This window comes from Pontibacillus yanchengensis Y32 (assembly GCF_000770635.1).
GTDB lineage: Bacteria > Bacillota > Bacilli > Bacillales > BH030062 > Pontibacillus > Pontibacillus yanchengensis.
In genome coordinates this window covers 1-57,671 of sequence record NZ_AVBF01000022.1, presented here as the reverse complement: position 1 = coordinate 57,671, position 57,671 = coordinate 1, and the positions used below count along the sequence as shown (strand labels likewise).

The following is a 57,671-nucleotide window of genomic DNA, read 5'->3' as shown; positions in this document are numbered from 1 at the left end:
AAGCCTCTTTTATAGAGGGGAATTTTGGTTGGTTAATTGGCATTTGTTCAGGGGGAGGCTTTATTACGAAGTTATTACCAGAGCGTGTGTATCGTGAAAAGTTCTCCGATCGAGAAGCTGTTATTTCTGGAAGTGGCTATCCTAGTGGCACTGCTAGATCAGTAGATGGTGGGTATGTTGTGAATGGGGAGTGGAAGTATTGCAGTGGATCTTCTTTCGCTACATTGTTTACGGTGAACGCGATGATTGAGCATGAGGATGGAAAAGATGCTGAAATGCGTACCTTTGTTTTTGAGCGAGACCAGGTTGAGTTGTTAGGTGATTGGAACGCGACTGGTATGAAAGCAACAAACAGTCAAACAATTCGAGTAAAGGATGCGTTTGTTCCAGAGGATAGGGCGTTGCTCTTTAGTATGGAAGCTACCCTTTATGATGAGCCGTTTTATTCGTATCCTTTTTTGCAATTTGCTAAGGTGCAGTTTGCTGCAGTGGCTTTGGGAATTGGTCAACATTTTCTAGAAGAATGTAAGAAGCTAGCAGAGAAGCAAAAACAAGAATGGGAAAAAGGGGAGAAATACGCATTCACTTTAGAAAAAATCCAACAAGCTGAAATAGACTTACATAAGGCTCGAACTCAATTTTATGAAGTGGTCAACTATTCATGGAATGCCCATGTTAGCGGAGAACATTTTACAGATGAACAACTCTCGGAGATTAGTATTGTCTGTGAAGATGCAGCATCTGAAAGTTTACGAGCAGCTCAATCTGTTTTTCCATACTTAGGGATTACAGCTGTGTTGGAAGACAATCTGGTCAATAAAACGTGGCGAGATTTACAAACAGCTTGCCAACATGGATTAATTGTGTCGTTTAGATAACAAAAAAGTTGCCAAAAAAGGTGCCAGACCCCCACTGCGGTGTTGCGTTAAAGCAGTGGGGGTCTGGCACTTTTCTCTGGCATTTTTTATCTATCTGGCATGATTGTGACAATTTGCTGGATGCGTACAAAAAAGGTGGAGTCACCTGCAGTAAGAACAATATGATCAGGTTTTACTTCTATAAGTTTGCCACGAATAGTGTCTTTGGTTGTTTCTACGATTAAGACGTTGCCGACTACGGATTGTAACGTTTGGACAACATAAGGGTCCACTAATGTCATGTATTGGGTATTCATTTGCTGGTGTACACGTTGATCTTGATAAGGGTAATACATAGAAATTACCTCCCATTTTAAAGTCTTTATACTCTATGATGAATGACTATTTTTTGTTTGGGCGGAACATTGCTTTACAATAAAAGTCGCATCGCTACATCGAGATAATAAACAACATGCTATTTTGTATGATAAGATTTAAGAAAAGGGTTACTCGTGTAGCCTGTGTCTTAGTTAGAAAATTGTTATGAAGGAGTAAGAAGCTATGGATGATCCGAATCAATTGGATAGAGCTCAACTCAAATATGTAAAACAAGAAATGACACGGTTTATGATGTCTTATAAATTTGCAGTGGATCAAATTACGACGAAGGTGGATATTCTGAAACAGGAGTTTCAATATATCCATGATTACAACCCCATCGAACAAATCAACTCACGAGTGAAATCCCCGGAAAGCATCTTCAAAAAAGCAAAGCGCAAAGGTATTGAACTTTCTTTAGATAGTATTAAGGAACACATTACAGATATAGCTGGTGTAAGGATATCGTGTTCGTTTATTTCAGATATCTATCGACTGCGAGATATGATTGAAGGTCAAAAGGATATCGATGTAATCGATTCGAAGGATTATATCGAATATCCTAAGCCGAATGGGTATCAGAGCTTACACCTAATTCTTACCGTGCCGGTATTTATGTCTGATCGGGAAGAAAAGGTATATGTAGAAGTTCAGATTCGTACGATAGCAATGGACTTTTGGGCTAGTTTAGAACACAAAATCTACTACAAATATGAATATGAAATTCCTAAACGTTTATTAGACGACTTAAAAGAAGCGGCAGAATCGGCTGCAGAATTAGACCGTAAAATGGAAGCGCTGCACAAGGAAATCGGAGACCTTAAGCGAGATTATGATGATGACGAAGAGGATCTAAAGAATATGTTAATTAGCAAGGATAACTTTAAAATTCCGATGGATTTATTACTATCAATGGTAAATCCAGATGAATCAAATGAATAAATTTCAGGTGCCTGACCCCCGCCAGAGTAACGCATTAAAGCGGTGGGGGTCAGGCACCTGATTATTTTTTTTTGAGAAATCTGAAACGTTCAGCTACCCTTTTTCGGTACATAATAGTGTAATCATCCATATCTTCCATATCATTACCAATTGTGAGAAAATGGATGAAGTTCGGAAATTATATAGGGAGGCTTTTTATGCTAGAGGGAGCAGCAGTTGTCATTATTTTATCTATTCTAGGAGCTTTACTTGTTATTGGGGGAATTGCGACATTTATTATATTCCGCATTCGCTACAAGACAGCAAGTTCCAACGAAGCACTTATCGTAACAGGACCAAAGCTTGGAGATCCGGAAACAGAGAACAACGTTTTTGAGGATGAAAATGGACGTTCCATGAAAATTATTCGAGGTGGCGGTTATCGTCTGCGTATGTTCCAGACGGCAACACCAATTGACCTGACATCATTCCAGCTACAGGTCAATTCTGAGAAAGCTTACACGAAGGAAGGTATTCCTGTCCGAGTGGCAAGTACAGCTGTAATCAGTATCGGTAGTGACCTGGAGATTATGGCAAACTTTGCGGAGAAATTTCTAGGAAAAGCACAAAAGGAACGTGAATCAGAGTTAAAAGATGTGTTGAATGGTCATTTACGTTCCATCATTGCGTCACTTCCAATCGAGAAAGTGTACAACGACTTTAAAGAAGTAAACACTCAGGTAAAAAATATTGCCGAAGCTGATTTGAAAGGCATGGGTTTTGAAATAACCTCTTTTGCCTTGAATGATGTGGAGGACGTGGACGAAGAAAATGGCTACATAGATGCCCTTGGTCGTCCGCATATTGCAGAGGTTCAGAAAAACGCTGATAAGGCTGAGTCAGATGCGAAGAAGGAAACGCGCATCTATCAGGCGAAGAACGATCAGGAAGCTCAAAACGAGGAAAACCGTCGTCAGACAGAAGTGGCGGAATCTCGTAAAGAGAAAGACATTAAAGAAGCAGAATTCCAAAAAGAAACAAACCGTGCTAATGCAAATGCAGAGCAGGCTGGCGAAATTGAACGTCAAAAGCTTAATCAGCAGATTAAGGAAGAAGAACTTAAAGTTCAATATATCGAAAAGCAGCGTGCAGTTGAACTAGAAGAAGAAGAAAATAAACGTCGTCGCTCCATTGCTGACGCTCAAGCCTATGAAACAACGAAGAAGGCACAGGCTGAAGCGGATCAAGAGCGTATTAAAGGTGAATCAGAAGCAGAAGTTATCCGTCAGCGTGGTATTGCAGAAGCGGAATCCAAAGAACGCATGGCCAAAGCGATGGAGAACTACGGGGAAGCAGCAATTATGGAAATGCTTATCAACGTATTGCCTGACTATGCCGAGAAAGTATCTGCACCTATTTCTCAAATTAAAGATATGAAGGTTATTGATATGGGTGGCTCAGATTCTAAAGGCGGTTCCGCAAAAGTCGCAAACAGCGTTACTTCTACTATGCTAGGCATTCAGGAATCCCTTAAAGAAACAACAGGTATGGATCTTAAGGCATTGATTGAAAGCTATGTATCTCGTGGGAACGTAAATAACTTCTCCCTAGATACAGAAAAGCAATACCAAGAGACATCCGCGACAACAGAGACAGACTATGCTCAGACGAATGAAAATCAACAAAACAGTACAGCTGAATATGAGCAAGAAGCTCAACCTGAAGAAGAGCAAGAGCAGACATCTGAAGAGGAGTCAAAAGAAAAACAGACTAACCAGCAATCAGATGATCAAGCAAACTCATAAACGTAAGTGAATCCCCACATCCTTTAGGATGTGGGTTTTTTTGTGTAGTAGCACACTACAGCAGTGGGGGACTGGCACCTTAAATCTCGGCACCTTATATTAAGCACAAAAAAGCTCTAGCGACTATGCTAGAGCTTTTCATATTATTCTATTAAACTCTTACTAGCTCATACTCTTCCTCTTCATCCCAATAGGTACAACCTTCAAAAAACGCATCTTCAATACAAGATTGGATAATCTCAGGTAATTGGGTTGGAATCATTTCAGCGTCCATGATTTCGATTCTCATTCCACCAACAAGACCTTTAAAGATAGCTTTTTGGTCTTTGTTAACGTATAAGCGACCAATTTCTTGTTGAATGTTGAGTGAATTGTGCTGGGAGTAAAATACAATCAACCCAGTGATAAAAGAGTTACGGCTTTCATGTAGGGCGATTTTTTTCCAATTGGTTGTTTCATTTAAGGCTTCCATACCTGCTTCTGTTATTAATTCAGGATCTCGAAGTACAGACACGTCATCATACTTACTAATACCAAATAAACTGTTGTAGGCAGCAACGGTGATGTGTTTCTCTTCCATCGACAGAATGACATCTTCTTGCTCTAAAAACACTTGGCTTACATAGTCTTTCATCATGTCAAATACTTCTTGGGTGTTTTGCTCAATACTGTTTTCCAATTCAAAGACAGCCTTCTTTTCATCAAGCAAATCACGTATTTCCACTTTTTTATACACCCTCCTAAATTATGATTCATGGTATGTATTTCCAAAATTCGGATAAATAAAACGCTTTTCTCACTTTTTTTATAATAATAGTAGATTCTTCATAGGAATCTTTTAATTATGTAGTAGATAATCACTAGAGGGTGCCAGACCCCCATTCTGATAATATGGTAAAGCTGTACAGAGGTGGGGGTCTGGCACCGGATGTTGGCACCGGATGTGGGGGAGCGGGTATATGCGCAAGGCAATATTTTTGGTTGCAAATATTTTGCTCACGAAATAAGAGTGTATATGCTTTCTGCTAATATGTAGAAATATTTCTATAAATTAGGAAGTTACTAATTTGGTGCGTGATTGAGGGGTTTAGAAGGGGGAGTATTTGACTTTTAAAGGAGAATTCCTTTCCTATAAGGGAATTATATTACAATAACGTAAAAACAATGTAACGAATGAAATACAAATGTTTACTCATTGTTATTGAAGTATTAGCTGTGAGTGTTAAAGTGGTCAATGTGAAATTAACAGAGAGCTCATTAAAAAATCCAAATTCTTGAGTAATCAATTCGCCAAGGAGGCTGAACACCATGAAAAAAACAATTCTTTCAGTAGCAGCAGTCGCAACGATTTCGGTAGGAACTACAGTAACAGCAAGCGCTGAGGATGTTGTAGTAGACAAAGGTGATACGTTATGGGGAATCTCTCAGGATTATGGAGTTTCCGTAAATGATATAAAAGACATAAATGGTCTTTCATCAAATACAATTTATCCAAGTCAAACATTGACTGTAAACAATAGAGAAGAAAATACTACAAGTGAAGCAACAACAACAACAACATCAACAAACGGAACTCACACTGTTCAATCCGGAGATACGTTATGGAGTATTGCTAATGCAAATGGCGTAAGTGTAGGTTCCCTTAAAGCGTGGAACAACTTAAGCTCAAACACAATAGTTGTTGGACAAGAACTAGCAGTAAATGGTTCAGCTTCAGCAGAGGTTGAGCAAGTAGAAAGCAACACATCTAGTAATCAAACAGAAACAAAAACAATTAATAACAACAGTAGTGCAGAACAACAAGAAGACAATAACGTAGCTAAAACAATTAACGTAGAAGCTACAGCTTATACTGCTTATTGCTCAGGATGTTCAGGTGTAACAAGTACAGGCATTGACTTGCGTGCAAATCCTAATCGTAAAGTGATTGCTGTAGACCCTGATGTAATCCCATTAGGTTCTGAAGTGTATGTAGAAGGATACGGTAAAGCAATCGCTGGTGACATCGGTGGCGCAATCCAAGGTAACCGTATCGACGTATTCATTCCAAACCAATCTGATGCACTAGCATTTGGACGCAAAAATGTAGAAGTAACTGTATATGAATAAACACCATTTACTAGAGGCGATTTCTATCAAGAAATCGTCTTTTTTTTCGTATACCATCCTCTTATAAGGTTAAAACTCATTAGAAAAAATCTATTATATTTCATATCTACTCCTAATATAGTACAAATAAGGAGGGATGGTATGATGGATGGTAAGCTAAGTAGACAAATAATCAATTTGCTAGATGAAAGCGAATTGAACATCTTTCTAATCAAAATGCAATCCTACCTATATGAAACTTCCACCAGCCCTAAATCGTATGAAAAGATATCATTCACCGATATACCACATATTGATCAAAAATTTCATCAACTAACACGCAAAGAAAGACGACTACTACGCGTGAAAATACACAGTTTCATCCTAAGGTTAGATGAGGTGAAGAAGGTTCCATTCCCTTCACCTTTTGTGAATGGGGTCATCGCATCTATCTTGCTTTTGTTACTAGGTGGAGTAATGAAAAATCCTACCCTTTATCCTGTGTGGATGATCACTCTAATTGCAACGTGTTTTGTAATTGTCATACCAGCCGTTTCATGGATGAACCTACATTATTCGGGTAAGGATGTAGAAAAGAAAGAAATCCTTACCGTACTAGCTAGTTTACTAGAGGAGACAAACTGAAAAATTTAAGTATATCGACAAATTACGACATAACCTTTCTTTGTCATGTGGTAACTTTTGGATGAAGTATTTTAAAGGGAGTTAGGTTGAAGTCGAATGAAAACAACTGGAATAGTTGCAATTCTTCTAATTGTGGGAGTGTTGCTTTTTACATTAGTAGATGGAGAGATGCTTGATGGGGAAGTTGGCTCTGAAGATCTAGTAACAATGAAAAGTTCCCCTGATGCTGAACATACTACAGTTGAAACAAGTCGAAATAACTCATCAGCTGTGTTAATCGATGCCCCTCATATTCAACAGCTGCCAGAATTACCAAGAGGGTGCGAGGTAACCTCTTTATCTATGATGCTTCAACATGCAGGCGTCGATGTCGATAAAATGACGCTTGCAAAGGAAGTGAAAAAGGTGCCTTATCAAGAGAATGGGTTGTATGGGAATCCTAACGAAGGATTTGTCGGTAACATGTACACATATGATGAGCCTGGTTTATCTGTATATCATGAACCGTTAGAAGAACTTGCAAATCAATACATGCCAAATCAAGTCAAGAATCTAACCGGAAGCAATCTAGATGAAATAAAAGAATCTTTATCTAATGAATCTCCTGTACTTGTCATTTTGGCCAGCACGTATGATGAAGTACCGGAAGAAACCTGGGAAACCTGGGAAACCAAAAATGGTACGATCCAAGTTTCAAGAAAAATTCATTCCGTTCTCGTAACCGGTTTTAATAAGCACTCTGTTTTTATCAATGATCCGTTACACCCAACGAAGAACCGTCCCATTGATATTGAAAATTTCAAAACAGCTTGGGAAGAGTTCGGCAATCAAGCGATTGCATTGGCTAGTGTTGATCAGTAATGAGGAGTAGTAGAGAATGAACAAGATGGTATTGGGATTATTATTTGTAATCATTGGTATTGTTTTTTTAATGATATTACTTACACAAAGCCTTCCAATCTTTGGATGGATTATATTACTAGTTGTTAGTGTTATTGCGAACATTTCAGGAACAACAATCCTAATTCGATATATTCAAAACAATCAACAAAACACATAATTGTTGGAAAGCGGCCTAATACTTCATGGTCGCTTTTACTATGTTTCGATTTTACACACAAGGGAGGGGTATGATGAAACGAAAAGTGCTAGCTTTGTTGCTTGCTTTTTCACTAGTCGCTATACTAACGGGTTGTGCAGATGGTACAGCGCATGTGTATGTAAATAAAGATGGTTCGATGGATGTAAATGTGGACTTTATTCTTCCTCAGCAAGCACAAATGGTTATTAATGAAAGTATGGAAAATCGTATGAAAGAAGCTTTTCAAGAACAAGGGTTTTCATTTGAAAAGCAACCATCAGATGAAGGGTTGCATTATCATGCTGAGCAATCATTAACCGCCGAGGAGCTGCAAAACCATTCTAATAGTGAAAATGAATTTATTTCATTAGAGGAGAAAGATCAATTCTTTACAACTACATATACTGTTGATGGAGAAGTGAACTTAGCGAAGTCGTATGAATCTATGCTTGAAGACATTGATAGCAGTTTGCCTATTGATTTAATGAATACGGTATTAAATCAATTTGATCTAGAGTTTAAATTAACATTACCTATGGATGTAATAGAGGAACATAACGCAACGAAAAAAGATGGGAATACACTAACATGGGACATATCTCTAACAGAAGCGACACCAATCTATTTCAAAGCAACTGTTCCAAATATCAAGAATATTGCTATGGTAGGTGTAGGTTTAATAGTGATACTTGGTTTAGCGATATGGTTGGTAAGACGGAAGAGACGTTCTTAATATAATTAGTAAGATATTATTTAGCGAGGTATCACCATGTACAACTATTATGAAAGACATTTAAGACAATGGGAGAAAATAAGAAAGAAGGGAGTTGTTAACTACTTCTTTCTATATGGAATCGTATTAGGAAGTGCGGGGTACTTTATTATCACCTATATACTAGATGTGTTGTTTAATAACAACTTTCCAGTAATCCCAACTCTGATTTCGGCTATTACTTTTGGTTCCGTATATGGTGGATTATCATGGATTATTTCAGAAAAGAAATATAAAAATTATTGGAAAAGCGAGTATTGAAGGAGGAGAAGGTCAAGTTGAAAAAAATAGTTCTGATGATAATGTTGGTGTTAATACTTGCGTTAGTTGGTTGCGCTACTCCTTCTTCAACAACTTATAAGATATGGTTTGATGCTTCTGCCCAAAATGAAGAATTAATCCAAGCTGCAAAAGAAAGACTAAGGAAAGCTGGTATCGCATATAAACTGGATAAAAACGGAAGTGTGTTCATTCAAGAAAAGGATTTTCAAGATGCTGTTATTTGTTGCTCTTAGCTAAAAGAAAGGAGAATCCCTGTATAGACAGTCTTTATGGACTTCTTGACTCTTTTCACTATAAGTTCAATATCGAAATCGGTTTCTTTTTTTTCAAAAAACTATTGAAAACGGATACATTACATCATATAATCAAGTTAAGTTAAAAAAAGAAACCGGTTTCGAAACTTAAAAATAAACGAAAGAAAGTTAAAAGTTTCTTTTTTTTGAAGAAAGTAGAAACCGGTTTCGTAAAAGTGGAGCCTTAGATTATTGGAATTATGACTATTTAATATTTGGGGGAGGACAAAGAATGAAGAAATTTTATTTATTGATCGTTTTGCTTTTGAGTTCTAGTGTACTTCTGTTTGGGTGTAGTAGTGATCAGGAAGGATCTGCTAGTGACGAAGGTGACGGAGGAAACGAGAAAATTGAGTTGGATTTTTGGGTATTTGGAGCAACAAATTATGAGTCTCTAGCTGAACAGTACCAAGAAGAGAATCCGAACGTTACCATTAATGTTCGTAAGTCTGAGTTAGGTGATCACCACAATAGCTTGTTCACTGCGATCTCTTCTGGAACAGGTGCACCGGATTTGACTATGATTGAAGTTGACCAATTAGATCGTTTCCGTGAAGCGAAAAGTCGTTTTATGAATTTATATGAATTAGGTGCAGGTGATATACAGGACAAGTACTTAGATTGGAAATGGCAGATGGCTGAGGATGGTTCAGGAGACTTCTTATTTGGATTGCCTACTGATATCGGACCGAAAGCGATGTACTATCATACAAAAGTATTTGAGAATGCTGGATTACCGACAGAACCTAAAGAAGTTAGTGATATGATTTCTAACCCTGAAGAATTTAAGGATGCTGCTTCTAAGGTTCTAGAAGCTACAGGAAAGCCAATGGTAGATAGTATGGAAATGGCATTCCGTGCAAATATGGATGCATTGAAGCAAAGTTATTTCAATCGTGATGGTGAACTATTAATCGAAAACGAGGATAACAAAGTAAAAGACGCTTATGATTTTGCTGTTGAACTAAAAGAAAAAGGATATGTTGGTTCCTATGAAATGTGGACACCAGAATGGGCAACGGCATTAAATAAAGGTGAATTTGCTGTAGAAATGGCTCCGGCTTGGTTAAAAGGATACATGACAGAAAACGCACCTGAAGCAAAAGGTGACTGGCGTGTAACCCAACTACCTGACCAGTTCAAAGGTAACTGGGGAGGTTCTTATCTTACTATCCCTAAGGAAACGAAACATGGTGAAGAAGTGTACAAGTTTGCTAAATGGCTAGTTAAACCGGAAAACCAAATGAAATCATTTGCCGAAAGTGGCTTGTTCCCATCAGCACCTTCTGTATATGAAATGGAAGAATTCAAACAGAATTCAGATGAATATTTTGGAGGTCAGAATACCGCTGAAGTATTTGCCGAGGCAGCTCAAGATATACCAGCAGTGTATAAAGGTCCAAAATATGTAACAGTAAATAATGAAGTGTTAACAGCTCTTCAAAATGTTGCACAAGGCGCGGATCCTGAAGAAGAATGGGATGCAGCTGTAAAACGAATCAAAGATGTACTGAAGAGATAGTGTTATATCAAGGGCTGGATGGTCTTCACTATCTAGCCCTTATTGATAGGAGGTTCAGAGAATGGAACTAACCCGAAATAAACAAGAATCCACAGCTCCAAAAAAGCGAAAATTATCTGAACGTAAAAAGGATATGTTATCAGGCTATTTATACATAGCGCCATTCTTCATCATCTTTGGTGTTATTGGCTTATATCCTGCCTTATTTAGTATCGTGCTAGCCTTTAATAAGTGGAGTGGTTTTGGAGACATGGAATTTGTTGGCCTTCAAAACTTCACCTTAGTCTTACAGGATCCACTATTTTGGAAGTCCTTGTATAACACAGTCATTATGGGACTTATGGGTACCGCCCCTCAGTTGATTGTAGGAATTGTCTTAGCATACTTTTTAAATATGGCGGTCATTAAATTTACAAACTTCTTCCGAGTTACAATCTTCATGCCATATATTACATCAATGGTTGCGGTTGCACTCGTATTCGGAGTTTTCTTCAGTAACAATGAATCAGCACTAGCAAACTATGTGATTGGTTGGTTTGGAATCGATCCCGTCAATTGGAAAACATCGGAATGGGGCGCCAAAATCGCAATCTCACTCATGGTTTTCTGGCGTTGGGTTGGCTACAATACCATCATCTACTTAGCTGGTCTTCAGAGTATTCCTAAAGACTTGTATGAAGCAGCGACTATTGATGGAGCAAATAAGGTTCAGCAATTCTTTCATATTACCATACCGCTATTAAAGCCTTTCATTCTCTTAACTGTGTTCATGTCTACTGTTGGTGCAATGCAACTATTTGCTGAACCGACTGTATTCTTAGGATCCTCAGCCTTCACAAGAGATGAAGCGATGACAGTCGTTATGTATTTATACAGAGATGCCTTTAATCTGAATTCATTTGGTACAGCATCAGCAACAGCTGTTCTATTGCTGATTATTATCGTAGTAGTAGCATCAATCAATACTTGGTTAACATCAGGTAAGAAGCTTAAGAAAGGGAGGGTGAAAAATGCGAAAAGATAATAAGAAGAAGTTTTCAGTTGGAGTTTTACCGGTTTATGTGGTGTTAATCATCGCTTCTCTTTTATCATTGTTTCCTTTTTACTGGATGTTTGTAATGGCAACAAGACCAAGTGAAGCATATAATTCCATCCCTCCAGCTATCATACCTGGTACAAAATTGGTAGAAAATTTTCAGATGGTTTTAGATTCCATCCCATTCTTTCAAGCAATGTGGAATACCATTGTTCTATGTACGAGCGTTACGGTCGTTGTGTTAATCATTAGTTCGTTGGCTGGTTTTGCATTTTCTAAATTTAACTTCCCAGGAAAAAATATTTTCTTTGTGTTGATCTTGCTAACGATGGTAGTCCCTCCACAATTGGGACTTATTCCGCAATATTATCTCGTGTCTAAACTAGGATGGTTAGATACATTGTTCGGAGCTGGAATTCTGTATTTATTAAATCCTCTAGGCATATTCTTGATGCGTCAATATGTTACTCAATCCGTTCCAGATGAACTAATTGAAGCGGCAAAATTAGATGGTTGTTCTAATTTTAGAATCTATCGAAGTATCGTTCTTCCAATAATAAAGCCAGCTTTTGCAACACTCGGAATTATCGTCTTTACGCTTGTATGGGGAGAATTCTTATGGCAGTTCACTGTTCTTCGTAGTCCAGAATCTTACACGTTACAGGTTGCACTTGCTTCACTAAACAACGCGTATAACGTTGATTTTGGAATGCTTTTATCTGGCGTATTCTGGGCCACAGTACCGTTAATCTTGATTTTCTTAATGTTTAACAGACTATTTATCTCAAGTATTACAGAAGGATCAGTGAAATAATTAACGCTACACATACGAGTTCATTCCGACGTAAAAACAAAAATGAATACTGTACAATACTAGAACATTACGGAGGTAGACATATGACTACAATAGAATTTCCACAGGACTTGAAATGGGGTGCTGCAACAGCAGCTTATCAAATCGAAGGAGCAGCTAATAAGGACGGTAGAGCCCCTTCGATTTGGGATACCTTTTCACATACTCCGGGTAATGTGAAAAACGGGGATAATGGAGATGAAGCTTGTGACAGTTATCACCGTTATAAAGAAGACGTTCAATATTTAAAAGAGTTAGGTGTAGATGTATATAGATTTTCAATCTCCTGGCCTCGTGTCATGCCTGGCGCAACAGGTGATTTGAATCCAGAGGGAGTAGGCTATTATCGTAATTTAATCCAAGAATTAGTGGATAATGGTATTGAGCCTATTATTACACTATATCATTGGGATTTACCTCAATCCTTGCAAGAAAACGGTGGCTGGGAAAATCGTAATACAGTAGATGCTTTCCAAGAGTACGCTTCAGCTATGTTCCGTGAGTTTGGAGACGTAGTGAAAAAGTGGATTACGATCAATGAACCATGGTGCGCTTCCTTTTTATCAAATTATATAGGAATGCATGCTCCTGGAAAACAGGACCTTCAAGCAGCAATTGATGTTTCCCACCATCTTTTGTTAGCTCATGGAAAATCGGTCCAAGCGTTTCGTGACATTGTACCAGATGGTGAAATTGGGTATGCACCGAATGTTGATTGGCTCGAACCTTATAGTCCTGCTCAGGAAGATAAGGATGCTTGTGAACGAGAGATGCAATGGAAAGTTCAGTGGTTTATGGATCCTGTCTTCAAGGGGGAGTATCCTCAGCTACTTCAAGATATTTTTGCAAAGCATAATGGTTATTTGAAAGTGGAAGAAGGGGACATGGACATCATCTCACAACCTATTGATTTTATGGGGATTAACTATTATTCAGGGCATGTAGCTCGGTATAAAGAAGGAAACGGGATGTTTGATATCGAACCGATTTGGGTTGATTATGATAAAACGGATATCGGTTGGCCTGTCTATGCTGATGGATTCTACAAAGTATTGACCCATCTTCAAGAGCTTTATGGGGATATCCCAATCTATATTACGGAGAATGGTGCTTGTTATAACCATGAGGTGAAAGATGGTATTGTAAATGATCAAGAACGAATTGATTATTTAAAACAACACTTAACAGCTCTTCATCGTGCTATTAAATCAGGTGTTCCAATTAAAGGTTATATCCTTTGGTCCTTGCTAGATAATTTTGAATGGGCAGAAGGCTATAGTAAGCGATTTGGCATTATTCACGTAAACTATCGTACATTTGAAAGAACGAAGAAAGAAAGCTTTTATTGGTATAAGCAAACAGTTCATAACAATTGGTTTGAAATTTAATATGACGAAAAAAAGCTGTATCCCCTAGGATGCAGCTTTTTTTTAGTTAGTCTTTATATGTCTTAGCTTCAAACACAGTCACTCGTGCACAAATAAAACTCATAATAAATGTCATGCCTAAAACAAGAATTTTCTTAAGAAGGACGGTGGCGACTATAGTGCTCCATGTTATTCTTAATTAAGATGGTTTTGAGCTTTCTTCTTTAACCAACGCCTTGCATGAATCTCGAATGACAAGGTCTACAGGTACAACGACACTTTGAGCAATTTTTTGTTGTGAGTTGATTTGCTTAATTAGTAGGTCAGCTGACTCTTCTCCAATTAGCTCTGTATCCTGGCGTACCGTCGTAAGTGGTGGGTTAATGAACTGGGCTAACTCAATATCATCAAATCCAATCACTGAAAAATCATCTGGTACTTGATATCCTGCATCTTTTATTGCTTCCATTGCACCGATGGCTAGGCTATCTGCTGCTGTGAAGATAGCAGTAGGAGGATTGGGGAGGGAGAGTAGCTGTTTCATGGCTTTGTAGCCACCTTCTCTTGAAAAGTAATCCCCATTCACAACATATTCGTCAGGTATATCCAAGCCCATCGTTTTCATGGAAGTCATAAATCCGTTTCGTCGTTCTTGTCCTGCAAATGTTGTTGCATGACCAGCTATATGGGCTATTGATTGGTGACCTAATGAATATAAATACTCCACGGCTTTGTAGCTTCCGGCAAAGTTATCTGAATTAACAACCGCAGATTCTTTACTATGTAGGTCAATAACAACTGTAGGAATGGACGAATCCATTAGTTCCTTTACTTGTACATCATCAAAAAGAGAGCAAACCACGACGACACCATCTACACCGCGATATTTAAATTGCTCTAAGTAGCTTTTTTGTTGATTATTAATCATCCGTGATGCAAAAAGAAGATCATATCCAAGAACCTCTACATTCTTTCGGAAGCTTTCAATGACTGCATTAAAGAATGGGTGCTTCATACCAACACCAAGAGATTCAATGAATATAACGCCAATTGTCCAGGATTTTTTGGTGGTTAATGTTCTTGCGTGGGAATTAGGCAAGTACCCCATTTCTTCCACTGCATCTAAAATAGCTCGTTTTGTTTTAGAGCTAACATCTGAATAGTTGTTCAATGCTTTAGAAACAGTTGTTACAGAGTACCCTGTTTCTTTTGCAATATCATAAATAGTTACCATAAATAGTTACACCCTCTCAGCATCGAAAGCGCTTTCGTTCTTATCATAATATCAACCCACTTAGATTGCAAGAAGAAAATCTTAGAGTATTATATTCCCTTCTTATGAAGAGATAATCTAGGAGAGAGTACTTTTTTAGAATAGATTTCTTGATCTGCCTCGTTCTTAATAAAAATCATATAAATTTTAGAGAATAGAAGCTTCTATGGCAAGGTTTCTAATGCAAGTATAGTTTCGCCTTATTCTATTATCACTAGGGTTGATTCCTCTTTTCTAATTCTTCAATAAGTTCTTCCATTCTAGCAATGCGACGTAAAAAATGTCCTACTCCTAACAATGAAAAGCAAATAATACCCACAAAAATACGAAAAGTAAAACACCAATTCGGTAAATAATAACAATTAATTGGTGAAGTATTCAAAATAAAAACGAAGTGTATTCAGATTAGGTATTGTAGAGAAGAGGTGTAAAGGATACTCGATATAAAATATGGAAAATCACACAGATTTGAATATTTCTATAGGAAGAAATATGGCATAATTTGTATGGTTTATTTTTTATATCACAGGAGTGGGGGAGAATAATTTGCAATTGAATCATGCTGAAAAACTGGAAGAACTTCTTGTAAACATTAAAGAAAAACTAGATGAGGAAGATACTTCAAAACTTGAATTAGAGAGATGTCAGCGAATCATACATAGAGCATCTACCTATTCTAGTAATTGCAAGGCATGCGGTGACTACTTACTAGAGTTAGAAAGTCATTTACATGATTTATATGAGAAGGTCGAACATGGGAAGGAGCCTAATGTGAAAGAACACAGATCCTTTGTAGGTAATATCGTTTCTCATATGCAAAAAGAACATAAATTAGTAACAAAAGGTTATTACATGAGTGTGTTTATTTCTATAGGTACTGGTTTAGGGTTGGTTTTCGGTTCCCTCTTATTCGACCAACTAGCGCTAGGCTTACCAATAGGGTTTATGCTTGGAATTGCCATAGGTGCTGGATTAGATGAAGATGCTAAAAAGAAAGGTAACGTAATCCAAATTTTTACTAGTGCAAAAGATTGATAACAAAAAACCTTAACTAAATGTTAAGGCTTTTTGATTGTATAGAGTACAATTATAAAATTCAATGCTTGTGTATAACTAAAAAAGTGAAGTTGCCTCGTCGTGTGGGCCGCAGCATATACGTCGCTAGCAGGGCGCTTGCGATTTTGTTCTATAATCATAATCCTTGTTATAGAAGGAAACTTTATTGCGTCCATCTTCCTTCGCTTGATAGAGTGCTTTGTCAGCATTAACAATCAGCATTGTATGGTCAGAATCATAGCTTGGCTTAATGGTTGTGACGCCGACACTTACTGTAAGAATCGGGGTAACTTCAGAGTCGATATTAGGGATGCTTTCATTAAAAATATCTTTACGAATGGCTTCACCTAACAAACTAGCTTCTTCCTTATTCGTTTCAGGAAGTATAACTGCGAATTCTTCTCCACCATATCTCGCGAACAAATCTTGTTCCCTGACGGTATTATTTATAATATCCGCAACTTCCTTAAGGCAAGCATCTCCTTGATGATGGCCGTATGTGTCGTTATAGGTTTTGAATTTATCTATATCAAACAAGATAAATGAAAGGGTCGTCTGATTATTAATCGCATCGTACCAAGCTTTTTCCAGTGAATAATCTAGATTTCTCCTGTTAGGAATACCCGTTAATCCATCAAGGTTTGATAGCTTCTGAAGCTTGTGATTCATGTCTGTTATTTCCTTCTCCATATGTTTTCTTTCCGATACCTCTCTGGATGAATAAATAAAATCGTCATTATGAGAAAGCCCCTTCATACGATTGAAGGTTGTCTCAAGCCATACATAGTTTCCATCTTTCTTTAAAAAGCGAAACTCCAGGGTTTGGCTTGATGTTGATTTAGACACATATGGGGGTTGTTCTTCTTGTAAGTCTTCTGGATGAATATAGTGAAATACGTTATTTCCTATGAGTTCTGAAGGAGCATAGCCTAAAATGCTTTGACAGGAAGGAGAGATGTATTTAATAGTTCCGACCTTATTGTGTGTGGATACAACATCTGTTGAGTTTTCAGCAATCAGTTTATAATATTGAATCGTTCGATTGTTTTCGTTCGACTTTTTAATGAATTCTGCCATGTAATACGTCAGAAATCCTCCTGTTATGGAAAAAGGAATATGGTATGCTAACGCCACTTCAGCTATTAGTAAATCTTCTACCAATAAGAGAATCATCATAGAATTTACAATGATGAAAATCCCATTCATAATGATATATTTTTTTACTTTAGCCAGAGAAGTATTAGCTATTCCCCCTAACACCAGGCTTACTACAACAACAACAGAACCTACGATTAGAGATGTCTCACTAATACCATACAACGTAAAACGGACTAATCCGATAATAATTCCTGAAAGAATGGCGGAAATTGGTCCACCAAAGATAGCCGCAATAATGACGGCTAAATGTCTTAGGTCTAAGATTACTGTATCCGTGACTTCTATTGTACTGAACATTAATAACGAACCGAGAATCCCAGAGCCAATCCCAGCATATACCCTTGTAGATAAAGGGGAGGTTCGATCAAGAGGTTTGTTTTCAAAGAATTTTCCTGCTATGAAAAGTAGTGCAACTGTAATGGCTAAGTTGTTAAATAAGTCAACATACATATTCGCTCCCCCCCCCTTTTACATTATATAGGTATATCATACCATTATTTTGATACTGTAGCATGGTAGATTAATAAATTTAGCACATTAAACAATATAAAGAGATGAAGAAAACCTACATAAATAGAGGTGTAAGTGTTATTTCAGTGCTTGAAAAATAATAGGAATAAAATACCATATAGTTTTTGGCTTCCGTATTAAAACAAATTAGTAGATAATAAAAGTAGTAAGACATTAAATGAGAGAAGGGATAGTGATGGCAAAATCAATTTTAGTTATTGGAGCCACTGGTAATGTTGGTATGCCATTAACCAAAATGCTTTCTGAGAATGGCTATGATGTGAAAGCTGCTGTAAGATCCTCAACGAATGTGGAAGACCTGCGTGCTTTAGGTGTAGAGACAATTCAAGCTGATCTACGTAACTTTTTTTCATTAATGAACGCCATGAACTTAGTGGAGAAAGTGTTTTTTGCCGTCCCATTTGTATCTAATTTCATTCCATTATCTATGAATGTCATAAAAGCCGCGGAAGAAGCTGGTGTGGAGCACCTTGTAAAAATATCGGGTAGTGGAGCACAGTATGAAGCAATTCAATTGGCGAGGTGGCACAGATCTATAGAAAGGGAGATGATGAAAACAGGTCTGCACTATACGTTTTTACGTCCAAATTCCTTTATGCAAAACTTTGTGAATTTCAATAGTGGTACCATTGGGGACCACAGTTCGTTTTACCTTCCACTTGGAGAGGGACGGGTTTCCTATATTGATGCGCGTGATATTGCAAGCGTCGCCTATCATGTTCTTACCGAAAAAGGACATGATGGACAAGCTTATGAACTTACTGGCCCAGAAGCGATTTCATGTGCACAGGTAGCGTCTACTTTAACAAATGTATTAGGGAAAGAGATAACGTATTGCGGAATAACAGAAGAAGAGTCCCGACAGATGTTGATTGAAGAGGGATTACATGAGAGTATCGTGGATGCAAGACTTGAATTATACCAGTTAAACCGATTAGGCTATAGTGCAGCTATTACAAATACGGTTACTGACATTACAGGAAAATCCCCATACACATTTGAGCAATTTGCACGGGATTATAAGGAACGATTTAGTAGATAGTAGAAAAAAGATAACACGAAACAATTGGTGTTATAGGACTGTGCTTCTAATTTACGAAAATCTATTTCATTTGATATAAAAAGAGGCTTCCCTAAAAATAAGGAAAGCCTCTTTTTACTATTTTATCTTTTGTAATTGATGAATATGTTCCTTCAACGCAGGATAAATAGTTTGATAAACTGCAAACATTTGCTGATAGATTTCGTGTTGGCTCATGTCTGGTTGTACGCTTGTTTGCATCGGGATGGACGATTTGATGCTTTCCAATGAATCAACTTCTCCGATACTATACAAAGCTGTCCAGGCTGCACCCCAAGCTGAGCTTTGGTGACTTTTGGGCACATGAACGGGTTTGCCGAACACGTCGGAGAGCATTTGCAACCAGAGTGGGCTACGGGCAAAACCGCCGCTTGCATAAAGGGTTTCATGGTGATTACCTAGTCGTTCAAGAACATGTGCAATGTGATAGATACTATATATAACGCCTTCCATCCCGGCTCGAATCATATGTTTCTTTTCGTGAGTAGAGCGAAGGCCAATGTAGTTTGCCTTGGCATTTGCATCCCAGAATGGGGCGCGTTCTCCGTTAAGATGTGGAAGGAAAAGTAGTCCATCGCTTCCGGCTGGTGCTTCAGCTGCAAGATGGTTAAGCTGATCAAAGGAAAGTACATATCCTTCATTGGAAAACAGGTCTTTTAACCAATTTAGGACAATCCCTCCATTATTTGTAGGTCCTCCGGTGATCCATAGATCTTCTGAAAAACTATAGCAAAACACTTCCTGCCTATCATCGACAGAGGGCTTAGCTGTGAACTGGCGGATGGCGCCGCTTGTGCCAATCGTAATCGCTGTTTCACCTGGCTCAATTGCTCCAATACCGAGGTTCGCTAGAGGTCCATCACTTCCCCCTGCAATAAATGGAGTGGTGGATAGTAGTCCCATTTTTTCAGCTGCCTCATCAGATAAGCCTTTTAATTGATACGTTTCTGGAACGATATGAGATAGTTGGGTCGTTGTTATGCCAGCTAATTCAAGTGCATGTTCATCCCATTCTTGCTTGTGAATATCGTAAAAACCAGAGGACGCAGCAACAGAATAGTCTACAACAAATTCCCCGAACCAACGATAAATTAAATATTCTTTAATAGATACAAACTTAGATGCTTGATGATAAGGTTCATAATCATTTTGTTTCATCCAAAGCAACTTCGCAAAAGGAGACATAGGATGGAGCGGTGTACCAGTTCGTAAATAGATGTCCCGTTCTTCTTTCTGTAATTGCTTTGCTTCCTCAACACTTCGACGATCTGCCCATGTGATGGAAGGGGAGAGAGCTCGTCCTTTATCATCCACACATATCAAGGAGTGCATCGCTGCTGACATACCAACAGCTGAAATCGATTCCTCCGGCACATCTTCTTGCTGAATGGCATTCCTGATTGCACTTGTGGCTGCTTCATAGATTTCATTCGCATCTTGTTCGGCAAAGCCTGGGTGTGTTTGATCTAATTCATATCCAACCTCATATTCAGAAACAACATTGCCATCATATTGGAATACGACTGCTTTTGTACTAGTAGTGCCTATATCTAGACCGATTGTATATAGTGTCATATGGAATGTTTCCTTTCCTATTAAATTTAGATACGTTTCATAGATATTGCTTCACGCATTTTTTGTGTTGCTTCTTGTGTTTGCTCTTTGTGCTTGATGCAGTAGTTTACATATAAAGCATCAATTATAGTAAGTTCGGCGATCCTTGAAGCGAGTGCCTCAGAACGATATTCTGTTTCCTTTGCTGCAGTATAAAGAGCATAGTCCACATTTTTAGATAAGACTGATTTTGCAAGGTTTGTGATGGCTATTGTAGGAACACCATTTTGTTTCACTATATCTAAAACATCAATAATATCCTTATTAGAGCCAGAGTGAGAAATGAGAATCGCTACGTCATCTTTCGTTAATTGAGACGCCACCATTACTTGAAGGTGGGATTCACTATAGGCATGGGCTGGGATACCGGTTCTTATAAATTTATGCTGAGCATCCTCTGCTACAATTCCGGACCCTCCTGAACCAAAGAAATTCAAGGAACGTGCATTTGAAAGAACTTCTATAATCTCTTTCATCATACTTTGATCTTGGATTTCTTTCGATTGCTCGAGTGCATTAATGTTGGCGTTAAATACTTTATAGGTAATGTCGATCTCGGAATCTTCTTCAGATATGGTTTCATGAATATCCTGAATTGGATTTACGATTTCTGATGCTAAGGCAATTTTCATCGCTTGATATCCTTTAAATCCTAACCGCTTACAAAATCTGAAAACGGTTGCATCTGCGACCATTAAATCCTCTGATACCTGGTTGATAGTAGAGTGAATGATGTGCTGCGGATCTTTCAATATATAATCTGCTATGAGCTTTTCTTTTTCACTAAATTGACTGTAGATTGTTTGGATACGATGCAATACGTGCTTAGATGCAGTTTCCTCCATTATACTCCCTCATTTACATTAAAAATCTTATACAAATAGTGTAAACGATAACATATCTGAATTGAAGTGAAATCGATGAAAAAAATTTCATGAAAACGCTTGTAACGAAAAAAATTTTATGTATAATAGAATTTAACGAAAAAATATTTCAGCATTTTTTCAAAACTTACATAGTTTTAGAGACAGAGAGGAGCCTTTATATGAAGCTAGGTCTTATTGGTCTAGGGAAGATGGGTTACAATCTAGCCTTGAACCTGATGGACAATGGTCATGAAGTAGTTGCAACAGACGTCAACGACCAACAAGTACAAAACATTGCACAAGATGGTGCTTCTCCAGCTGATTCTATTCGTAGTCTCATAGACAACCTAGAATCACCACGTACCATTTGGATGATGGTCCCAGCAGGAGATATTACAGAACAGGTTTTATCAGAGTTGAAACCTTTATTAGATGAAGGGGATCGCGTCATCGATGGAGGAAACTCTAATTATAAACACACGCTTCGACGTGCAGAAGAGTTACAAGAACTAGGTCTTTTCTACTTTGATGTAGGAACGAGCGGTGGAACCGATGGTGCTCGAAATGGAGCTTGCTACATGATCGGTGGCGATGAAACAGAATTCAGAAAGATTGAATCGATTTTTGCTGATACTGCAATTGAAAGCGGTTACCACTTTGCCGGGCGTGCCGGAAGCGGTCACTTCCTAAAGATGGTTCACAACGGAATTGAGTACGGAATGATGCAAGCAATTGGCGAAGGATTCGATATTTTAGAGAAGAGTCCATTCGACTACAATTACGAGCAGGTTGCTAACGTTTGGAATAACGGTTCTGTCATTCGCTCATGGTTAATGGAACTTACTGAAAATGCATTTAGTAAAGACGCAAAATTAGATGATATTCGAGGAGTAATGAATTCATCAGGTGAAGGAAAGTGGACAGTTGAGTCTGCACTTGATTTTGAATTAGCAGCACCTGTTATTACGATGTCCTTGATGATGCGTTATCGTTCCCAAGAAGACGATACATTCACAGGAAAAGTAGTAGCAGCCCTACGAAACGAGTTTGGCGGCCATGCGGTCGTTAAGAAATAAATATTTTATATCAAAAAAAGGGAGAGATTGGTCATGAAAAAACTTTTCACAGTTGCACTAACAGCACTTATGGTGCTAGTGCTAGCAGCATGCGGCAGTGAGGGAGGTTCCTCTGCTTCTGGAGATGATGGAAGCGCTTCAGGTTCAGATTCAGGTTCTAAGGAATCAAAAACAATCAAAGCAGGAATTGGCCTTAACGACAAACACCCACAATATAAAGGTTTACTTAAGTTCAAAGAAATCGTTGAAAAGAAAACAGACGGCCAGATAAAAGTTGAAACATACCATAGTGGTCAGCTAGGCGATGACCGTACAATGACAGAGAACCTACAAACAGGATCTCAAGAGGTAACAATTCCATCTACAGCACCACTAGCAAACTTCGTTCCAGCATTTAGCGTATTTGATATTCCGTTCTTATTCCCGAATACGGAAGTAGCAGATAAAGTACTAGCTAGTGAAACAGGTCAAGGTCTACTTAAAAAGCTTGAAAGTCAAAACCTTGTAGGACTTGCTTATTGGGAAAATGGTTTCCGTGATGTAACAAACTCTAAGCGTGCAATCAAATCAATAGAAGACTTCGAAGGTCTTAAGCTACGTACGATGGAGAACGACTTACACTTAGACGCATTTAACAAACTTGGAGCCAACCCAACTCCAATGGCCTTCACTGAGCTATTTACAGCAATGCAACAAGGTACAGTAGATGGTCAGGAAAACCCATATGCAACAATCTATCTACAAAAGTTCTATGAAGTACAGAAGCACGTTTCTAATACACACCACATCTATAGCCCATTCGTATTCTTAATGAGCAAGAGCTTCTATGACAACCTTTCTGATGAAAACAAGAAGATTGTTGAAGAAGCAGCTGTTGAAGCTGGTAAGTATGAGAAGAAGCTAAACCGTGAAGCGAATGAGAAATACTTGAAGAAACTTCAAGAAGAAGGCATGACGTACACTGAAATTAGTGAAGAAAACCGTAAAGAAATGAAAGAAGCTGTTCAACCAGTTGTAGAAAAATACAAGAGCAAGATTGGTGAAGATGTTGTAGACAATATCTATAAAGAAGTTGAAAAAGCGAAGAAAGAAACAGAATAAGTACATTTAGAAGAAGAGGATAAGGTAGGGCTTTCTGCTCTACCTCCTTCCCTTTTTGAAAAGAAGAGGATTCATTATTACTGGCGCAATATGTCTAGAGTCAGCTCACAGCAAACTTTCTGCTACTACAGTTGATAGTTTGTACGTAGCTAACCGGACATTTACGCCTTTCTATAATCTATCAAACTATAAACTACTGCTAGATAAGCATGATCTGAGGTGAAACGATGAGATTACTAAAAACAATTGACCAACGTATAGAAGAAGCCCTATTAGTACTGTTCTCTTCAGTCATGGTTTCTGTTATTTTCCTACAGGTTGTCATGAGATTGTCTGGAAATTCCCTGTCATGGTCTGAAGAACTAGGTCGCTACTGCTTTATTTGGCTCGTCTACGTTGGAATCAGTTACGGTGTAAAAAAACAACGCCACTTAAAAGTCGATGTGATGTTACTTCTATTAAAAGACAGAGGAAAGCTCATATTATCTATTATTTCAAACTTACTATTCTTAACATTTGCTATTCTCGTTGTACGATATGGAACTTCAATTTCTCTACAACTTCTATCATTTGGTCAGCAATCTCCAGCTTTACATATCCCTATGGGTCTTGTTTATCTAGCGGCTCCAATTGGTTTAGGTTTGACAGCAATTCGACTACTCCAAAACATCTATAAGCAAATCCGGATGTTAATCGGTAAAGATGAGATTAATTTAAAAAATGATCGTGAAGAAATGCAAGACGTGAAAGGTGGGGATGAGTAATGACAGCAGGAATATTATTCGGAAGCTTTGCCCTCTTTTTACTCTTAAGTGTACCAATCGGGATTGCGCTCGGCTTGTCCACACTTGCAACGATCGTGTACACAGGAGCACTTCCGTTAAATTTTCTTATGAAGGAACTAGTAACAGCTATGGACTCCTTCCCAATTATGGCTGTTCCATTCTTTATCCTCGCTGGTGAAGTGATGGGTAAAGGTGGTATATCAGAACGATTATTTAATTTTGCAAACGCGTTAGTTGGTAACAAAACTGGCGGTTTCGCAATGGCAACAATCGTAACATGTATGTTCTTCGCTGCTATTTCTGGTTCAGGACCAGCAACTGTAGCGGCAATTGGCGGAATTATGATTCCTTCCATGGTACGTAAAGGATATGATAAAAAATTCGCAACCGCTGTTGTAGCAGCAGCAGGCTCAATCGGTGTTATTATCCCACCAAGTATTCCGATGGTTATTTACGGAGTTGTAGGTGGCGCATCTGTTGGCGACATGTTCGTTGCAGGTATTTTCCCTGGTGTATTAGTAGGTCTATCTCTTATGATTTGGGCGTACATCTATTCCAAAAAACATAATTATGGTGGAACAGGGGAGAAGACAACCCTATCCAATATCTTTAGCACATTTTGGGAAGCTAAATGGGCATTGATTATTCCTGTGATCATTTTAGGCGGAATTTATGGTGGTTACTTCACACCAACAGAAGCAGCTGTAATTGCTGTTGTGTATAGTTTAATCGCAGGACTATTCTTGTATGGTGAGCTAAAGTTCAAGCACATTCCAAAATTGTTAATTGATTCTTCATTAACCACAGCAACTATCTTGATTATTGTAGGAACAGCAACAGCATTCGGACGTTTACTTACAATCGAGCGTATTCCAGATCAAGTAGCGAACATGATGCTTTCTGTAAGTGATAGCCAAATTGTTATCATGTTAATGATTACCGTTTTATTATTAATTGTAGGTTGTTTCATGGATACACTAGCTGCCATTATTATCCTGACGCCAATTCTACTGCCAATTGCAACAAACATTGGCTACGACCCAATCCATTTCGGTATCATCATGGTCGTAAACCTGGCAATCGGATTCATTACACCACCACTAGGCGTAAATCTATTCGTCGGCTCAGGTATATCGGGCTTATCTATCGAACAACTTTCGAAGGCAATCTTGCCATTCTTTATAGCTATGTTAATTTCCTTAGCCATCATCATTTTCGCACCACCAGTCTCCATGTGGTTGGTGAGCCTAGGAGGATAACGTAATGAAGTAGGATTCTTTGCACACCTGTAGAGAATCCTCCTTCTTTTTTTATTATGGAAGTGGTGGAAATGCTGTAGCTTACGGGCAAGGCGTGAAAAGTAGCGGATATAGGTGGAGAAGTAGCGGATATAGGTGGAGAAGTAGCGGATATAGGTGGGAAAGCAGCGGATATAGGTGGGAAAATAGCGGATATCGTGGGAAAGCAGCGGATATCAGAAGGAACCCACGCATATCAGAGGAAAACCCACGCATATCAGAGGAAAACTCACGCATATCAGAGGAAAACTCACGCATATAGGTGGAAAACTCACGCATATCGAGGAAAAACCCACGCATATCGTGGAAGAACCCACGCATATCGTGGAAGAACCCACGCATATCGTGGAAGAACCCACGCATATCAGAGGAAAACTCACGCATATCGAGGAAAAACCCACGCATATCAGAGGGAAACCCACGCATATCGCGGAAGAACCCACGCATATCCAGGCCCCCCCCACCCTGCCCCCCTGCCTATATCAAGATCTCACTAAGGTCCTAATTAAGTCTTCTGAACTAAAGCTAATTAACACGCACATCCATAGCAAAATTCATATATTTTTCATCCTACAGTAAGCGATTCCAAAACATCTATTAAAGAGGTGAGCTCTATGAAACAGATTGACGTAGTAACCATGGGGGAGACAATGGTCCTTTTTACAGGGAATGAGTCTTTACCTATTCCATATGTACATCAATTCAAAAAGCAAATTGGGGGAGCGGAGTCTAATGTTGCGATTGGTCTTGCTCGGCTTGGGTATAAGTCGGGTTGGCTGAGTAAGCTTGGGGATGATCCGTTCGGCACATATATTCACCACTTTATTCGAGGTGAAGGAGTCGATACTACGCAGGTTCAGCTGACTAATCAAGCACCTACTGGTATCTTCTTCAAAGAATCATTGTCACCAGAAGACGTGCGTGTTCACTACTATCGTCATCAATCCGCAGCAAGCACTTTAACCAAGGAAGATGTAAGTGAAGACTACATAAAAGAAGCTCGCGTTTTACATCTTACTGGGATAACGCCTGCATTAAGTTCAACCTGTAAAGAGGCTGTTTTTCAGGCTATCACCTATGCGCAAAAGCACAGTATACCGATTGTATTTGATCCAAACATTCGCTATAAGCTTTGGAACGATCTAGATGAAGCAAAAAAAACCTTACTAGAAATGGCCACACATTCAGACATCATCCTTGCTGGCGAGGATGAGGGAGCTTTTCTCACAGGAGAAAAAGATGTCAGAGCTATGGCTATGAAACTGAAAACATCGGAAGCTCAGCATATCATCGTCAAAAAAGGAAAAGATGGTGCGTACATTTTATCTGATGGTGAATCATTTGTTGAAGGATTCCCGGTTGAGCAAGTAGTGGATCCAGTTGGTGCTGGAGATGGTTTTGCGGTAGGTGTGATCAGTGCTTACTTGGATGGACACACCATCCCTGAAGGAGTGAAGCGAGGGAATGCCATTGGTTCACTCGTTGTAAAAGTAAATGGCGATATTGAAGGATTGCCAACTAGACCTACATTGGAACAATTTTTATCCAATCAATCAAATCCTGGTCAAGATGTGAAAAGGTAATGGAGGAGGAACATGATGACAAAGCATAAGAAAATTTCTCAGTTAATCGATTCTGGTCTTATCGCCGTAATTCGGCAACCAAAGGAAGAAGACATCCACCATATTGCGGATGCTCTTATCAAAGGAGGCGTTGGTGCACTCGAAATTACCGTGGATACTCCTGGTGCATTTCGCATGATAGACGAGATCAAGCATACTTATGGTGATCAAGCGTTAGTAGGAGCTGGAACAGTTCTTGATGCAGCTACAGCGAAGCGAGCAATTGAAGCGCATGCTGACTTTGTGTTCTCTCCATCTTTTAATAAAGAAATGGTTGAACTAACGAACCGATATGGTGCTATTTCAATCCCAGGTGTTTTAACGCCAACGGAAATGGTGACAGCGTATGAGAGTGGGGCGGATCTTGTTAAAGTGTTCCCAGCCACTTCATTTGGGCCTGGGTACATTAAAGATCTTCAAGGGCCTCTAGGTCATATACCGATGATTCCAACAGGTGGGGTTACTGCCGAGAATGTTGGTACGTTTATGGAAAATGGTGCTGCTGCTGTAGGTGCTGGCGGATCACTTCTTGATAAAAAAGCTATTCAAGCTAAAGATTTCGATACGCTAACCAATAAAGCAATCCAATTCCGAGAAGCAATCAAAGGGGCAAGGAAGGAGAGCAAGTAACGATGAAGATAACCAATCTGGAAACATATGTAGTTCCTCCAAGATGGTGCTTTTTGAAAATCCAAACAGACGAAGGCATTACAGGCTGGGGAGAGCCAGTGGTAGAAGGCCGTGCTGAAACGGTGAAAGCTGCAGTCAATGAACTGAGTGATTATCTGATTGGAAGAAATCCTCTCCATATTGAGGACCATTGGAATGTTATGTATCGTTCTGGTTTTTACCGTGGAGGTCCAATTTTAATGAGTGCCATTGCCGGGATAGACCAGGCATTATGGGATATTAAAGGCAAATTTTATGATGCTCCCATCTATGAACTTATGGGTGGCGCATGTCGTGATTCGATTAAAGTGTACTCTTGGATAGGTGGCGACCGTCCTTCTGATGTAGGACAAGCTGCCAAGGATGTTGTCGACAGAGGGTTTACCGCCGTAAAAATGAATGGTACAGAAGAAATGCAATACATTGATTCATTTGAAAAAGTAGAGAAAGCAGTTTCTCGTATTGCGGGAATCCGTGAAGCGGTTGGCAATCATATTGGGGTTGGCATTGATTTTCATGGACGCGTTCATAAAGCAATGGCCAAAGTGCTCGTGAAAGAGTTAGAACCATATAAGCCTATGTTTATTGAAGAACCTGTTCTACCGGAACATAATGAAGCGTTGCGTGACATTGCGGCACACACGACGACACCGATTGCGACAGGGGAGCGCATGTATTCTCGTTGGGATTTCAAAGATACATTAGCTAATGGGTACGTCGATATTATCCAACCGGACCTCTCACACGCTGGCGGGATTACAGAATGCAAAAAAATCTTCACGATGGCAGAAGCTTATGACGTGGCTGTAGCGCCCCATTGTCCGCTTGGACCAATCGCGCTCGCAGCTTGCTTGCAGACGGATGCCACAAGTCATAATGCGTTTATTCAAGAGCAAAGTTTAGGAATTCACTACAATAAAGGTAGTGATTTACTTGATTACATTCAGGATAAATCTGTATTTGATTACAAGGATGGCTATGTAGCAATGCCTAAAGGACCAGGTCTTGGGATTGAGATTAATGAAGAGCATGTGAAGAAAATGGCTGACGAAGGGCACCGCTGGCGTAATCCTGTATGGAGACATAAGGACGGCACTATCGCCGAGTGGTAATGCCTGTTGAGTGTATTTATAGAAGTCGTTTTGCCAGTTCTACTTGTATTTTTAAGTGGATATGGCATACAAAAGTGGAAAAAGCTCGACATTAAATCAGTTTCAACCATTGCAATATATATTTTAACGCCATGCCTTGTCTTTGAAACATTCTATGATGCTGATTTGAATAGTGAATACGTTAGCATTGTAATTTTTTCTATTGGTTTATTGGTTTCCATCATTACCATTAATAAGGTGATGAAAAAGGTGAGTGGATACAATGAAGCCGAAGAAAGTGGGATGATTTTATCTACTGCTTTCATGAATTCTGGTAATTATGGTGCTCCGATTGTATTGTTTGCATTTGGAGAAGAGGGATTTGCATACTCTATATCCTTTCTTGTCCTGCAAGCGATCATCATGAACTTTTTCGGTGTGTACTATGCAGCCCGAGGTCAGTCTGGAATGAAGCTAGCTTTTCAATCAGTTATGAAAATGCCCGCAACCTATGCAGCGATTATTTCCTTGCTATTAAATGTAACAAACGTGACAATGCCAGAGAATATACTCTCCGCAATTAAGCTCATTGCGGATGGAGCAATTCCTGGTGTTATGATTGTACTAGGCATGCAGTTAGCTGATATTTCGATCAAGTCGATGGAATGGGGAAAGATTACGAAAGCATCTGCCATTCGGTTACTAGCATCACCATTAATCGCTTTCGGTCTCGTGATGATACTACCGATGGGCGATTTACTTGGAAAAGTACTTATTTTATCTGCGGCGATGCCATCTGCTGCTACAACAACGATGTATGCTGTTGAATTTGATTCTCGACCAGAACTGGTCTCAAGCATTACCCTGGTAACAACGCTTGCCAGTATTATTACCATTACTGCTTTATTAACATTCATGGCGTAAAAGAGGAGAGATAGGATGAAGTTTAAGGTAGTTGTTACAGACTATGAATACGATACGCTCCAACCTGAGCGAGAGGTGATTGAACGTGCGGGTGGAGAGCTTGTAGCTTATCAATGTAAAACAGAAGAAGAGGTCATTGAAGCTTGTAGGGATGCCGATGGAATTCTAACTCAATACTCACAGATTACTGCATCTGTCATTGAGGAGATGGAGCGGTGTAAAGTCATTGCGCGGTATGGAATAGGCTACGATTCAGTGGATGTGAGAGCAGCTACAGAAAAAGGTATTTCCGTTTGCAATGTAACGGATTATTGTTTAGACGAGGTGGCTGATCATACGTTGGCGTTACTATTATCTTCCGCAAGAAAAGTAGCGGAGCAAAATCAACAGGTTAAGAACGGAAACTGGAACTTTAACTGGGCCAAGCCTATTTCACGTTTACAGGGAAAAGTGCTCGGTTTAATAGGCTTTGGCAACATTGCCAGAACAGTAGCTGAGAAAGCCAAAGTATTCGGACTTGAAATCGTTACTTTCGATCCGTTCCTAACAGATGAAGATGCGATTCGCGCCGGTGTTACGTCAGTAGAGTGGGAAGAACTGTTCCAACAAGCAGATTTTCTAAGCGTTCATGTTCCATTGAATGAGCAAACTAGGGGTCTTGTGGGAGGAGCTGAATTCTCATTTATGAAGCCTAGCGCTACATTAATTAATACTGCACGTGGTCCGATTGTGGACGAGGAAGCTTTAGTAGAAGCCTTAAAAAACAATGCCATTGCAGGAGCTGCATTAGATGTGCTGGAAACAGAACCTATTTCAGCAGATCACCCTATGCTGGAAATGGATCAGGTGCTACTAACACCACACATTGCTTGGTACTCCGAAGAATCTGAAAAAGAATTGAAAACGAAAGCTGCGCAAAATGTAGCAGATGTTTTACAAGGAAAGCAAGCAACCTATGTGGTGAACCAGGTATAACTGGTCTGATTTTTGGGATTAAAATGATTACTTTAAAGCTTCCAAAATAATTTAATATCCATAAGGAGGAACTAATCATGAGCGAACTTTCCAAGGTAATTACAGTAAACATCGATGAGACTCAAACCATTATTGAGCTAAGTAACAAAATCCAACGTTTTGATTCTGAAATCTTTTTGAAGAAATACGTAGATGGCAGTATGATTGAAGTGAATTTGAAAAGCTTTTTAGGATTAATTAATTTAAGGCTAACAAATGGAGACGAAATTACAGTCCGCTGTATTGGTGATGATAGCGAAGAGGCTCTAAATGAGGTAAGAGAGTGGTTAACTTAATACATGGATAATTATAATAAGTGCGGAACTTTTGGTTTCGCACTTATTTACTTTGCTTATAACAATAACAGATAGTGAAAAAGAAGTTTATAAATTAACCAAGAGAAAGTCTGAAGCCTGTAAAAAAACAGCTTAAGGCTTTTTATTTATAATCATTTAGGAAATTATAAAATTCAATGCTTGTGTATAACTTAAAAAGTGAAATGGTCACGTCCAGCTCCAACGCCAGCGACTAGTGTGCTTCTCTCAACTCTGTACGTTAAGTCAACATCGAATTACTAAGTTCTTCGTGTTTCCTTTATCTCCTAAGGTTCAGTCCAGTACATACGTCGCAAAACGGGCGCTTGCACTTTTGTTGTTTGTTCTCCCTAGCAATTCATTGTTTGGTTCTTTGCAATCGGGGAAGGTTTTCCTAACCAATACCCTTGTCCAACCGAACACCCTCTTTTTATTAGCCACATGGCCTGTTCTCTAGTCTCGATTCCTTCAGCTATGATGGAACACCCCATACTTTCCCCCATACGGATAACCGTTTCAACGAGTTCCTCATTCGATTGTTGGATAAATGATCGATCAATTTTAAGAACGTCAATGTTCAAATCACTCAAGAGGGCAAGATTCGAGTAACCTGTACCAAAATCATCGATAGATATATGGATACCCATGTTCTTTAAATCTTGAACAATTGATTGCGTCCTTTCTTTATCCTTCATGACAGATTCTGTGATTTCAAATTCAAAAAAGGAAGGTTCGATTTCATACTGTCTGAAAATTCCCTTAATCTTTGAAAGAAACATCGGGTCCTCAAACTGGCGAGGGGAGATGTTAATTGCAACTTGTTTCTGACTTTGTTTCATATCTCGACAAGCCTGATGAAGCACCCATTCACCTAAACCAAAAATTACGTCTGTCTCCTCTGCAATCGTAATGAATTCACCTGGAGAAATCCAACCTTCTGTTTCATGACGCCAACGAATTAAGGCCTCATAACCTACGACTTCCATGGTTACAAGGTTAACTTTTGGTTGATAATGAAGTTCGAAATCTTCTTCCGTGAGCGCTTTACGTAGTTCTCGTTCAATATAAGCTGTTCGGCTCGTCTTTTCATCTAAAAATGTATCATACAAACGATACCCACAGCGCCCATGTTCTTTTGCTGCATACATAGCGGTATCAGCCATGCGTAGCAACTGTTCTGACGTTTCCGCATGATCAGGAAATAAACTAATTCCAATACTTGGAGTTGTGTACACCTCACATCCATCAATTTGAATCGGCTCAGAACACGCTGCAATCATATCTTGTGCCATGGAGACAGCTTGCTCCTCATCCCCGTTTTCAACTAGCACGATAAATTCATCACCTCCATACCTGTAAAGCTTTGCCTCATCTCCCAAAAAGGACTTTAGTATAAATGAAATCGAGTTGAGTACTCGATCTCCAAAGCGATGTCCAAGTGTGTCATTAATAGTCTTGAACCGATCCAAATCTAAAAACAGCAAAGAGAGCGGTTTATGATAGGGGCGGTCACTCATAGTATTGTCAAGATCAGTATTCATGGCATGACGATTCCCCAGGCCTGTAAGTTGGTCATGGAAGGCTAGATATTGAATATGATGTTTCGATTCAATTTGCTCAGTTATATCATATCGAATAGACACGTATTCATATGGCTTACCTTCCGAATCAAGAATTGGGACAATCGTTGCATCCATCCAGAATATACAACCTTCTTTCCCTTGATTTCGAATTAACCCCTTCCAGGAGTTTCCTGATTGAATTGTCTCCCACATTTCTTTAAAAAAGGATGAACTATGAAAACCTGAATTAATCAACTTATGAGTTTTTCCAATTACCTCAGAGGAAGAGTATCCAGATATTTGTACGAACTTCTCATTGACATATGTTATTGTTCCTGAGGCATCTGTCATGGTGACAATTGCTGCTTCATCAATGGCAGACTGAACCGACTGAAGCTTTTTCTGAGTCTCGACCTCTGTTGTGACATCAATCGTCACGCCGATGATTTTTTCCAGCGCTCCTTTTCTATTGTAAACTGGATTTCCTGTATTCTGAATCCATTTAATACTGCCATTTCGATGATAAATGCGATAGCGGGCAGTTCGTTGCTCTCCATTCAACGTTTCTATTTCAAATTCATCAGCAATCGCCTGGTCAGATGGGTGGACCTGCTTAAGCCACAAATTTGGATCAGATTCAAACGCTTCTCGAGGAAATCCGTACACCGCTTCGCATCCTTCTGAAATGAACGAACGATCTCCGTTCCATTCGTAAGTCCAAAGCATTGTCTGGCTGTGATCGAAAAGGTCCCGGACTATCCCAGCATAATATCGGGATCTATCATAATGGAGACCTAAATAATAGACCCCAATTAAAAGAAGGATGGATATTGCCCACTCTAACGGGCTAACTCCCACTCCATGGATGTAATCGGTAGTATAAAAATAAGCTTTTATTAGAAAAATCAATCCTACCGATGTTAAACGTCCTGTTCGCTTCATAAGGAGCCCCTCCTGTATCATTTAAGTTTATTATATCATCTGGGATATAGTTGAAATGTTACCGTTTTTCGACAAAAGTACAATCAGAATTATAGAATATTTTTGCCCAACAGAGCTTTGTAAAAGATACTATTTAAGGACATTAAAACCAAACCAAGAACTATGTGATACTCTCTTAGCTAACCATTAAAAATGAAAATTTTCAAAAAACTTTTGTCGAAACTGTTGCAAAACAGATAGGGCGCGAGTAAACTGTAGTATAACAAATAAATAATATTTAAACTGTTATATAAAAGGAGGGTGAAACGTATGACACAAATTAAAATGTCAGCTCATGCATGTCCTGAGTGTGGGGAGAAGATGGATAGTAACAGTCAAAAGTACATGATGGAATGTGAACGTTGTCTATCTAAGCAAGAAGAGTAAAAAATTTTGCAATAACTGTTATATAATAGTATTGTTTATGTAGTTTTTGTTTTATAACAAAGGGAGTGGTTCAAAAAGATGAAGACAGATCGGAGTAGCATTCAAATTAATGGTTCAATGGAAGAAGGATTTGATGAAATTCTGACGGATGAAGCTTTAGATTTCATTGAAAAGCTTCATCATAAGTTTGAGGAGCGTAGACAACAGCTTTTGGAAAGACGCACCCATATCCAACATCGATTAGAAGAGGGAAAGAAGCCCACTTTTTTACCTGAAACTACTGATATCCGAGAGGGCGCTTGGACGATTGCCCCTTTACCGGATGATTTGCAGGATCGACGGGTGGAGATTACAGGACCTGTGGACCGGAAAATGATTATCAATGCGCTGAATTCAGGAGCTAGCGTGTTTATGGCTGATTTTGAGGACTCTAATTCCCCAACTTGGTCTAACACGATTCAAGGACAAATTAATTTGCGAGATGCCATTCGACGGACGATTTACTTTGAAAATGATAGAGGAAAAGTGTATCAATTAGGTGAAAATCCTGCAGTTTTAATGGTTCGACCAAGAGGATGGCATTTGGATGAAAAGCACGTGACCATCAATGGTACTCCAGTATCAGCTGGCATCATCGATTTCGGTTTGTATTTCTTCCATAATGCAAAGGAGCTTATCGCGCGTGACTCAGGTCCTTATTTTTACCTTCCAAAAATGGAAAATCATCTTGAAGCACGTTTGTGGAATGACATGTTTGTATTCGCACAACAAGAGCTCGGTATTCCGAACGGAACAATTAAAGCAACTGTACTAATTGAGACCATTTTGGCTAGCTTTGAAATGGATGAAATCTTATATGAACTCAAAGACCATTCGGCTGGATTAAATTGCGGTCGCTGGGACTACATCTTTAGTTACTTGAAGAAGTTCCGCCACGATCCTAATGTGATTTTACCTGACCGAGCGCAAGTGACAATGGAAGTTCCATTTATGCGAGCGTATTCGTTGCTTGTCATTCAAACGTGCCACAAACGTAATGCGCCAGCAATTGGTGGTATGGCAGCTCAAATACCTATTAAAAATAATCCAGAAGCAAACGCGCTTGCTTTCCAGAAAGTGAAGGCTGATAAGGAGCGTGAGGTGAATGATGGACATGACGGGACATGGGTCGCCCACCCGGGCATGGTTTTGACCGCTAAGGAAGTGTTTGATAAGGGAATGCCTTCTCCGAATCAAATCGCCAACAAAAGAGAAGATGTGGAGGTTACAGCTGAAGATTTATTGGAAGTACCAATAGGAGACATAACAGAACAAGGATTACGGACTAATATTAATGTTGGCATACAGTATATTGCTTCCTGGTTCATGGGTAGAGGGGCTGCTCCTATAAATAACTTGATGGAAGATGCGGCGACAGCAGAAATATCAAGAGCTCAAGTATGGCAGTGGATTCGTCATCCTAAAGGGAAGTTAACCGATAATCGAAAGGTAACATTGGAGCTTGTAGAGGAAATAAAGCAGGAAGAACTGGAGAAAATTGCTCAACTAGTTGGCTATGAAACTTACCGAAACAACCGTTATGAAGCAGCAGCAGCTCTGTTTACTAAACTTATTCGAGAAGATGAGTTTGCGGAATTTTTAACAATACCGGCTTATGAACAATTGTAAGCGAGCTAATATGAAGGAGGAATTGGTGTGAAGCAAGAACGTGTAGAGAAATTGAAGCAGCATTGGAAGCAGGAGGAGCGTTGGAAAGGGATTACCCGTCCATATGAAGCAGAGGATGTTATACGGTTAAGAGGTTCAATCGATATTGAACATACATTAGCCAAAACAGGTTCTGAGAAGCTATGGAAACTTCTCCATACAGAAGATTATGTGCATGCACTTGGGGCACTAACAGGGAATCAGGCTATGCAACAAGTGAAGGCTGGCTTAAAGGCGATCTATTTAAGTGGATGGCAAGTTGCGGCAGATGCGAACTTATCTGGTCATATGTATCCTGATCAAAGTCTTTATCCTGCCAATAGTGTTCCGCAGGTTGTTAAACGAATCAACCAAGCGCTTCAACGTGCTGATCAAATTCATTACATGGAAGGCAAGACAGATACCGATTGGTTCGCTCCGATTGTAGCGGATGCAGAAGCGGGATTTGGAGGGCAATTAAATGTATTTGAGCTAATGAAAAGTATGATTGAAGCTGGAGCATCTGGAGTCCATTTTGAAGATCAGCTATCCTCTGAGAAAAAATGTGGTCATTTAGGTGGAAAAGTCTTGTTACCGACGCAAGTTGCTGTGAAAAATTTAATCTCTGCGCGTTTTGCGGCCGATGTAATGGGTACACCAACTGTATTAATTGCGAGAACGGACGCAAATGCAGCTGATCTTATCACGAGTGATGTTGACCCTTATGACGCTACATTTATGACAGGGGAGCGCACACCAGAAGGATTTTATAAGACAAAAGCAGGAATCGACCAGGCCATTTCCAGGGGTCTAGCTTACGCTCCGTATGCTGATTTGATTTGGTGTGAGACGTCTGAACCGAATCTTCAGGAGGCGCAACAATTTGCTGATGCCATCCATGAAAAATTCCCAGGTAAGCTGTTGGCTTATAACTGCTCTCCATCTTTTAATTGGGAAAAGAAGCTTAACCAACAAACGATCGCCACCTTCCAGCAACAACTTGCTGAAATGGGATACAAATTTCAATTCGTAACACTTGCCGGTTTCCACGCCCTAAACCACGGCATGTTCGAATTGGCTAGAAAGTATAAAGACGAGGGAATGAAAGCTTACTCAGCTCTTCAACAAGCCGAGTTTGCTAGTGAAGAATATGGGTACTCGGCAACCAGACACCAACGTGAAGTTGGAACAGGTTATTTTGATGAAGTGGCTCAAGTAGTATCAGGAGGGACATCTTCAACTACTGCATTGAAAGGGTCTACCGAATCGGAGCAGTTTACCGATCAGCAGGTTCATTCCTAACAGGGGGGGCAAGTCGGTACGGTATAGAGATGGATAGAAGAAGAAGAGCAAATTCCTTGGATGGAATTTGCTCTTTTTTTGTAAGAAAAGAAGATTTGATGTTTTTCTCACTTACTACCCTGGGGTCTTAATTATATAAATCCTCTCTGTGGTAAAAATCGCTACGATAAAGCTTTGTTTAAGCTTGTAGAGGGTGAACAAGGAGTTGTTTTTTTGCGTACCTCCGTTAATCATTATTCGGTATGCCGAAATTGATTTTTCGATGATAATCTCTTTTGAACCATGTTAGATTAAAGTCGTGCAAAAACAAATTGCATATTGTTTCATGTTTTACCAACTTTTTCAGATAGTAAACATCCTTCATTCTGTACATAGAAAACATGAACAATTATACAAATCTAACTTACACATATGACTTGGAGGAAAAGAATGAACAAACATCCTTTTTATTTTATTCTACTAATTTGTATGACTATGCTTCTAGTTGGTTGGTCCCAACCGGATGATAAACAAAATGTGCTCCGTGTAGAAACAGCAGACCTACCAACGGAGACAGAAGAGATTATTTCAAAGAGTAAACAGCATGACATCAATACAATTTATCTAAACATTAACACCAATCGTTCCAGCTTTTACTACAAATCATTTATTCGAAAAGCAAACGCAGCAGGGATAGAGGTTCATGCATTAGAGGGGAAACCTTCATGGGGGCTTGAAGAGAATCAACAAGCACTTATGGATTTTACGAAATGGGTTGAGAAGTATAATGATATGGTTTCCGAAAATGAAAAGTTTGCTGGGATTCACTTGGACATCCAAGCTCAGCATACAGAGCAATGGGAGGAAAATTCAAAAGCCGTTTTGGAAGATTGGAAAGCGAATCTAAGTGCATTTCAAAACGAAGTCAATGACGCTGAGCTGACTACTAGTATTTCTATTCCATTTTATTTAGATGGGGTGGAGACACCGAATCAATCAGAGACACCTTTTCAAAAATGGATAATGAAACAATTCGATCATATTACGGTGCTAGCTCATCGTGACACAATCGAAGGTTCAAGTGGTGTGATTGCGTTAATTAAAGATGAATTAGAAATAGCCAACGAATTAGATAAGGAGGTTTCGGTAGGGGTTACCTTGGCTGACACAGGAGAAGATGTTACGTCATTTTATGAGGAAGGCACAGATGATATGCAGATGCATCTTCATGTGTTAGAAAAGCACTTAAAAGACAATCCTGCCTACATTGGATATTCCATTGATCAGTACAGTTACCTGTCTACCGAAAAAAATAATAAAACAACCGAAACGGAAGATAATCAACAACCTACTCCATCCAATAATGTTCGAGGTACTTATATTTGGCACGCTTCCAACCTAATAGAATCTCCAGATGAAATCATAGAGTTTGCCAAAGAAAATAACCTTAACTTTCTGTACACACGTTTAGATCGGACGAAAAATTTCTCCGTTTATAAAGATTTTGTAGAAAAGGCGCATGAAGCAGGGATTGAAGTACATGCAATGGGTGGACATCCTATATGGGCCCTGCAAAAAGGTGAAAAACGATTGAAGATGTTTGTGGATTATGTAACAAATTATAACTCTAGTGTTTCAGAAGAACAGCAATTTGATGGAATCCATCTGGATGTAGAACCTTATACATTACAAGAATGGTCTGAAGATAAAAAAGCTGTGATGAACACGTGGAAAGATAATATGGAATTGTTTGTAGACAAAGTTGAAGACAATTCAAATTTAGAAACAAGTGTAAGTCTCGCCATGTGGTTAGATGACCATGAGACGCCAGGTCAACCAAATCTATCGTTCTCTAAATGGGTAATCAAACAATTGGATCATACTGCCATTATGGCATTTCGAGATTCCTCTGAAGGACCAGGTGGGATCATTGATGTGTCTAAAGAGGAAGTAGCTTTTGCTAACAATCTTGGCAAAGATCTTGTCATATCCGTCGAAATGCAGGAGATGGAAGAGACACCTTATATCTCTTTTTATGAAGAGGGAGAAGAAGAAATGATAACAGAGTTAGATAAGACAGAGGATGTCCTTGAAGATGATTCATCTTATCAAGGAGAAGTAGTCCACTCTTATGAATATTGGAAAGATGCTGCAAAGTAAATAGTAGTTAACTAGAACGCGTGAATAGAGCTAATCATATTCACGCGTTTTTATTATGTGTATTCCCTAGGAGTTCTACAAGAATAAATTCAGAGCAGAATCTATTATGTAGTATATTTTAGTTACCCCTTGAGGAAAATATTTCACATTTTCAAACATCCGAAAGAGTAAGATGTGATAACATGAACGAGATTAATCTAACAAAAGGAGTTAATAAAATTGAATGATTGGACAGATTTCGAGACAGGAATTATTCACATCTTAACATCTCTCCTCGGTTGGGGATCTATAATATTTCTAGTTATCTACATATATCGAAAAAATAAGACTGAACTCTCACTTTGGAAAGTCTTCCTTATCACATACATCGGCATGTTCACCTTTGATTACACACTACAAATCTCAGGAGATCGTGCTTTATTTCCTATATTACCACTAGGTGTATGGCTGATTTTTGGTTTTTTTTGTCTTAACAATAAGGAAAAATCGTGGCATGAGTATCGCCCTTTTGCTTGGGTTGGGTTCGGAGCGTCCTTTCTCTTTTTCTCTTTAGGAATTCTAGGATCATTTTTGCACGACCAAGTTTACTATAGGGGGGAGTTGTCTACTTATATCGCTTCTGTTAATCAGCCTCAGTTAGTGACAACGCACCCCTCAGGTGAGAATCCAATTCTTAAAGAAGATTTTCAATCCTCCCTTCCCTCTTTTCAACAAAGCGAGTTTAATGGTATGGAATGGTTTAAGAAAATGGAGCAAGGAAAGCCAAAAGAGGATGTGATGGAGATATTTCCTTATGTTTTAAAAGGAACAGAACCACAATTTGGAAGCGGGATTCAACCCCTAATTTATATCAAGCGAGATGGGAAAGGCATTTTGGTACACAATGAAAATGGGGACCAGCTCTTTTTTGAATCCGAGTACTCATTATTTAAGGAGGTCCAATAATGACAAAAAGAATAAAAATTGTGTTTCTATCAGTTATGGTCATTACAGCCATATTTCTAGTTTATTGGTATTATCTAGCCGCACCAATGCGTCTTCAAGAGAACGAAGTACTCATCAAGCGGATGAATGAAAAAAATAATGCTACTGAGGTTACCTCTATTCAGGACCGACACTTTATCGATAAGGAGCATGTGTTTGTTCCTTTTAAAACTGCGTCAAATGAGTTTGGGGTTAGTCACTGGCTTTGGGATAAACATGAGTGGAAAGTAATCAATATGGACGGAGGGAAACCATTTGTTTGGAAAGTGGATCCTAGTGACCCTTCAAGCTATGTTATTACATGGAATATACATCCAGCAGACCAAATTACGTCCTTATCTTTTTACCTGATGAATGAAAGATATTATCGTGTATCTGAAGGTCAGCACTTGTTTACACCTGGTGTTCAGATGGAAAAGCGGTTCTCCTCACTTCCAAACACTTTTGGGATAATGGAAATGCCAAATGACTGGGCTTTTTATCTTGAAAAACTTAAGGTCTCTGTTAGTAGGGGAAATATTTTTGATTCCAATCCTGATCTGCATTTTGGTTGGTCTGGGTTCAGTCAAAATGGTAAGAGAATATTCCCTGAACATACTGGTGATGTCAACGGATATAATGCTGGGTATGGAGGTTTCCAATTTGTTTTATTAAAAGGCGATGAAGATCTCGAGAATGTAAATGATTTGGAATAATCCTGTTCACATGAGAGGGAACTCTTCTTAATAAGTTAGTAATACAAAATAAATACTAGCTTTTAAACTTACTATAGTAGATGGAGGCTATGTCTGTGGTTGATTTAGAAGACATGAGAAATCGAATTAAGTCATTAAACGAGTCGGATGCTAAAAGTTTAGCTATGCTTACTTATGCAAATCTGCAAATGGTGAAAACAGGAAATGGGCGATTTACAAGCGAAGAGTGTGTAGATCAATTGTTGAAGCTGTTTACTAGTATTCCAGAACATCCTGAAACAAATCGGGATGATTAGAGTCATGCTACCTCTTTTAATAGTTGGAAGGGAATGATAAATATCATCAAACGAGTTAGTTTTGGATGGTTATGTATAAGTATATTCCTAGTTAGCTGCCAGTCAGGTTCGAGTGAGAGTTGGGCGTATGAGTTTGTTAGATATGAGGGAGAAAGTTATGTAGTCTCTGATGCCATGGTAATAGAGAAGGAAAAAGTAGGCGAAAAAATAGGCTCTGTGACGAAATACATTACAAAGGAAGGCGACTATTCCGGTAATGTTTCTAATACATATCAAGAAGGAACTACATATTATAAAATTACTGGGGTTGGGACAGACAATGCTATAGCAGTGAAGCAGAAGGATGGAACGTATATAAAAGCCGTGATATCAGAGGAGTGGAAAGAAGGAGAATAAGCTTTTGGATAAATATTGAAACGTGAATGTGTTTCCTTTCGTATGAATGAAAAGAAGCTGATTTTCTATAAAATAGAAAGGAGATTCTTCATGCAAATTATATTCAATATTATAGGAGCTATTGCTGGACTTACCTTTTTCAATTGGTTATTTGGATATCGCAAAGGTGCTATTCGAATTGATTTTGATGAAAGGTACACAAACCATCAAGACTATATAGAAGCCATTCAGACCGAGCTTGAAAGCCAGGGTAGGGAAGTGGAGTATGTAGATTACCGGCACTTTATTATTGATGGGAAGTCATATGAATGGATAGAACGGAATGCTCCTATGGGAGTTGTACCTCTTCAGCGGACCATCTTGTTGCCTATGAAAAAGGAACAAACAGCATAATCATGTCGAACAATGAAGCGCTATCGATAAGATAGCGCTGGTTTTAATGGAACAAAATAGGTGGGTGCTCGGAAAATTCGAATTATGCTCCGAAATCGAAAAATTTGATCGGAAAATTCGAATTTTGCTCTGAAATCGAAGAAGTTGCTCCGAAAACCCGAATCTTGCTCCGAAACCGAAATAGCCCCCACAATTACATATTATCTAAATAATCTTCTCATGATTTTACCTGTAACTTTACCTGTTGCACGTCTTTTTACACGCTGACCAGTACGTCCTTTACTAATGGCGCTGACATCATTTTTATATTTGGATAACTTTGAAAGCTTTGACAGGATCCCCATTCAATCACCTCTTTATCTAGCATTTTGTGTTTACTATTCCTTTTCTAATAACAAGTGAAACTCCTTCCATAAAAAGCGTTTTAGGTTACTAGTACTATGTAAAGAAAATACAATGATTAAAAACAAAACTACTGACTTAAGATGTAGTTCTTAACCTTTTGTTTTATAAAAATTTTTAAAGGGAAACAATTTAAATAAAAAGGAGAGGATCTACATGGCTCAAGAAGTAAAACGTAGAGATGGTTATAGTTGTCTCGTTTGTGGACATATATTTGATTTTGAAGCTCCATTGCAAAAAGAATATCAAATTAGTGAGGATGCCGTTCCGGCCAGAGCAGTAGCTGTAAATACGATGGAAGGTTCGAACGGAAAGCTAGTTAATTTAATGCTATATGCGGATTGTCCGCAATGTGGAGTAACAAATGAATGTAAAGAAGTATTATAATATTTTGAAAGAAAAGAAGGCGACCTCCAATGGGAAATCGTCTTCTTTTTGTATATAGGCTGCTATAAATACAAGTTTGCTAGAAATATTCCCAGTGTTTCTTCATAGATTTTATCAAACTGATTGAGTGGGAGCGGGCTGGTGCCTTTTCCTAATTCTACGGTGTATCCGGGACGGCGCCATTCTTGGATAAACCAGTCTTTGTAACCCGCGAAACTATCTATGAATCGAATGGGACGATAACCACTCACACGTGCAAATTCCTCCACAATTACTTCAGCAACTGGTGGTTCCAGACTTTCGTATCCCCAGTAAATTACTTCTCCTTGAGTATGGAAAGCTAGAGCTCTTGTGAAATCTCTAGAACGTGTTAGTTCAGCGACAGCTTGGGCTTCTGGTTCAGATAAAGGATAAGGTCCAGGATAATTGAAAGGGGATGGAGCTTGTTGTTTTCGCTCGCTCTCCAACTCCCATTTAGCTGGGTATTGATTATTTAAATCTACTCCACGGATGTTCGCCTTCCAACGGTTGAAATTCATATTATTATTATTAATCGACAAAACTTGGGAACGATAAGGCTCTTCTTCAGGCGGTCCTTCCAGAACAAGATTAACTCCATCTGGATTGACCATAGGTACTGCTGAGAGGTCTGTTTGGTTATAAAATGGGTTTAACTGTATGCCGCGTATCGGAGTTTGGTTTGTTAGGGCAAGTAGGTATTCGTTTAAAAACTTCATCATGATTGGGGTGGTGATCCATTCATTGGCATGGAAGGAAGCATTGATATGAATTTGTTTGTTCCCTCTCCCAATTCTAAGCTCTGGTATAGGTTTACCCAATACGGAATTGCCTATAGAAGGGGTGCGAATAAATGGGTAAATGGATACTAGTTGGTTTATGTCATTCACCATAGTGGAGTAGGAATAAGCTTCTTTCCCATTAACCACCCTCCAAGTAACACGAATAGGGACAAGGATGGTTTGACCAATTTGTAGTGTATTAGGATTGATCGTCTGATTAAGTAAATATAAAACATCTAAAGGATAACCTTGCCGACGGGATATCCCCCATAGGGAGTCACCTGGGTTGATGGAGTAGTTAGTAACAACATAACCAGGGATCTGAACCTGTTGCCCAATGGATAGTTGATTGGGATTAAAGGATCTGTTGGAATCAACAACTAACTCAAAGGGAATTCCGAATAATTGACTATAATACCAAAGGGAATCACCTTTTCGTACACTTACTTTCATTAGGAGCTCCTCCCGCCTAAGATTATAATGCATCACTTTTGAATTCTTTCTATAAAAAAGGCTATGTTAAAGTTTGGTGTTGACTTTGGAATCAATTAATCTAAATAGTTTTATTCAAGATAAGAAGCATAATCTGGACTAAGGGTTTTGGTGCTGAACTCCGTTATCCGACATACCGATGGGTGGAGGGAAATGGTGAGACTCCTGCGGAAGAAGGGACAATGCGAGACCCCACAGAGAGGCGTAGCCGAACGAGGATTGCATGTTCCTCCGCGGAAAGCGAACCATTTCACCGCAGCCCCTTCCTCACAAACGTAACGGGTCCAGCCTCACCAGTTATTCAAGAGTACGGTGCTATTATGGAGGAATATAAAACTAATTATTATATCAACACCAAACTTTAACACAGCCATAAAAAAAGGGTATATTGGAAGAACCATCATTTCAAATTGCAGAACACAAGTCTAGCAATGCCGCTCTTAACCTATTTTATTACAATGTAGGGGAGCATCATTTCATGGTCTTCATGTTCTAGAATGTGGCAATGCCATACATATAAACCCGAGAATGGACCAACTGCAAAAATGACTCTTGTTATTTCACCAGGGTTTGCAATGACCGTATCCTTCCAACCACGTTCGTTGAGTGGTGGGGGAATTTTAGAACCGGTTGTGACTATTTCGTCTGTTTGCTGATATACGTCAACATTATATGGCTGTCGATCAAGCACTTGAAAGCGAACAAGGTGGATATGAATAGGATGGGCATCCTCCGTTGTATTTATAAAGGACCACACTTCATAAGTACCAAGTTTTGGACATTCAGTTATTGGGTCTGCCCATCTCTTATTATCTAATAAATGGATTTCTCTTCCATATGCATCTTTAGCCATATCAAGAGATAAAAGTCTATTTTTTGATGCAAGATTTTCAGATAATGTCGGCATATACGTTAAATAATAAGGGATTGTGCTTTGATCCAAACTACATAAAGGACGAATGACTCTGATTTGTAGAATCAATCCTGTTGTCTCAGGATTAGGTGGGTCTCCACCTGGAAAAGGTGAGGGTGCGCTATTTTGTAAGGTAATAGTATTACCAAACTGGGTGGAGAAATCTACAATGATATCTGCTCGTTCAGCAGGTCCAAGAAGTATTTCTTTGGTCATGACTGGTTGCTCGAGCAATCCTTGATCACTTCCAATTTGATAAAAAAACTGATTTGAACTCAAGGAAAAATTATAGAATCTGGAATTGGAAGCGTTTAATAAACGAAAACGATAACGACGAGGCTCTACATCTAAATATGGCCAAACTTTTCCATTTACGAGAATCGTGTCTCCAAAGAACTCCGGAACAACAGATGGACAGACACCTTCCACAGGTTCTTCAGGTTCACAAGGGTAATATAAAGAGCCATCTTCATTGAAACTTCTATCCTGTACCAATAACGGCACTTCATAGTTTCCTCTAGGGAGGTTCAACATCTGTTCTTGTGTGTCCCGAATCAAATAAAAGCCACTTAACCCAGCGTATATGTTCAACCTCGTTATACCTACAGCGTGGTCATGATACCAAAGAGCTGTCGAGGGTTGTAGATTAGGATAATCATAGGTTTTTGTCACAAAATAAGGCCCCACCTGCTGGAAGTCATTCGTAAACCATGCCTCCGGGTACCCATCACTATAATCCGGGGTGGCTCCTCCATGGAGATGTACAACTGTCCGGACTTCAGGGTTGGGGGGCTCTGCTCCATGAACCGTTTTATCCACTGGAAGAAAGTGCTTTGTTGGAAGTTGATTCTTCCAACAAACACGAATTAATTGATGGCTAAATGCTTCTATTGTAGGACCAGGATACATTCCGTTGTATCCCCAAATAGTAGTAGGTGGTAAATCACGATGAAGTTGTTGGTGGCATTGAAGCATTGTCACTTCATAATAGGGCACACCATTTAGAATGGCATTAGGCTTTAAGGTAGGTATTGTAGGTAGTTCATCCACAAATTTAGTTAACTCCATTTCATCACCCTTACATTTTGTATCTATACCATTATATATAGTACTAATTACTAAAATCATGCTTCAGCAACCATCTTATTAATCCAGGAACAAATTTAGGCAAATGACATACATAATAAAATAAAAAGGTTTGGTTTGGGGAGGAGGATTCTGTGAATATACCGTGGATGAACAATGCAGCGATAAATAATGCACCGAAAGGGAAGCAAGTGAGTCGGTTTACAGGAGAGAACTCGACTAAAAAGGAGCGTAAAAAGCGCAAACCGCGTAGGTATTTAAGGCGAAATTACGCTGGGAAATCGATTGACTTCGGTGAAGCTTCTTTTGGAGTTAATGATAGCGAAGATAAAACGAAGAATGAACAGACTATTGATTTAAACGATTTTGAATCACTAATAGAAGAGGAGAATTTACCGTCAGCACACACAGTTGATTCCCATCAAGAGGAGCAAATGCAGTCTTCTTCTTCATATGGAGAATTGATCCATAATGTTGTTCAAAATAGTTTTCAAAGTGCTGAGCATGTAGAGACAGATAAGGAACATACACAACTATCATTTACAGAAGAAGAAGTAAACACCTCTAATAATTTGGATGATTATAATGAGGATCACCAAGAAGTTGATGAGGAGCCCGTTCATGTAATGGAAGAGATTCAGTCGACGCAAGAATATCAGATATTAACAGGGACCTACTCTTATTCTACGAATCTGTTAAATGAGAATGAAAAGGAATATGAGCTAAATGAATTGGAGAGCATGTTATCAGTGCAGATCCCTTTTAAAGCATGGATTAATGTCAAGCATTTTATTCGTCCACCACTAATACCTTCTTCTGTTACTGAAACGTATCGATTTATTGATGAGGAAGATCGAGCAAATGAGAATGTTCGTTCCAAGTTTTTTTATACAGAACAAACGTTTCATGAAACACCATACTGTGATGTGGCAAGTGCTGTAATTTCCAACCAAATACAAATTGAGAATACACCTTCCGAAGTGCATAAAGAGCGACTCAATGAGCTTTACGGATATTCCTATAAGAAAGAGATTAAAGAGCATCATTATCTGGGTATAAAAACACCTGTATTGTTAGGGCAATACGATATAGAACTGTCGATGGAGCCAATAATTGAATCCCCTTTTCCTGTTTATGAAGTGGACTCGATTGAAAATCAACTTATCATCCATAACTATAATTTCATACCAAAGACTCCCAAGGATCAATTAAATACGACCCTCCTGGCAGAAGAAGGAGTTATTATGCTTGAGGGGGTTGTTCATCAATCTATCTTTTGTAGGAAAGATGTCTCTATTAATGATGCCTATCAGACCATTTCTGAAAAACTAGTCCTCCATTTAGGAGTTGAATTTATGCAGGTTCAATCGTGTTAAGACAATAAATGGTGGTTTGTCCTCTACCATCTACCTATACGACTTTTACCTTTGAGCATACAGTATTGTAGGGATACAAATAACTCCCAAATATGTAAATGGAGGTTTTTCAATGAGCGATTATAATTATGATTCTCATCATGGCTACGATGGCAAAGATTCAAAAGATAATAAGTGCAAAGTAAAAGGAAAAACACAAACTCAGTTCCAGGACACCAATGTGGATCCTACTACGATTTCAAATGCAGTGGTGAAGGTCCCTGTCCTATTGGCAGAGACTACACTTCAAATTGTTGTAGAAGCAGATATTCCACTTGATCCACCAGCAGTTGAAATCAAACGAGTGTTAAAAAATGCTGTACTAACACAATGTAAGCTTGTGCCAGTAGCATTTGGTAACACACTAGGGGATGGAACACGTCAGGTTACACGTGCTAAACTTTTCGTTCAAGGTTATATTCGTAAAGACATTGAATATGCTACAGATCGTTGTGAAGGAAAAATCAGAGACCGTATTGCCAATGTACCGTTCTCAGGTTTTGCCGATTTAACAGATGAAGATTTTATTACACGACCTGCATTTGGTGTGTCAGAAGAAAGTAAATCACAATTCATTAATCCAAAAATTGGCGAAAAGCCTAGACTTGATAAATATTACTTCCAGAACGATGTATTCTACAACGAGCAACCTTTCTGTGAGCTAGTAAGAGCTGACTTCTACGAGCTTGATTTCTCACCAGAATACACGATGCTTGGTGACACATTTGACAAAATTACAGAAAAAGTTGTTCTAGACTTAACGCTTAAAGTGTTGCAAACTCGTCAAGTTGAAATTGGTGACATTGGAGCTACAGACTGCTAAATTCTATAGCCTCATCCGTTCCTGCGGATGGGGTTTTTCTTTATTTTATACATATCCACCAGGCTTCGTGTGGACGATAGCCTACAAGCTGTGAAAAGCCAAATGGTCGTTGTATATGCTACACTTAAAATATGGAAACAAATAGAAAGGATGATAGCATGTACGGGTTAGATGAAAAACGCCAAGAGGTTTTGAATTTTGTCGACACACTATCAAATGAAAAGGCTACAACAAAGCCAGATCAGCATACGTGGTCTGTTGTAGAAGTGTTAGAACATTTATATCTAATGGAAAATGTCGTGATTAAACAGATTGAACATGCAATTAAAAACGGTGAAGTAAAGGAAGTAGGAGAAAAACCAATTCATAAGACGACGATTCGTACTCAGAAGGTGGATGCACCAGAGACCGTTCAACCCAAGGGGCATTTCCAAACGATTGAAGATGCAAAACAAGGATTAGAGCAATCAAGAGAAGCGACACTATTCTTAATTCACAATAAGGACCAAGAACTACTTCAACATCGAACATTTCCTCACCCTCTCTTTGGTGACATGAATCTAGAGCAATGGATTGAATTTATTGGGTGGCACGAGTTACGCCATTTAGAGCAAATGAAAGAAGTTCATAATCAACTGGCGTAGAGAGCAATGTATTTTTTGCTCTCTACATAGCATTGACAATTAGAGATGATGTTTTTATACTATAGAAAAAGATTAGGAATGAACGTTCATTCCGTACGGTCTTTCTTACAAATATAAAGTGAGTAAATGGTGGCGAAGAGCATTGGAGGCTAGTGATTATGGAAGAAATAACGAGTAAACGAGAGCATATTCTCGATGCTGGGTTACATTTATTTGCTGAAAGAGGATTTGATGCAACTACGATACCGATGATTGCTACCAAAGCTGAAGTTGGAGCGGGAACCATCTATCGATATTTCATTAATAAGGAAAATTTGGTGAATGAACTTTTTCAGCAGTACGTGGAAAGATGTATTACCATATTGCATGAACATTATCCGGAAGCGGGCAGTTCTCCACGTGAACAATTCCGACAAATATTTAACGGCATGGTTCAATTTACAAATGAACATGAACATGCATTATATTTTATCAAAACACATAACCATTCTCACGTATTAAATCAAACTAGTCGAGAACGGTTTGAAGAAATGTTGAATTTTATTCGTTCCTTTTTCGAAAAAGGGAAAGAACAAGGCATTATTCGGGATCTTCCTGCCAATGCATTAATTGCCATCGTATTAGGTGCATTTCTTGAACTGCACAAGTTAGTTCGAGAAGGGGATGTTGACCCAAATGAGAAGCTTTTTGAAGGAGTAGAAGAGAGTTGTTGGGATGCGATCAGAGCGCATTAAGGTGCTCTGTTCTCTTTTTTGCCTGATGCGGAATGAATGTTCATTCCGTTCGATTTTACTACGACTAATTGAGTATAAAAGGATGATAATGTATGACAAACACAAGATCTGTACCGTCTCCTAAAGCTTATGGTCCATTACGTAATTTACCTTTAATAAATCGTAATAAGCCAATACAGTCATTGATGAAGCTCGCAAGACAATATGGCCCAATCTTCGATTTTGAATTTCCCGGCCGCCATGTCACGTATGTATCTAGTCATGAGCTTGTGAAGGAATTAAGTGATGAACGTCGGTTTGATAAAAAAGTACACACACCTCTAAGAAAAGTGCGAGCATTTAGTGGGGATGGCCTTTTTACAAGTGAAACAAGTGAACCTAATTGGAAAAAGGCACACAATATCCTCCTTCCTAGTTTTAGTCAGCAGGCGATGAAAGGTTACCATGATAAAATGGCCGATTTAGCTGTGCAACTTGTTCAGAAATGGGCACGTTTAAATCCAAATGAAAGCATTGAAGTTCCAGAGGATATGACAAGACTTACATTAGACACTATTGGACTTTGTGGCTTTAATTACCGGTTTAACAGTTTCTATCGCGAGCAACCTCATCCGTTTATTCAAAGCATGGTACGCGCTATGGATGAAGCGATGAGTCAAACGCAACGTTTTGGTATTCAAGACCGAGTGATGGTGAGATCAAAGCGTCAATTTCAAGAAGACATCCAGGATATGTTCTCTCTTGTGGATCAACTAATTGCTGAACGAAAAGCGAATGGAGACCAAGGGGAAGATGACCTCTTGTCTCATATGCTAAAAGGAAAAGATCCAGAAACAGGAGAGGCACTTGATGACGAGAATATTCGCTATCAAATTATCACCTTCTTAATTGCTGGCCATGAGACAACCAGTGGGATGCTTTCGTTCGCATTGCATTTTCTTATGAAGAATCCTGATAAACTGCAAAAAGCCTATCAAGAAGTGGATGAAGTTGCAGGTGATGGTGTTCCAACCTATAAACAAGTTAAAAAACTTAAGTACGTGCGCAACATCCTTAATGAATCCTTACGCTTATGGCCAACAGCTCCTGCGTTTGGTTTATCTGCAAAAGAAGATACCACGATAGGAGACGGAATACCATTTTCAAAAGGGGAAACAGCTACTGTACTAATACCGGAATTGCACCGTGACAAAAGCGTTTGGGGCGAAGATGTAGAAGAGTTTAAACCAGAACGTTTTGAGGACCCAGAAGCTATTCCACACCATGCCTTTAAACCTTTTGGTAATGGGCAACGTGCTTGTATAGGACAACAATTTGCGATGCATGAGGCGACGCTTGTGCTTGGCATGTTGTTACAGAATTTTGAATTTGTTGATCATACGAACTATGAACTCAAAATAAAAGAAACACTAACTTTGAAGCCTGATGGACTTACAATGCAAGTAAAACCTAGGAAAAATCAAATGGCTTTTGCCATGACATCATCACAAGAAGAAAAGAGTGCCGAAGAATCTAATTCAAAACAGTCACAAAACATACCTAAGCATGGTACTCCTTTACTTCTCCTACACGGATCGAACCTAGGGACTGCTAAAGGTATTGCTAAGGAGTTAGCCGAAACAGGAGAGGCACAAGGTTTTAGTACAACAGTTGCTTCATTGGATGAGTATGCAGGAAACCTTCCAATTGAAGGCGGTGTACTGATCGTTTCAGCCTCATATAACGGTAATCCACCAGATAATGCTCATGCTTTTATCGATTGGCTAGAGCAGGCTGGGCAAAATGAACTTCAAGGTGTACGCTTTGCTGTATTTGGTTGTGGTGATCGCAACTGGGCCAACACCTATCAGCGAATTCCATCGTTCATCGATGAGAAGATGGCGGAAAAAGGAGCTACTCGTTTATCAGAAAGAGGGGAAGGAGATGCGAGTGACGACTTTGAAGGGCAATATGAACAATGGGATGAACAGCTATGGCCTAATATAGCTGATGTGTTAGATATTCAACTAAACACAGAGCAAGATGCCACAAGCAATGCATTATCAATGGAATTTGTGAGTGGTGTTACGGCAACGCCTCTTGCCAAGACTCATCAAGCCTTCACAGCAAAACTATTGAAAAATGAAGAACTTCAAAGTGATGTGAGTGAGCGAAGTACCAGGCATATCGAAGTGAGATTGCCAAATGGTGTTACCTATCAAGAAGGGGATCACTTAGGAGTCATTCCACAAAATAGGCAAGAGCTAGTGAACCGAGTGCTTAATCGTTTTGGTATGGAAGCAAACACACTTGTAAGCATGCACGGTGGTTCAGGAAGAGCATCTCATCTTCCTTTAGAGCAGCCAGTAAGTGTGGAAAACTTATTGGTTCATTATGTGGAAATGCAAGAACCAGTTACACGAGCTCAACTTCGAGAGTTAGCAGCTTATACGACTTGTCCTCCTCATAAAGTAGAGCTAGAGCAACTGTTAGAGGAAGAGGCATACAAAGAAGAAGTACTTCAAAAACGTATTACAATGATTGATTTACTTGAACAATATGTAGCTTGTGAATTACCTTTTGAGCGATTTATTGCATTGCTACCACCTTTAAAGGCTCGATATTACTCTATTTCAAGTTCTCCAAGTGTTCAAGCCCAAAGCCCAAGTATTACTGTAAGTGTTGTGAGAGAGAAAGCTTGGAGTGGAAATGGAGAGTATAAAGGGGTCGCTTCCAATTATTTAGCTAATGTACAAGAAGGTGAAGATATTGCATGCTTTATCAGTACACCTCAATCTAATTTCCAACTGCCAGAAGATAGTCAGACCCCAATGATATTAGTAGGTCCTGGAACAGGATTAGCTCCGCTGCGTGGATTCCTTCAAGCACGTCAGTCGTTGAAGCAAAATGGTTATGCGTTAGGTGAAGCACATCTTTATTACGGATGTCGTCATCCAGAGCATGATTATCTATATAAAGATGAACTTACTCACTATGAACAAGAGGGTATTGTGCATGTCCATACAGCTTTTTCTCGTATAGAAAATCAACCAAAAACGTATGTACAGCATCTAATAGAAAAAGATGGGACAGAACTCATCCAAATGCTTGATAACGGAGCTCGCTTATATGTTTGTGGGGATGGTAGTGAAATGGCTCCGGCTGTTGAGGACACACTTCTTACTTGCTACATGGACTATCATCACGTTACCAAACAAGCTGCGATGAAGTGGTTAGATCAACTGCAGACAGATGGAGTTTATGCAAAGGACGTTTGGGCAGGCTAGTATAAATTCGTTGCTAGAGTAAAAATGGCAAAGTAACACAAACTATCCCTATACAACTAAAGGAGGGATAATCATGACAGCACCGTATTTATGTCCTAGTTGCAAATCCAATCGTACCCGCTTTAATGTGATTGAGCAAGTTGCTACATCTATTAAAAAGGATCCACAAACAGGAGAGGTTGTTGAAGAATATACAGCCGACAACGTTTCTCCAATGCATATTCAATACAAAGGTCCTTCTGTCCGGATTCAATGTGCTGCTTGTGGTGTCATCGAAGAAGAGCTATCGTTTATAAAACGAGCAGAATATAATCAAACATCATAAATATAATCATGACAAAACACGAATGGGTGCTTAGCTCATTCGTGTTTTTATTATCCAGAGTTCTGTTGTTGGCCCCCTTTTTTCTGTTTTACGAGTCCAATTAGTAAGGATAGTATCACCAATAGATAGATGGTAAAAGAATAAAGGGTCCAGTTTTGGGAAGTGAAAGCGGCATTTTCAACTATATTCTCGTGGGTTAGGTTGGTCAATGTCCAAATCGCTATGCCAAGAGGAAGCAGGTAGGCATTATATCCATTAGATCTGCCGATATGTTGGAGACCTAACAGGATAATTGTAAAAAGGGTAGTGATCTTTACGAATAATACAAAAATCCATATAACACCCATAACAATTTCAATTCGTTCAAAGACCACCGTTGCATGAATATCCCGCATTAAGGAATACGTGGGATATGTTTCTCGCTGAACCATAAAGGCACCTTCAACTCCAATGGCAGCCACTACGAAGGCAGTTAAAATACTACCCCCAAATAAGATCGACATGAGATAATATCGTCTGATTTTGTTTTTCTCTTTTACAAACGTGAAAATAGCAGTCATCAAAATGAGTTCCAAAAAGGGAACACCAAGTGAATTGTATCCTCCTTGAATAACAGGCTTCCACCCATGATAAAGGTATGGCTTGAAATTTTGAAATTCCACTTTGGGGATTAATAATATAATGGATAAGAAGATGATTGTATAAAATAACAAACTCATCGCCTCATTGGTTTTCCCCAATGATTTAAGTCCGCTTGCAGCTCCATACATGGCTAATGCAATCATGATAAATTGATAAAAGTAAGGCGCTGTATCGGGTTTCACAACTACCATGAAGTCATCTGTGTTTCCAACAACTAGTGCACAAAGGTGAAAGGTGAAGACAAGGAGAACAAGGTTTACGAGAGTACCTAACCATTTTCCATATGCTTGATCGATAATGTCAAACAAGGATTGATAGTTTAGCTTCTTCATTAAAAACAACATAAGTACGTTGAACAGTAATCCTGTTACAACTGCCAGTATCATCGAAAGCCAGGCATCCTCATGGGCTACGGAACCGGTAATGAGTGGAGCTAATAACAACGAACTTCCGATTATGAAATTGGCAGTAATAAAGAATAACTGTAGATGTGTGATGTTATTTTTCATTTCGGCTCACCGAATAAAGAGATATGGATTGGTTCGAATATAGTACTAATCCATTTGGTGATAGGAAAGAGGTTATAGCCCATTGAGTAGCCTATCAGTAAAGTTAGAGAGAAAACCCATAGGCAACCAAAAACCCATTTATTGCTCTTGTTTAGGTTGTTCATGTACGCTTTTCCTCCTTGTACCTACACCGGTGATTTCTATATCTGCTTCTGCTTCTACCTTTGTGTTGTTTATAAATACATCCATCCAATTATCTTTTATGTTCTTCCATTCTTTAGGTTGATTCCGATAAAGGTAATTACCAAAGCCGAATGGATCGACTTCATTTTCTTTTGCCTTCTCCACGGTAGCATCCATATAAAGTTCCATTTGTTTATTTATAGATTGTTTTAATTTGTCTAAATAAGCAGGGTCTTTTACACTTCCATCACATCGGAACTCTCTTAAGATTCCACGTCCAGAAAGAGACACGGTAATGGTTATATCAGTTCCGTTTACAGTAGCTTTCTTTTTGGTTTTTACATCTTTAAGCAGAAATCCAAATGTGCCACTTCCGCTAGGACAATCAGTTGAAATGAAGATTGTTTCTTTCGCCTTATCATCAATTAGTGCCCACCCTTTCGATTCTTTAAGAGTTAGCCAATCGACTAATTTATCTTTTTTATACAAAGGGATACCTGTTAAATCATAGGCATTTTGATTAGCATGGATATTTTCCATCGCTTCTTTAGTGTCTGCGGGGGCTTCAGGATTGGAACGGACAATTCCCATGGTTACTGTGTCTCGCTTATGACCATATGTCCATCGGATAACATCTTCTAAATAGATACCATCTCTTAATCCCATTGGACTAAAGGTATTATTAACACGAGCAATGATCCCCTCACTAGGGTTTGCTGTTAGGGAGGTGTACACAGATAGAAGATTTTTTGCCGTATCGTCTTTAGCTGTAAAGACCATAATCTCATCGCGCACCTCATTGTCTCGTTCCATGTAATCAATCAAATAGGAAAAGCCTACATCTCTTGCGAATTCTTCTCCGAATATAATTACCTCTATATGAGGGAAAAATAGCTTTCGGGGTACCAGATTACGAGCCTTATCCACCGTCTCCATCATTGTCTTTGCAGATATAGTGTAGGTATAGACAGCGTTACCTTGTCCTCCTTGTGGAGCGCCACCAAGACGTTGAGCTGAACCACCAGGGTAGACGATTTGAAAGTGAGTATCAATGTTTCCATCTTCCCCTTTGTCAAATCCTATAGCGGTTACAATCGCTTGAATGTTTAGCTCCTCAGCACCTGTACATCCAGACACCATAAACATAAAACTAAGAAACAGAACGATTCGTGATGTTTTGCCCATCGTGCTACCCCCTTGTTACTCGTTTTATTTTCTGGAATGCCCGATAAAATTTAGACTTATCCCACCAAAGGGGGAATCTGAATAGTACATCTTTTAACTTAGATATGGATAAAGGTGCGATTGGTGATAAATAAGACTTACCAATGCTTGTAACATTCGATAGATGTATGACCATCGCAATCGTGAACGCCGCCATTCCAAAAAATCCAGATGTTGCTGCGAATAAAATGAGAACAAATCTAAGCATCCTTACCGCGCCACTAAACGCATAATAAGGGGAAATAAAGCTTGTTATGGCTGTTAGGGAAACAACAATTACCATTGCAGCAGAAATCAGACCTGCTTGGACAGCTGCCTCACCAATAACCAGTGCGCCAACAATAGAAATCGCTGAACCAATTGGTCTAGGCATTCGAATACCAGCTTCTCTTAGTAGTTCAAAAATAATTTCCATCATAATAACCTCTATAAATGCTGGAAATGGGACGCCTTCCCTTTGAGCTGCTAAATTTATCAAAATATTGGTGGGAAGAAGTTCTGCATGGAAGGTTGTAACAGCAATATAGGTTGCCGGTAGAGCTAATGAAATCCAAAATGCTAGTAAACGAATACTCCTGATAAATGTAGCTAAATCAAACTTCTCATAGTAATCCTCCGCAATATGAAAGAAGGATACAAAGGTAACTGGTGCTACCAGTGCAAATGGACTTCCATCTACTAGTACGGCAACACGTCCATCCAAAATTTCTCCGCATACAATATCAGGTCTTTCCGTGGACTTAATAGTTGGAAAGGGTGTGTACCGACGATCTTCAATTAATTCCTCGACCATTCCACTGTCTAGAATTTTATTTGTATCAATCTTGTTTAATCGTTCCATTATTGTATCAAGCGTTTTCTGGTCAACAAGGTCATCCACATAAGTAACTACTACTTTAGTGTGGGTTTCCTTGCCAATTTTCATTGGAGAAAAACGCAATTTAGAGTTACGGACTCTTCTCCTGAGTAAAGACATGTTTGTATCTAGATCCTCCACCAATCCTTCTCTAGGGCCGCGAACAACCGTCTGGATTTTCGTTTCCTCTACTTTTCGAAAACTAGGTGTAGGTTCTACGGGAATTTTAAGTCCAACATCAGAGTTTTGAACGAACAGTATTACACAACCATCCAACATTCCATTTACAATTTCTTTGAAAGTTTGGGTCTGTTTAACTTTACTGGATACATTTAAATGGTTGGTGATAGAAGTTACATCGTTATTCCCTGAGGAACTATTCATCCCCCATTCGACAAGTGGTTCCGTAATATTTTCATCTACACGTGTTTCATTTGCCAATGTTCTTAAAAAGGCAATGGAGTATGGTGTAGGAGACTCACGAACAACTTTCGTTACTAACTCAGGACTTTTACCAAATATCTCAATGATTTGGTCAATATTTACTTGAATATCTTGATAGATCTTGATTTGTTCAAAATCCTTAGGGTTCTCTACAATCTGCTTTTGTTTTGATTTTGAAGATCTTCTTTTGATTGGACTCATCATAATCACCTACGTCTATTATTCGAGTGAGATGTTGAATTATGCATAGATTCCGTTATTTAACAGGAATATGTTCTTTTTTTACTTTATAGGAAATTATAAAATTCAATGCTTCTTTATAACTAAAAAAG

At 39.0% G+C, this 57,671-nt stretch carries 56 protein-coding genes (1 of these 56 running past the window's edge); 42 read left to right on the top strand and 14 right to left on the bottom strand.

Features of this window, described 5'->3' with window-relative positions; translation table 11 throughout:
* Nucleotides 1-878: the 3' portion of an acyl-CoA dehydrogenase family protein gene (locus N782_RS09795; RefSeq protein ID WP_036819028.1), read on the top strand. 187 nt of this gene lie to the left of the window's left edge; 878 of the gene's 1,065 nt are visible here — the last part of the coding sequence; its start codon lies off the left edge, out of view; its stop codon occupies nt 876-878.
* Nucleotides 879-964: 86 nt separating this feature from the next.
* Here N782_RS09795 and N782_RS09790 read toward each other — a convergent pair whose 3' ends face one another.
* Nucleotides 965-1,213: a YuzF family protein gene (locus tag N782_RS09790; RefSeq protein ID WP_237582636.1), complete on the bottom strand. Its 249-nt coding sequence runs from the start codon at nt 1,211-1,213 to the stop codon at nt 965-967.
* Nucleotides 1,214-1,418: 205 nt separating this feature from the next.
* On the opposite strand from N782_RS09790, the gene N782_RS09785 reads away from it, so the two are divergent.
* Complete coding sequence (locus tag N782_RS09785; protein WP_036819026.1) at nt 1,419-2,177, top strand: GTP pyrophosphokinase; 759 nt, start codon at nt 1,419-1,421, stop codon at nt 2,175-2,177.
* Nucleotides 2,178-2,374: 197 nt separating this feature from the next.
* A complete protein-coding gene (locus N782_RS09780) occupies nt 2,375-3,961 on the top strand; it encodes a flotillin family protein (RefSeq protein WP_036819023.1) in 1,587 nt (528 codons plus the stop codon).
* Between the two features lie 151 nt (nt 3,962-4,112).
* On the opposite strand, the gene N782_RS09775 is transcribed toward N782_RS09780, so the two are convergent.
* On the bottom strand, nt 4,113-4,685 hold the full coding sequence (locus N782_RS09775; RefSeq protein ID WP_036819020.1) for a hypothetical protein: 573 nt from the start codon (nt 4,683-4,685) through the stop codon (nt 4,113-4,115).
* 584 nt (nt 4,686-5,269) lie between these two features.
* Here N782_RS09775 and N782_RS09770 point away from each other — a divergent pair.
* The 11 genes from N782_RS09770 (at nt 5,270) to N782_RS09720 (ending at nt 13,921) form a co-directional block, all read left to right on the top strand.
* Nucleotides 5,270-6,070 carry a LysM peptidoglycan-binding and 3D domain-containing protein gene (locus tag N782_RS09770; RefSeq protein ID WP_036819018.1) on the top strand — a complete coding sequence of 267 codons (801 nt, stop codon included), beginning with the start codon at nt 5,270-5,272 and terminating at the stop codon, nt 6,068-6,070.
* 141 nt (nt 6,071-6,211) lie between these two features.
* The gene (locus N782_RS09765) at nt 6,212-6,694 is read left to right on the top strand and encodes a hypothetical protein (RefSeq protein WP_036819017.1); all 483 of its coding nucleotides are present in this window, start codon (nt 6,212-6,214) and stop codon (nt 6,692-6,694) included.
* Nucleotides 6,695-6,790: 96 nt separating this feature from the next.
* Nucleotides 6,791-7,555, top strand: a complete 765-nt coding sequence (locus tag N782_RS09760) for a C39 family peptidase (protein WP_036819014.1) — start codon at nt 6,791-6,793, stop codon at nt 7,553-7,555.
* 16 nt (nt 7,556-7,571) lie between these two features.
* Nucleotides 7,572-7,754: a hypothetical protein gene (locus N782_RS09755; protein ID WP_036819012.1), complete on the top strand. Its 183-nt coding sequence runs from the start codon at nt 7,572-7,574 to the stop codon at nt 7,752-7,754.
* Nucleotides 7,755-7,827: 73 nt separating this feature from the next.
* Entirely contained in the window at nt 7,828-8,508 is a 681-nt protein-coding gene (locus N782_RS20700; protein ID WP_052111274.1) for an LppM family (lipo)protein, read from the top strand.
* 36 nt (nt 8,509-8,544) lie between these two features.
* Nucleotides 8,545-8,808: a hypothetical protein gene (locus N782_RS09745; RefSeq protein WP_036819010.1), complete on the top strand. Its 264-nt coding sequence runs from the start codon at nt 8,545-8,547 to the stop codon at nt 8,806-8,808.
* A gap of 35 nt (nt 8,809-8,843) precedes the next feature.
* On the top strand, nt 8,844-9,062 hold the full coding sequence (locus tag N782_RS09740; protein WP_237582635.1) for a hypothetical protein: 219 nt from the start codon (nt 8,844-8,846) through the stop codon (nt 9,060-9,062).
* Nucleotides 9,063-9,354: 292 nt separating this feature from the next.
* Nucleotides 9,355-10,644 (top strand): ABC transporter substrate-binding protein, encoded by a 1,290-nt coding sequence (locus N782_RS09735; protein WP_036819007.1) that lies wholly within the window; start codon nt 9,355-9,357, stop codon nt 10,642-10,644.
* 61 nt (nt 10,645-10,705) lie between these two features.
* Nucleotides 10,706-11,668 (top strand): carbohydrate ABC transporter permease, encoded by a 963-nt coding sequence (locus tag N782_RS09730; protein ID WP_036819005.1) that lies wholly within the window; start codon nt 10,706-10,708, stop codon nt 11,666-11,668.
* The gene (locus tag N782_RS09725; RefSeq protein ID WP_036819002.1) at nt 11,655-12,494 is read left to right on the top strand and encodes a carbohydrate ABC transporter permease; all 840 of its coding nucleotides are present in this window, start codon (nt 11,655-11,657) and stop codon (nt 12,492-12,494) included. The genes N782_RS09730 and N782_RS09725 overlap by 14 nt, the downstream gene beginning before the upstream one ends.
* 83 nt (nt 12,495-12,577) lie before the next feature.
* Nucleotides 12,578-13,921: a GH1 family beta-glucosidase gene (locus tag N782_RS09720; protein ID WP_036818999.1), complete on the top strand. Its 1,344-nt coding sequence runs from the start codon at nt 12,578-12,580 to the stop codon at nt 13,919-13,921.
* 178 nt (nt 13,922-14,099) lie between these two features.
* Here the strand turns inward: N782_RS09720 and N782_RS09715 are convergent, their stop codons facing one another.
* Nucleotides 14,100-15,134, bottom strand: a complete 1,035-nt coding sequence (locus N782_RS09715; RefSeq protein ID WP_036818997.1) for a LacI family DNA-binding transcriptional regulator — start codon at nt 15,132-15,134, stop codon at nt 14,100-14,102.
* 585 nt (nt 15,135-15,719) lie between these two features.
* Here N782_RS09715 and N782_RS21965 point away from each other — a divergent pair.
* Complete coding sequence (locus tag N782_RS21965) at nt 15,720-16,208, top strand: glycine zipper domain-containing protein (protein ID WP_052111273.1); 489 nt, start codon at nt 15,720-15,722, stop codon at nt 16,206-16,208.
* Nucleotides 16,209-16,334: 126 nt separating this feature from the next.
* Here N782_RS21965 and N782_RS20695 read toward each other — a convergent pair whose 3' ends face one another.
* The gene (locus N782_RS20695; RefSeq protein ID WP_052111272.1) at nt 16,335-17,837 is read right to left on the bottom strand and encodes a diguanylate cyclase; all 1,503 of its coding nucleotides are present in this window, start codon (nt 17,835-17,837) and stop codon (nt 16,335-16,337) included.
* A 256-nt stretch (nt 17,838-18,093) separates the two neighbouring features.
* On the opposite strand from N782_RS20695, the gene N782_RS09700 reads away from it, so the two are divergent.
* The gene (locus tag N782_RS09700) at nt 18,094-18,960 is read left to right on the top strand and encodes an SDR family oxidoreductase (RefSeq protein ID WP_036818995.1); all 867 of its coding nucleotides are present in this window, start codon (nt 18,094-18,096) and stop codon (nt 18,958-18,960) included.
* A 117-nt stretch (nt 18,961-19,077) separates the two neighbouring features.
* Here N782_RS09700 and N782_RS09695 read toward each other — a convergent pair whose 3' ends face one another.
* Both N782_RS09695 and N782_RS09690 read right to left on the bottom strand, forming a co-directional pair.
* Nucleotides 19,078-20,574, bottom strand: coding sequence for a gluconokinase (locus tag N782_RS09695; protein ID WP_036818994.1), 1,497 nt, complete (start codon nt 20,572-20,574; stop codon nt 19,078-19,080).
* Nucleotides 20,575-20,600: 26 nt separating this feature from the next.
* Nucleotides 20,601-21,458, bottom strand: coding sequence for a MurR/RpiR family transcriptional regulator (locus N782_RS09690; protein ID WP_036818992.1), 858 nt, complete (start codon nt 21,456-21,458; stop codon nt 20,601-20,603).
* Nucleotides 21,459-21,658: 200 nt separating this feature from the next.
* Between N782_RS09690 and gnd the strand changes: the two genes are divergently transcribed.
* The 4 genes from gnd (at nt 21,659) to N782_RS09670 (ending at nt 25,700) form a co-directional block, all read left to right on the top strand.
* Complete coding sequence (gnd, locus tag N782_RS09685; protein ID WP_036818990.1) at nt 21,659-22,555, top strand: phosphogluconate dehydrogenase (NAD(+)-dependent, decarboxylating); 897 nt, start codon at nt 21,659-21,661, stop codon at nt 22,553-22,555.
* A gap of 33 nt (nt 22,556-22,588) precedes the next feature.
* Nucleotides 22,589-23,656, top strand: coding sequence for a TRAP transporter substrate-binding protein (locus N782_RS09680; protein WP_036818988.1), 1,068 nt, complete (start codon nt 22,589-22,591; stop codon nt 23,654-23,656).
* A 227-nt stretch (nt 23,657-23,883) separates the two neighbouring features.
* A complete protein-coding gene (locus N782_RS09675) occupies nt 23,884-24,420 on the top strand; it encodes a TRAP transporter small permease (protein ID WP_036818986.1) in 537 nt (178 codons plus the stop codon).
* Complete coding sequence (locus N782_RS09670) at nt 24,420-25,700, top strand: TRAP transporter large permease (protein ID WP_036818983.1); 1,281 nt, start codon at nt 24,420-24,422, stop codon at nt 25,698-25,700. Before N782_RS09675 ends, N782_RS09670 begins: the two co-directional genes overlap by 1 nt.
* An 81-nt stretch (nt 25,701-25,781) precedes the next feature.
* On the opposite strand, the gene N782_RS09665 is transcribed toward N782_RS09670, so the two are convergent.
* Nucleotides 25,782-26,186, bottom strand: a complete 405-nt coding sequence (locus N782_RS09665; protein WP_036818981.1) for a hypothetical protein — start codon at nt 26,184-26,186, stop codon at nt 25,782-25,784.
* A 167-nt stretch (nt 26,187-26,353) separates the two neighbouring features.
* Here N782_RS09665 and N782_RS09660 point away from each other — a divergent pair, with 167 nt between their 5' ends.
* The 6 genes from N782_RS09660 (at nt 26,354) to N782_RS09635 (ending at nt 31,355) form a co-directional block, all read left to right on the top strand.
* On the top strand, nt 26,354-27,322 hold the full coding sequence (locus N782_RS09660; RefSeq protein ID WP_036818979.1) for a sugar kinase: 969 nt from the start codon (nt 26,354-26,356) through the stop codon (nt 27,320-27,322).
* Nucleotides 27,323-27,337: 15 nt separating this feature from the next.
* Nucleotides 27,338-27,991, top strand: a complete 654-nt coding sequence (locus N782_RS09655) for a bifunctional 4-hydroxy-2-oxoglutarate aldolase/2-dehydro-3-deoxy-phosphogluconate aldolase (RefSeq protein ID WP_036818977.1) — start codon at nt 27,338-27,340, stop codon at nt 27,989-27,991.
* 2 nt (nt 27,992-27,993) lie between these two features.
* Nucleotides 27,994-29,142, top strand: a complete 1,149-nt coding sequence (dgoD, locus tag N782_RS09650; protein WP_036818975.1) for a galactonate dehydratase — start codon at nt 27,994-27,996, stop codon at nt 29,140-29,142.
* Nucleotides 29,143-29,148: 6 nt separating this feature from the next.
* Nucleotides 29,149-30,045: an AEC family transporter gene (locus tag N782_RS09645; RefSeq protein ID WP_036818972.1), complete on the top strand. Its 897-nt coding sequence runs from the start codon at nt 29,149-29,151 to the stop codon at nt 30,043-30,045.
* 15 nt (nt 30,046-30,060) lie between these two features.
* Nucleotides 30,061-31,020: a C-terminal binding protein gene (locus N782_RS09640; RefSeq protein ID WP_036818969.1), complete on the top strand. Its 960-nt coding sequence runs from the start codon at nt 30,061-30,063 to the stop codon at nt 31,018-31,020.
* A gap of 77 nt (nt 31,021-31,097) precedes the next feature.
* Nucleotides 31,098-31,355, top strand: coding sequence for an HPr family phosphocarrier protein (locus tag N782_RS09635; RefSeq protein WP_036818965.1), 258 nt, complete (start codon nt 31,098-31,100; stop codon nt 31,353-31,355).
* Between the two features lie 368 nt (nt 31,356-31,723).
* Here the strand turns inward: N782_RS09635 and N782_RS09630 are convergent, their stop codons facing one another.
* Nucleotides 31,724-33,877, bottom strand: coding sequence for a sensor domain-containing protein (locus N782_RS09630; protein WP_052111271.1), 2,154 nt, complete (start codon nt 33,875-33,877; stop codon nt 31,724-31,726).
* A gap of 309 nt (nt 33,878-34,186) precedes the next feature.
* Here N782_RS09630 and N782_RS21280 point away from each other — a divergent pair, with 309 nt between their 5' ends.
* From N782_RS21280 to N782_RS09590, 9 genes are all read left to right on the top strand, one after another.
* Nucleotides 34,187-34,303: a YhfH family protein gene (locus tag N782_RS21280; RefSeq protein WP_152600751.1), complete on the top strand. Its 117-nt coding sequence runs from the start codon at nt 34,187-34,189 to the stop codon at nt 34,301-34,303.
* A 117-nt stretch (nt 34,304-34,420) separates the two neighbouring features.
* Nucleotides 34,421-35,971: a malate synthase A gene (gene aceB / locus N782_RS09625; protein WP_237582637.1), complete on the top strand. Its 1,551-nt coding sequence runs from the start codon at nt 34,421-34,423 to the stop codon at nt 35,969-35,971.
* Nucleotides 35,972-35,998: 27 nt separating this feature from the next.
* Nucleotides 35,999-37,291, top strand: coding sequence for an isocitrate lyase (gene aceA / locus N782_RS09620; RefSeq protein ID WP_036818961.1), 1,293 nt, complete (start codon nt 35,999-36,001; stop codon nt 37,289-37,291).
* A 429-nt stretch (nt 37,292-37,720) separates the two neighbouring features.
* Entirely contained in the window at nt 37,721-39,430 is a 1,710-nt protein-coding gene (locus tag N782_RS09615; RefSeq protein ID WP_036818959.1) for a hypothetical protein, read from the top strand.
* A 219-nt stretch (nt 39,431-39,649) separates the two neighbouring features.
* The gene (locus N782_RS09610; protein ID WP_036818957.1) at nt 39,650-40,375 is read left to right on the top strand and encodes a hypothetical protein; all 726 of its coding nucleotides are present in this window, start codon (nt 39,650-39,652) and stop codon (nt 40,373-40,375) included.
* Nucleotides 40,375-41,109, top strand: a complete 735-nt coding sequence (locus N782_RS09605; RefSeq protein ID WP_036818956.1) for a hypothetical protein — start codon at nt 40,375-40,377, stop codon at nt 41,107-41,109. Before N782_RS09610 ends, N782_RS09605 begins: the two co-directional genes overlap by 1 nt.
* Nucleotides 41,110-41,204: 95 nt before the next feature.
* Nucleotides 41,205-41,405: a hypothetical protein gene (locus tag N782_RS09600; RefSeq protein ID WP_036818954.1), complete on the top strand. Its 201-nt coding sequence runs from the start codon at nt 41,205-41,207 to the stop codon at nt 41,403-41,405.
* A 33-nt stretch (nt 41,406-41,438) separates the two neighbouring features.
* Entirely contained in the window at nt 41,439-41,801 is a 363-nt protein-coding gene (locus N782_RS21275; protein WP_152600750.1) for a hypothetical protein, read from the top strand.
* A 90-nt stretch (nt 41,802-41,891) separates the two neighbouring features.
* Nucleotides 41,892-42,194 carry a hypothetical protein gene (locus tag N782_RS09590; RefSeq protein WP_036818952.1) on the top strand — a complete coding sequence of 101 codons (303 nt, stop codon included), beginning with the start codon at nt 41,892-41,894 and terminating at the stop codon, nt 42,192-42,194.
* A 200-nt stretch (nt 42,195-42,394) separates the two neighbouring features.
* Here N782_RS09590 and N782_RS21815 read toward each other — a convergent pair whose 3' ends face one another.
* Nucleotides 42,395-42,538 (bottom strand): hypothetical protein, encoded by a 144-nt coding sequence (locus tag N782_RS21815; RefSeq protein ID WP_202595684.1) that lies wholly within the window; start codon nt 42,536-42,538, stop codon nt 42,395-42,397.
* Between the two features lie 214 nt (nt 42,539-42,752).
* Here N782_RS21815 and N782_RS09585 point away from each other — a divergent pair, with 214 nt between their 5' ends.
* Entirely contained in the window at nt 42,753-42,983 is a 231-nt protein-coding gene (locus N782_RS09585; RefSeq protein ID WP_036818950.1) for a hypothetical protein, read from the top strand.
* Between the two features lie 62 nt (nt 42,984-43,045).
* Here the strand turns inward: N782_RS09585 and N782_RS09580 are convergent, their stop codons facing one another.
* Together N782_RS09580 and N782_RS09575 are read right to left on the bottom strand one after the other, a co-directional pair.
* A complete protein-coding gene (locus N782_RS09580; RefSeq protein ID WP_036818948.1) occupies nt 43,046-44,236 on the bottom strand; it encodes a M14 family metallopeptidase in 1,191 nt (396 codons plus the stop codon).
* Between the two features lie 484 nt (nt 44,237-44,720).
* Nucleotides 44,721-46,256 carry a multicopper oxidase family protein gene (locus N782_RS09575; RefSeq protein ID WP_036819033.1) on the bottom strand — a complete coding sequence of 512 codons (1,536 nt, stop codon included), beginning with the start codon at nt 46,254-46,256 and terminating at the stop codon, nt 44,721-44,723.
* Nucleotides 46,257-46,408: 152 nt separating this feature from the next.
* On the opposite strand from N782_RS09575, the gene N782_RS09570 reads away from it, so the two are divergent.
* From N782_RS09570 to N782_RS09545, 6 genes are all read left to right on the top strand, one after another.
* Nucleotides 46,409-47,650, top strand: a complete 1,242-nt coding sequence (locus N782_RS09570) for a DUF7852 domain-containing protein (protein WP_036818946.1) — start codon at nt 46,409-46,411, stop codon at nt 47,648-47,650.
* A gap of 112 nt (nt 47,651-47,762) precedes the next feature.
* A complete protein-coding gene (locus N782_RS09565; protein WP_202595683.1) occupies nt 47,763-48,512 on the top strand; it encodes a CsxC family protein in 750 nt (249 codons plus the stop codon).
* Nucleotides 48,513-48,643: 131 nt separating this feature from the next.
* A complete protein-coding gene (locus N782_RS09560) occupies nt 48,644-49,156 on the top strand; it encodes a DinB family protein (RefSeq protein ID WP_237582634.1) in 513 nt (170 codons plus the stop codon).
* Between the two features lie 158 nt (nt 49,157-49,314).
* On the top strand, nt 49,315-49,890 hold the full coding sequence (locus N782_RS09555) for a TetR/AcrR family transcriptional regulator (protein ID WP_036818940.1): 576 nt from the start codon (nt 49,315-49,317) through the stop codon (nt 49,888-49,890).
* 92 nt (nt 49,891-49,982) lie between these two features.
* A complete protein-coding gene (locus tag N782_RS09550) occupies nt 49,983-53,156 on the top strand; it encodes a bifunctional cytochrome P450/NADPH--P450 reductase (RefSeq protein ID WP_036818938.1) in 3,174 nt (1,057 codons plus the stop codon).
* Between the two features lie 73 nt (nt 53,157-53,229).
* Entirely contained in the window at nt 53,230-53,481 is a 252-nt protein-coding gene (locus N782_RS09545) for a hypothetical protein (protein ID WP_036818936.1), read from the top strand.
* 50 nt (nt 53,482-53,531) lie between these two features.
* On the opposite strand, the gene N782_RS09540 is transcribed toward N782_RS09545, so the two are convergent.
* From N782_RS09540 to N782_RS09530, 3 genes are all read right to left on the bottom strand, one after another.
* Entirely contained in the window at nt 53,532-54,632 is a 1,101-nt protein-coding gene (locus N782_RS09540) for a GerAB/ArcD/ProY family transporter (RefSeq protein WP_036818935.1), read from the bottom strand.
* Nucleotides 54,633-54,770: 138 nt separating this feature from the next.
* Nucleotides 54,771-56,000: a Ger(x)C family spore germination protein gene (locus N782_RS09535; protein ID WP_036818934.1), complete on the bottom strand. Its 1,230-nt coding sequence runs from the start codon at nt 55,998-56,000 to the stop codon at nt 54,771-54,773.
* 4 nt (nt 56,001-56,004) lie between these two features.
* The gene (locus tag N782_RS09530) at nt 56,005-57,540 is read right to left on the bottom strand and encodes a spore germination protein (RefSeq protein ID WP_036818931.1); all 1,536 of its coding nucleotides are present in this window, start codon (nt 57,538-57,540) and stop codon (nt 56,005-56,007) included.
* Nucleotides 57,541-57,671 lie beyond the last annotated feature (131 nt).

What these genes read in the sequence shown, in the direction of transcription:
- N782_RS09585 (WP_036818950.1), top strand. Translation starts at nt 42,753, where the DNA reads ATGGCTCAAGAAGTAAAACGTAGAGATGGTTATAGTTGTCTCGTTTGT.
- N782_RS09640 (WP_036818969.1), top strand. Translation starts at nt 30,061, where the DNA reads ATGAAGTTTAAGGTAGTTGTTACAGACTATGAATACGATACGCTCCAA.
- N782_RS09535 (WP_036818934.1), bottom strand. Translation starts at nt 56,000, where the DNA reads ATGGGCAAAACATCACGAATCGTTCTGTTTCTTAGTTTTATGTTTATG.
- N782_RS09530 (WP_036818931.1), bottom strand. Translation starts at nt 57,540, where the DNA reads ATGAGTCCAATCAAAAGAAGATCTTCAAAATCAAAACAAAAGCAGATT.
- N782_RS09660 (WP_036818979.1), top strand. Translation starts at nt 26,354, where the DNA reads ATGAAACAGATTGACGTAGTAACCATGGGGGAGACAATGGTCCTTTTT.
- N782_RS09545 (WP_036818936.1), top strand. Translation starts at nt 53,230, where the DNA reads ATGACAGCACCGTATTTATGTCCTAGTTGCAAATCCAATCGTACCCGC.
- gnd (WP_036818990.1), top strand. Translation starts at nt 21,659, where the DNA reads ATGAAGCTAGGTCTTATTGGTCTAGGGAAGATGGGTTACAATCTAGCC.
- N782_RS09700 (WP_036818995.1), top strand. Translation starts at nt 18,094, where the DNA reads ATGGCAAAATCAATTTTAGTTATTGGAGCCACTGGTAATGTTGGTATG.
- N782_RS20695 (WP_052111272.1), bottom strand. Translation starts at nt 17,837, where the DNA reads ATGTATGTTGACTTATTTAACAACTTAGCCATTACAGTTGCACTACTT.
- N782_RS09580 (WP_036818948.1), bottom strand. Translation starts at nt 44,236, where the DNA reads ATGAAAGTAAGTGTACGAAAAGGTGATTCCCTTTGGTATTATAGTCAA.
- N782_RS09605 (WP_036818956.1), top strand. Translation starts at nt 40,375, where the DNA reads ATGACAAAAAGAATAAAAATTGTGTTTCTATCAGTTATGGTCATTACA.
- N782_RS09735 (WP_036819007.1), top strand. Translation starts at nt 9,355, where the DNA reads ATGAAGAAATTTTATTTATTGATCGTTTTGCTTTTGAGTTCTAGTGTA.
- N782_RS20700 (WP_052111274.1), top strand. Translation starts at nt 7,828, where the DNA reads ATGAAACGAAAAGTGCTAGCTTTGTTGCTTGCTTTTTCACTAGTCGCT.
- N782_RS09665 (WP_036818981.1), bottom strand. Translation starts at nt 26,186, where the DNA reads ATGCGTGGGTTCTTCCGCGATATGCGTGGGTTTCCCTCTGATATGCGT.
- N782_RS21275 (WP_152600750.1), top strand. Translation starts at nt 41,439, where the DNA reads ATGATAAATATCATCAAACGAGTTAGTTTTGGATGGTTATGTATAAGT.
- N782_RS09790 (WP_237582636.1), bottom strand. Translation starts at nt 1,213, where the DNA reads ATGTATTACCCTTATCAAGATCAACGTGTACACCAGCAAATGAATACC.
- N782_RS09575 (WP_036819033.1), bottom strand. Translation starts at nt 46,256, where the DNA reads ATGGAGTTAACTAAATTTGTGGATGAACTACCTACAATACCTACCTTA.
- N782_RS09655 (WP_036818977.1), top strand. Translation starts at nt 27,338, where the DNA reads ATGACAAAGCATAAGAAAATTTCTCAGTTAATCGATTCTGGTCTTATC.
- N782_RS09785 (WP_036819026.1), top strand. Translation starts at nt 1,419, where the DNA reads ATGGATGATCCGAATCAATTGGATAGAGCTCAACTCAAATATGTAAAA.
- N782_RS09715 (WP_036818997.1), bottom strand. Translation starts at nt 15,134, where the DNA reads ATGGTAACTATTTATGATATTGCAAAAGAAACAGGGTACTCTGTAACA.
- N782_RS09615 (WP_036818959.1), top strand. Translation starts at nt 37,721, where the DNA reads ATGAACAAACATCCTTTTTATTTTATTCTACTAATTTGTATGACTATG.
- N782_RS09635 (WP_036818965.1), top strand. Translation starts at nt 31,098, where the DNA reads ATGAGCGAACTTTCCAAGGTAATTACAGTAAACATCGATGAGACTCAA.
- N782_RS09695 (WP_036818994.1), bottom strand. Translation starts at nt 20,574, where the DNA reads ATGACACTATATACAATCGGTCTAGATATAGGCACTACTAGTACAAAA.
- N782_RS09780 (WP_036819023.1), top strand. Translation starts at nt 2,375, where the DNA reads ATGCTAGAGGGAGCAGCAGTTGTCATTATTTTATCTATTCTAGGAGCT.
- N782_RS09590 (WP_036818952.1), top strand. Translation starts at nt 41,892, where the DNA reads ATGCAAATTATATTCAATATTATAGGAGCTATTGCTGGACTTACCTTT.
- N782_RS09555 (WP_036818940.1), top strand. Translation starts at nt 49,315, where the DNA reads ATGGAAGAAATAACGAGTAAACGAGAGCATATTCTCGATGCTGGGTTA.
- N782_RS21815 (WP_202595684.1), bottom strand. Translation starts at nt 42,538, where the DNA reads ATGGGGATCCTGTCAAAGCTTTCAAAGTTATCCAAATATAAAAATGAT.
- N782_RS09720 (WP_036818999.1), top strand. Translation starts at nt 12,578, where the DNA reads ATGACTACAATAGAATTTCCACAGGACTTGAAATGGGGTGCTGCAACA.
- N782_RS09765 (WP_036819017.1), top strand. Translation starts at nt 6,212, where the DNA reads ATGATGGATGGTAAGCTAAGTAGACAAATAATCAATTTGCTAGATGAA.
- N782_RS09675 (WP_036818986.1), top strand. Translation starts at nt 23,884, where the DNA reads ATGAGATTACTAAAAACAATTGACCAACGTATAGAAGAAGCCCTATTA.
- N782_RS09670 (WP_036818983.1), top strand. Translation starts at nt 24,420, where the DNA reads ATGACAGCAGGAATATTATTCGGAAGCTTTGCCCTCTTTTTACTCTTA.
- N782_RS09565 (WP_202595683.1), top strand. Translation starts at nt 47,763, where the DNA reads ATGAGCGATTATAATTATGATTCTCATCATGGCTACGATGGCAAAGAT.
- N782_RS09560 (WP_237582634.1), top strand. Translation starts at nt 48,644, where the DNA reads ATGGAAACAAATAGAAAGGATGATAGCATGTACGGGTTAGATGAAAAA.
- N782_RS09755 (WP_036819012.1), top strand. Translation starts at nt 7,572, where the DNA reads ATGAACAAGATGGTATTGGGATTATTATTTGTAATCATTGGTATTGTT.
- N782_RS09540 (WP_036818935.1), bottom strand. Translation starts at nt 54,632, where the DNA reads ATGAAAAATAACATCACACATCTACAGTTATTCTTTATTACTGCCAAT.
- N782_RS09725 (WP_036819002.1), top strand. Translation starts at nt 11,655, where the DNA reads ATGCGAAAAGATAATAAGAAGAAGTTTTCAGTTGGAGTTTTACCGGTT.
- N782_RS09760 (WP_036819014.1), top strand. Translation starts at nt 6,791, where the DNA reads ATGAAAACAACTGGAATAGTTGCAATTCTTCTAATTGTGGGAGTGTTG.
- N782_RS09550 (WP_036818938.1), top strand. Translation starts at nt 49,983, where the DNA reads ATGACAAACACAAGATCTGTACCGTCTCCTAAAGCTTATGGTCCATTA.
- N782_RS09745 (WP_036819010.1), top strand. Translation starts at nt 8,545, where the DNA reads ATGTACAACTATTATGAAAGACATTTAAGACAATGGGAGAAAATAAGA.
- N782_RS09740 (WP_237582635.1), top strand. Translation starts at nt 8,844, where the DNA reads ATGATAATGTTGGTGTTAATACTTGCGTTAGTTGGTTGCGCTACTCCT.
- N782_RS21280 (WP_152600751.1), top strand. Translation starts at nt 34,187, where the DNA reads ATGACACAAATTAAAATGTCAGCTCATGCATGTCCTGAGTGTGGGGAG.
- aceB (WP_237582637.1), top strand. Translation starts at nt 34,421, where the DNA reads ATGGAAGAAGGATTTGATGAAATTCTGACGGATGAAGCTTTAGATTTC.
- N782_RS09730 (WP_036819005.1), top strand. Translation starts at nt 10,706, where the DNA reads ATGGAACTAACCCGAAATAAACAAGAATCCACAGCTCCAAAAAAGCGA.
- N782_RS09770 (WP_036819018.1), top strand. Translation starts at nt 5,270, where the DNA reads ATGAAAAAAACAATTCTTTCAGTAGCAGCAGTCGCAACGATTTCGGTA.
- N782_RS09690 (WP_036818992.1), bottom strand. Translation starts at nt 21,458, where the DNA reads ATGGAGGAAACTGCATCTAAGCACGTATTGCATCGTATCCAAACAATC.
- dgoD (WP_036818975.1), top strand. Translation starts at nt 27,994, where the DNA reads ATGAAGATAACCAATCTGGAAACATATGTAGTTCCTCCAAGATGGTGC.
- N782_RS09630 (WP_052111271.1), bottom strand. Translation starts at nt 33,877, where the DNA reads ATGAAGCGAACAGGACGTTTAACATCGGTAGGATTGATTTTTCTAATA.
- N782_RS09680 (WP_036818988.1), top strand. Translation starts at nt 22,589, where the DNA reads ATGAAAAAACTTTTCACAGTTGCACTAACAGCACTTATGGTGCTAGTG.